This is a genomic window from Brevibacillus sp. NRS-1366 (assembly GCF_050467985.1).
Map to the genome: position 1 here is coordinate 1 of NZ_JBITPN010000037.1, position 57,671 is coordinate 57,671.

Annotated in this window: 44 protein-coding genes, 15 tRNA genes and 2 riboswitches (1 of these 61 running past the window's edge); of the genes, 55 read left to right on the forward strand and 4 right to left on the reverse strand. The window is 48.1% G+C overall.

The annotated features are described in order from the left end of the window. Positions 1-112: 112 nt before the first annotated feature. The 54 genes from ACIFQN_RS24885 (at position 113) to ACIFQN_RS25150 (ending at position 53,057) form a co-directional block, all read left to right on the forward strand. A tRNA-Asn gene (locus ACIFQN_RS24885) sits at positions 113-188 on the forward strand. Positions 189-193: 5 nt separating this feature from the next. After that, a tRNA-Ser gene (locus ACIFQN_RS24890) sits at positions 194-284 on the forward strand. A 26-nt stretch (positions 285-310) separates the two neighbouring features. Continuing rightward, positions 311-387: transfer RNA gene (locus tag ACIFQN_RS24895), tRNA-Met, on the forward strand. A 9-nt stretch (positions 388-396) separates the two neighbouring features. Next, positions 397-481, forward strand: a tRNA-Leu gene (locus ACIFQN_RS24900). 20 nt (positions 482-501) lie between these two features. Then, positions 502-578 (forward strand) — tRNA-Glu (locus ACIFQN_RS24905). A gap of 111 nt (positions 579-689) precedes the next feature. Continuing rightward, a tRNA-Val gene (locus ACIFQN_RS24910) sits at positions 690-765 on the forward strand. Between the two features lie 28 nt (positions 766-793). Further along, positions 794-870, forward strand: a tRNA-Met gene (locus ACIFQN_RS24915). 76 nt (positions 871-946) lie between these two features. Next, positions 947-1,023: transfer RNA gene (locus tag ACIFQN_RS24920), tRNA-Asp, on the forward strand. Between the two features lie 37 nt (positions 1,024-1,060). Then, positions 1,061-1,136 (forward strand) — tRNA-Phe (locus ACIFQN_RS24925). Between the two features lie 16 nt (positions 1,137-1,152). Then, positions 1,153-1,228: transfer RNA gene (locus ACIFQN_RS24930), tRNA-Thr, on the forward strand. Between the two features lie 4 nt (positions 1,229-1,232). Then, positions 1,233-1,307: transfer RNA gene (locus ACIFQN_RS24935), tRNA-Gln, on the forward strand. Positions 1,308-1,314: 7 nt separating this feature from the next. Then, positions 1,315-1,390, forward strand: a tRNA-Lys gene (locus ACIFQN_RS24940). A gap of 63 nt (positions 1,391-1,453) precedes the next feature. Further along, positions 1,454-1,535: transfer RNA gene (locus ACIFQN_RS24945), tRNA-Leu, on the forward strand. Between the two features lie 51 nt (positions 1,536-1,586). Then, positions 1,587-1,662, forward strand: a tRNA-Gly gene (locus tag ACIFQN_RS24950). Positions 1,663-1,665: 3 nt separating this feature from the next. Then, positions 1,666-1,742: transfer RNA gene (locus ACIFQN_RS24955), tRNA-Arg, on the forward strand. Between the two features lie 202 nt (positions 1,743-1,944). Then, on the forward strand, positions 1,945-2,898 hold the full coding sequence (locus ACIFQN_RS24960; RefSeq protein ID WP_429835732.1) for an AAA family ATPase: 954 nt from the start codon (positions 1,945-1,947) through the stop codon (positions 2,896-2,898). 13 nt (positions 2,899-2,911) lie between these two features. Beyond that, positions 2,912-4,117, forward strand: coding sequence for a DUF58 domain-containing protein (locus ACIFQN_RS24965; protein ID WP_429835733.1), 1,206 nt, complete (start codon positions 2,912-2,914; stop codon positions 4,115-4,117). A gap of 4 nt (positions 4,118-4,121) precedes the next feature. After that, the gene (locus ACIFQN_RS24970; protein ID WP_429835734.1) at positions 4,122-6,353 is read left to right on the forward strand and encodes a transglutaminase TgpA family protein; all 2,232 of its coding nucleotides are present in this window, start codon (positions 4,122-4,124) and stop codon (positions 6,351-6,353) included. Between the two features lie 20 nt (positions 6,354-6,373). After that, positions 6,374-6,476: riboswitch (purine riboswitch) on the forward strand. Positions 6,477-6,697: 221 nt separating this feature from the next. Beyond that, positions 6,698-8,236 carry a glutamine-hydrolyzing GMP synthase gene (gene guaA / locus ACIFQN_RS24975; protein WP_429835735.1) on the forward strand — a complete coding sequence of 513 codons (1,539 nt, stop codon included), beginning with the start codon at positions 6,698-6,700 and terminating at the stop codon, positions 8,234-8,236. 90 nt (positions 8,237-8,326) lie between these two features. Continuing rightward, positions 8,327-8,428: riboswitch (purine riboswitch) on the forward strand. A gap of 249 nt (positions 8,429-8,677) precedes the next feature. Then, positions 8,678-10,054, forward strand: a complete 1,377-nt coding sequence (locus ACIFQN_RS24980) for an NCS2 family permease (RefSeq protein WP_429835736.1) — start codon at positions 8,678-8,680, stop codon at positions 10,052-10,054. A 330-nt stretch (positions 10,055-10,384) separates the two neighbouring features. Further along, on the forward strand, positions 10,385-11,686 hold the full coding sequence (locus ACIFQN_RS24985; RefSeq protein ID WP_429835737.1) for a histidine--tRNA ligase: 1,302 nt from the start codon (positions 10,385-10,387) through the stop codon (positions 11,684-11,686). A gap of 56 nt (positions 11,687-11,742) precedes the next feature. Beyond that, complete coding sequence (locus ACIFQN_RS24990; RefSeq protein ID WP_429835738.1) at positions 11,743-13,245, forward strand: M1 family metallopeptidase; 1,503 nt, start codon at positions 11,743-11,745, stop codon at positions 13,243-13,245. Between the two features lie 75 nt (positions 13,246-13,320). Then, positions 13,321-14,859: a M1 family metallopeptidase gene (locus ACIFQN_RS24995; protein ID WP_429835739.1), complete on the forward strand. Its 1,539-nt coding sequence runs from the start codon at positions 13,321-13,323 to the stop codon at positions 14,857-14,859. A 260-nt stretch (positions 14,860-15,119) separates the two neighbouring features. Next, positions 15,120-15,608 (forward strand): 5-(carboxyamino)imidazole ribonucleotide mutase, encoded by a 489-nt coding sequence (gene purE / locus ACIFQN_RS25000; RefSeq protein WP_429835740.1) that lies wholly within the window; start codon positions 15,120-15,122, stop codon positions 15,606-15,608. Further along, complete coding sequence (gene purK / locus ACIFQN_RS25005; protein ID WP_429835741.1) at positions 15,605-16,768, forward strand: 5-(carboxyamino)imidazole ribonucleotide synthase; 1,164 nt, start codon at positions 15,605-15,607, stop codon at positions 16,766-16,768. Before purE ends, purK begins: the two co-directional genes overlap by 4 nt. Next, the gene (purB, locus tag ACIFQN_RS25010) at positions 16,765-18,060 is read left to right on the forward strand and encodes an adenylosuccinate lyase (protein WP_429835742.1); all 1,296 of its coding nucleotides are present in this window, start codon (positions 16,765-16,767) and stop codon (positions 18,058-18,060) included. The genes purK and purB overlap by 4 nt, the downstream gene beginning before the upstream one ends. Before the next feature lie 768 nt (positions 18,061-18,828). Continuing rightward, positions 18,829-19,362 carry a hypothetical protein gene (locus ACIFQN_RS25015; protein ID WP_429835743.1) on the forward strand — a complete coding sequence of 178 codons (534 nt, stop codon included), beginning with the start codon at positions 18,829-18,831 and terminating at the stop codon, positions 19,360-19,362. Then, positions 19,352-21,169, forward strand: a complete 1,818-nt coding sequence (locus ACIFQN_RS25020; RefSeq protein ID WP_429835744.1) for an ABC transporter ATP-binding protein — start codon at positions 19,352-19,354, stop codon at positions 21,167-21,169. The genes ACIFQN_RS25015 and ACIFQN_RS25020 overlap by 11 nt, the downstream gene beginning before the upstream one ends. Further along, positions 21,157-22,137, forward strand: coding sequence for a MauE/DoxX family redox-associated membrane protein (locus tag ACIFQN_RS25025; protein ID WP_429835745.1), 981 nt, complete (start codon positions 21,157-21,159; stop codon positions 22,135-22,137). Before ACIFQN_RS25020 ends, ACIFQN_RS25025 begins: the two co-directional genes overlap by 13 nt. Before the next feature lie 7 nt (positions 22,138-22,144). Continuing rightward, complete coding sequence (locus tag ACIFQN_RS25030) at positions 22,145-22,828, forward strand: ABC transporter ATP-binding protein (RefSeq protein WP_429835746.1); 684 nt, start codon at positions 22,145-22,147, stop codon at positions 22,826-22,828. Between the two features lie 4 nt (positions 22,829-22,832). Continuing rightward, complete coding sequence (locus ACIFQN_RS25035; RefSeq protein WP_429835747.1) at positions 22,833-27,053, forward strand: FtsX-like permease family protein; 4,221 nt, start codon at positions 22,833-22,835, stop codon at positions 27,051-27,053. Positions 27,054-27,218: 165 nt separating this feature from the next. Continuing rightward, complete coding sequence (locus ACIFQN_RS25040) at positions 27,219-27,734, forward strand: sigma-70 family RNA polymerase sigma factor (protein WP_429835748.1); 516 nt, start codon at positions 27,219-27,221, stop codon at positions 27,732-27,734. 78 nt (positions 27,735-27,812) lie between these two features. Beyond that, positions 27,813-28,511 carry a response regulator transcription factor gene (locus tag ACIFQN_RS25045; protein ID WP_429835749.1) on the forward strand — a complete coding sequence of 233 codons (699 nt, stop codon included), beginning with the start codon at positions 27,813-27,815 and terminating at the stop codon, positions 28,509-28,511. Further along, positions 28,508-29,524 carry a sensor histidine kinase gene (locus ACIFQN_RS25050; protein ID WP_429835750.1) on the forward strand — a complete coding sequence of 339 codons (1,017 nt, stop codon included), beginning with the start codon at positions 28,508-28,510 and terminating at the stop codon, positions 29,522-29,524. The genes ACIFQN_RS25045 and ACIFQN_RS25050 overlap by 4 nt, the downstream gene beginning before the upstream one ends. A gap of 65 nt (positions 29,525-29,589) precedes the next feature. Continuing rightward, positions 29,590-30,360 carry an ABC transporter ATP-binding protein gene (locus ACIFQN_RS25055; RefSeq protein WP_429835751.1) on the forward strand — a complete coding sequence of 257 codons (771 nt, stop codon included), beginning with the start codon at positions 29,590-29,592 and terminating at the stop codon, positions 30,358-30,360. Further along, complete coding sequence (locus ACIFQN_RS25060) at positions 30,335-32,215, forward strand: FtsX-like permease family protein (RefSeq protein WP_429835752.1); 1,881 nt, start codon at positions 30,335-30,337, stop codon at positions 32,213-32,215. Before ACIFQN_RS25055 ends, ACIFQN_RS25060 begins: the two co-directional genes overlap by 26 nt. Before the next feature lie 256 nt (positions 32,216-32,471). Beyond that, complete coding sequence (locus tag ACIFQN_RS25065) at positions 32,472-32,948, forward strand: Lrp/AsnC family transcriptional regulator (RefSeq protein WP_429835753.1); 477 nt, start codon at positions 32,472-32,474, stop codon at positions 32,946-32,948. A gap of 134 nt (positions 32,949-33,082) precedes the next feature. Beyond that, complete coding sequence (locus tag ACIFQN_RS25070) at positions 33,083-34,651, forward strand: ABC transporter substrate-binding protein (protein WP_429835754.1); 1,569 nt, start codon at positions 33,083-33,085, stop codon at positions 34,649-34,651. 41 nt (positions 34,652-34,692) lie between these two features. Further along, on the forward strand, positions 34,693-35,649 hold the full coding sequence (locus ACIFQN_RS25075; RefSeq protein WP_429835755.1) for an ABC transporter permease: 957 nt from the start codon (positions 34,693-34,695) through the stop codon (positions 35,647-35,649). Beyond that, positions 35,649-36,479: an ABC transporter permease gene (locus ACIFQN_RS25080; protein WP_429835808.1), complete on the forward strand. Its 831-nt coding sequence runs from the start codon at positions 35,649-35,651 to the stop codon at positions 36,477-36,479. The genes ACIFQN_RS25075 and ACIFQN_RS25080 overlap by 1 nt, the downstream gene beginning before the upstream one ends. A 37-nt stretch (positions 36,480-36,516) precedes the next feature. Then, entirely contained in the window at positions 36,517-37,491 is a 975-nt protein-coding gene (locus tag ACIFQN_RS25085; RefSeq protein WP_429835756.1) for an ABC transporter ATP-binding protein, read from the forward strand. Next, positions 37,488-38,474: an ABC transporter ATP-binding protein gene (locus tag ACIFQN_RS25090; RefSeq protein ID WP_429835757.1), complete on the forward strand. Its 987-nt coding sequence runs from the start codon at positions 37,488-37,490 to the stop codon at positions 38,472-38,474. Before ACIFQN_RS25085 ends, ACIFQN_RS25090 begins: the two co-directional genes overlap by 4 nt. Before the next feature lie 20 nt (positions 38,475-38,494). Further along, a complete protein-coding gene (locus tag ACIFQN_RS25095) occupies positions 38,495-39,076 on the forward strand; it encodes a chromate transporter (RefSeq protein WP_429835758.1) in 582 nt (193 codons plus the stop codon). Next, positions 39,073-39,603, forward strand: coding sequence for a chromate transporter (locus ACIFQN_RS25100; RefSeq protein ID WP_429835759.1), 531 nt, complete (start codon positions 39,073-39,075; stop codon positions 39,601-39,603). Before ACIFQN_RS25095 ends, ACIFQN_RS25100 begins: the two co-directional genes overlap by 4 nt. Positions 39,604-39,633: 30 nt before the next feature. Further along, complete coding sequence (gene ggt / locus ACIFQN_RS25105) at positions 39,634-41,244, forward strand: gamma-glutamyltransferase (protein WP_429835760.1); 1,611 nt, start codon at positions 39,634-39,636, stop codon at positions 41,242-41,244. A 346-nt stretch (positions 41,245-41,590) separates the two neighbouring features. Next, the gene (locus ACIFQN_RS25110; RefSeq protein ID WP_429835761.1) at positions 41,591-41,959 is read left to right on the forward strand and encodes a response regulator; all 369 of its coding nucleotides are present in this window, start codon (positions 41,591-41,593) and stop codon (positions 41,957-41,959) included. A gap of 55 nt (positions 41,960-42,014) precedes the next feature. Continuing rightward, the gene (locus ACIFQN_RS25115) at positions 42,015-44,219 is read left to right on the forward strand and encodes an NAD-dependent epimerase/dehydratase family protein (protein ID WP_429835762.1); all 2,205 of its coding nucleotides are present in this window, start codon (positions 42,015-42,017) and stop codon (positions 44,217-44,219) included. After that, positions 44,212-45,219, forward strand: coding sequence for a hypothetical protein (locus ACIFQN_RS25120; protein ID WP_429835763.1), 1,008 nt, complete (start codon positions 44,212-44,214; stop codon positions 45,217-45,219). Before ACIFQN_RS25115 ends, ACIFQN_RS25120 begins: the two co-directional genes overlap by 8 nt. Further along, on the forward strand, positions 45,216-47,057 hold the full coding sequence (locus ACIFQN_RS25125; RefSeq protein WP_429835764.1) for a DUF2194 domain-containing protein: 1,842 nt from the start codon (positions 45,216-45,218) through the stop codon (positions 47,055-47,057). The genes ACIFQN_RS25120 and ACIFQN_RS25125 overlap by 4 nt, the downstream gene beginning before the upstream one ends. A 3-nt stretch (positions 47,058-47,060) precedes the next feature. Further along, positions 47,061-48,485: a GT4 family glycosyltransferase PelF gene (gene pelF, locus ACIFQN_RS25130; protein ID WP_429835765.1), complete on the forward strand. Its 1,425-nt coding sequence runs from the start codon at positions 47,061-47,063 to the stop codon at positions 48,483-48,485. 47 nt (positions 48,486-48,532) lie between these two features. Then, a complete protein-coding gene (gene pelG / locus ACIFQN_RS25135) occupies positions 48,533-49,873 on the forward strand; it encodes an exopolysaccharide Pel transporter PelG (RefSeq protein ID WP_429835766.1) in 1,341 nt (446 codons plus the stop codon). A 26-nt stretch (positions 49,874-49,899) separates the two neighbouring features. After that, complete coding sequence (locus tag ACIFQN_RS25140) at positions 49,900-51,624, forward strand: CotH kinase family protein (protein ID WP_429835767.1); 1,725 nt, start codon at positions 49,900-49,902, stop codon at positions 51,622-51,624. After that, the gene (locus tag ACIFQN_RS25145) at positions 51,621-52,355 is read left to right on the forward strand and encodes a polyphosphate polymerase domain-containing protein (RefSeq protein ID WP_429835768.1); all 735 of its coding nucleotides are present in this window, start codon (positions 51,621-51,623) and stop codon (positions 52,353-52,355) included. Before ACIFQN_RS25140 ends, ACIFQN_RS25145 begins: the two co-directional genes overlap by 4 nt. A 21-nt stretch (positions 52,356-52,376) precedes the next feature. Further along, a complete protein-coding gene (locus ACIFQN_RS25150; protein ID WP_429835769.1) occupies positions 52,377-53,057 on the forward strand; it encodes a DUF4956 domain-containing protein in 681 nt (226 codons plus the stop codon). Between the two features lie 84 nt (positions 53,058-53,141). Here the strand turns inward: ACIFQN_RS25150 and ACIFQN_RS25155 are convergent, their stop codons facing one another. The 3 genes from ACIFQN_RS25155 to ACIFQN_RS25165 form a co-directional block, all read right to left on the reverse strand. Next, positions 53,142-54,527: a DUF4832 domain-containing protein gene (locus ACIFQN_RS25155; RefSeq protein WP_429835770.1), complete on the reverse strand. Its 1,386-nt coding sequence runs from the start codon at positions 54,525-54,527 to the stop codon at positions 53,142-53,144. A gap of 94 nt (positions 54,528-54,621) precedes the next feature. Beyond that, entirely contained in the window at positions 54,622-55,773 is a 1,152-nt protein-coding gene (locus tag ACIFQN_RS25160; protein WP_429835771.1) for a response regulator, read from the reverse strand. A gap of 199 nt (positions 55,774-55,972) precedes the next feature. Then, entirely contained in the window at positions 55,973-56,557 is a 585-nt protein-coding gene (locus ACIFQN_RS25165; protein WP_429835772.1) for a hypothetical protein, read from the reverse strand. Between the two features lie 215 nt (positions 56,558-56,772). Here ACIFQN_RS25165 and ACIFQN_RS25170 point away from each other — a divergent pair, with 215 nt between their 5' ends. Then, positions 56,773-57,549 (forward strand): DUF169 domain-containing protein, encoded by a 777-nt coding sequence (locus ACIFQN_RS25170; protein ID WP_429835773.1) that lies wholly within the window; start codon positions 56,773-56,775, stop codon positions 57,547-57,549. A 22-nt stretch (positions 57,550-57,571) separates the two neighbouring features. Here ACIFQN_RS25170 and ACIFQN_RS25175 read toward each other — a convergent pair whose 3' ends face one another. Beyond that, positions 57,572-57,671 carry the 3' end of a helix-turn-helix transcriptional regulator gene (locus ACIFQN_RS25175; RefSeq protein WP_429835774.1) on the reverse strand. It continues 848 nt past the right edge of the window, so 100 of the gene's 948 nt are visible here — the last part of the coding sequence; its start codon lies beyond the right edge, outside the window; it ends in the stop codon at positions 57,572-57,574.

Genomic DNA, 57,671 nt, shown 5'->3' on the forward strand with positions numbered 1-57,671 from the left:
TCGGTGTGGAAGCGTGGTAACGCGTGGAGCTGACGAATACTAATCGGTCGAGGACTTATCCACACTCTTAGCAAACATGCGTATTCAGTTTTGAAGGAATGACCTTCAATGTTCCTCGGTAGCTCAGTTGGTAGAGCAATCGGCTGTTAACCGATCGGTCGGCGGTTCGAGTCCGTCCCGAGGAGCCACATATGGAGAGTTACCCAAGAGGCCGAAGGGGACGGTTTGCTAAACCGTTAGTATGCGCAAGCGTAGCGAGGGTTCGAATCCCTCACTCTCCGCCATATGTATTTTAACCTCATAGTTTTATGGCGGTGTAGCTCAGCTGGTTAGAGCGTTCGGTTCATACCCGAAAGGTCGGGGGTTCGATTCCCTCCGCCGCTACCATCCTAAGTTGCGGTCGTGGTGGAATTGGCAGACACACCATCTTGAGGGGGTGGCGGGGCGACCCGTGCGAGTTCGAGTCTCGCCGACCGCACCATATGTTTTCTTATATTGCATGGCCCGTTGGTGAAGCGGTTTAACACAGCAGCCTTTCACGCTGTCATACAGGGGTTCGAATCCCCTACGGGTCACCATAGCACCCCATAAAGTGAAACGGATGATTTTTATCATCCTTCAAGTTGACGGGGCCCCTGAAAAGTACTCGGTGTTGCTACAAAGCTTCACTTCACATTTCGGGGTGATTTGGAGGCTTAGCTCAGCTGGGAGAGCATCTGCCTTACAAGCAGAGGGTCGGCGGTTCGATCCCGTCAGCCTCCACCACTTATTTAAACAAATCACTTACTATTGTCGCGGGATGGAGCAGCTCGGTAGCTCGTCGGGCTCATAACCCGAAGGTCGCAGGTTCAAATCCTGCTCCCGCAACCAAATTTTTCACTTGAATGACGCCGAAAATTCTTTTTGCTCAAGTGAAATGGGAGTGCCCTTGGGTGCAACCAAATATGGAGCTGTGGTGAAGTTGGAGTTCACGCCGGTCTGTCACACCGGAGGTCGCGGGTTCGAGTCCCGTCAGCTCCGCCATTTTTGTCTGAAAGAATGGCAACCTAATCATATGTATGGCTCGGTAGCTCAGTCGGTAGAGCAGAGGACTGAAAATCCTCGTGTCGGCGGTTCGATTCCGTCCCGAGCCACCACTTTCAATACAACTTTGCCGGTATAGCTCAATTGGTAGAGCACCTGACTTGTAATCAGGGGGTTGTGGGTTCAAGTCCTATTGCCGGCACCACTGTTGGGGTATAGCCAAGCGGTAAGGCAACGGACTTTGACTCCGTCATTCCTAGGTTCAAATCCTAGTACCCCAGCCATTTTTACGAGCCATTAGCTCAGTTGGTAGAGCATCTGACTTTTAATCAGAGGGTCGAAGGTTCGAGTCCTTCATGGCTCACCAGTTTTTATAACTAAAGAAGTAAAAGTACGATAGAAATATCGGCCTTTTCTGTTTTAGGTCCATGCGGGTGTGGCGGAATGGCAGACGCACCAGATTTAGGTTCTGGCGGGCAACCGTGGGGGTTCAAGTCCCTTCACCCGCACCATACTTTAACAGAAAGGTTTGCAGCCAGAGCAAACCTTTTATCATTTCAAATGCGGATGTAGCTCAATTGGTAGAGCGTCGCCTTGCCAAGGCGAAGGTCGCGGGTTCGAGACCCGTCGTCCGCTCCATATGTGCCCTTAGCTCAGCTGGATAGAGCGTTTGACTACGAATCAAAAGGTCGGGAGTTCGAATCTCTCAGGGCACGCCATTATTTCATATGAAATCGAAGAGTAGGAATTGGTCCTACTCTTTTTTTTATAATACCTTTCATAATTTTACAAATTTTAAGTGTTTTTTCCTTGTATCTCTTTATCTCATCTATTACTTTAGAATGAGGATGCATCTTTTGCCTATGTAGTTGCTGTTATACATTTGACTGAAGAATACAATGGAACAGGAGTTGTATCTGCATGAATCCAATAAAAGTGGAACAAACGCATCCTGCAGTCACGAAATTAATAGAGAATATAGAAAAAGTCCTGATTGGAAAAAGACCAGTCATTGAAATGATGGTTGCAGCGGTATTGGCTAATGGACATGTCTTGCTGGAGGATGTACCCGGTGTAGGAAAAACGATGCTGGTCCGCGCACTAGCCAAATCAGTAGGAGGAGAATTCAAGCGAATTCAATTTACTCCCGATTTGCTACCGACTGATGTAACCGGGGTAGCGATCTTTAATCAGAAGAGTCTAGAATTTGAATTTCGCCAAGGGCCACTCTTTGCCAATGTAATTCTGGCAGACGAGATTAACCGGACTTCACCTAAAACGCAATCATCACTCTTGGAGGCGATGGAAGAGCGTTCGGTTACCGTCGATGGCGTTACCTATCGTTTGCCTGAGCCCTTTTTTGTCATGGCGACACAAAATCCATTGGAGTATGAAGGGACATTCCCACTGCCTGAAGCGCAGTTGGACCGTTTTCTCATGCAATTACGTCTGGGATACCCAAGTGTGGATGAGGAGATGCGCATGCTGTCCAGGTTCTCCGACGCCAATCCATTGGAACAACTGGAACCAGTGATGACGGCCAAAGAGCTGGCACAATTGCAGCAACAAGTATCGGCAGTCAAGATTTCTGAGGGGATCAAGGAGTACATCGTCCGTCTGTGCCATCGCACGCGCGATCATCATCATGTTTACTTGGGAGTCAGTCCACGAGGCTCGCTTGCACTCTACCGGGCCGCTCAGGCACTAGCGTTTGTACGTGGACGGGAGTACGTTATTCCGGATGATGTAAAAGAACTCGTACCACTTATTTTTGCTCACCGGATGATGGTGAAGCCGGAAGCTCGCCTGGAAGGATCGACTGTAGAACGGATACTGACGGCGATCTTGTCTGAAACGCGTGTACCGGTAAGTTGAGGCGGTGACGCGGATGAGACAGCAAAGATGGGGCAAAGCCAAAGTAATTGGATTGGTCGTCGTCACTTATATTTTTGCCAAATTCCAGGGCGGATTTTCCAGTTGGTTTTTGTTTTACAGTAGTTTAGTCTTTTTGGTGTATGAAATGTTGGCCTATTTTTTGATGTTTTCAACCCTAGAGGTTGTACGTGAAATAGATCGGAACCGCTTGCAGGATGGGGATAACGTGATTGTCACCATTCGTTTACGACGCCGGATCTGGTTTCCGCTCGGATGGAATGTGGTCGTGGAGCCTTTGCCTGAGAGGCTTGCAGGCGTATATGAGCCACATCGGCAGTTGATATTCCCATGGTTTAAAAGGGAAGTAGAGTTTCGTTACGTCATTCCCAATTTGCCGCGGGGGCATTACCGATTAACGAATTGCATTGTAAGCGGCGGCGACTTTTTTGGCTTTTTTGAACGGCGAAAGGTTTTTGCACTCTCCCAAGAGTTTCTCGTTTATCCTGCTTATAAGGAACTGACGCATTGGGCATTGGGAGATGGAAGCTTTAGCGGGAATGTGCATGTTGCGCATCGGCGATCGGATGATGTGGCTGCGGTTCGCGGAGTGAGAGAGTATCATCGCGGCGACCGTCTCAGCCAAATTCATTGGAGGGCTTCTGCGCGGGGAACGGGTTTGAAAACAAAGGAGTTCGAGCATCAGGCGATGAATCAGGCCGTGTTTTTCCTCGATGTGGAGAACGCAAGCTACCGTGGTCAGCCTGCACAAACATTTGAAGCGGCTGTAAAGCTGACTGCCAGCCTGATAGCTTTTGCCAATCGAAATCAGTATCACTACGGACTCGTATATAAGCAAATGGAACGCGTATCGCTTTCGCCAGCGATCTCTCATGCCCATTTTCTTCGCGTGTTTGACCAGTTGGCGCGGGTTATGCCAGAGGGCAGCGAGCCTTTTGCAAAGGTTATTGGACGAGAAGCATTAGAGCAGCCTCAGGGAGTGACGCTCATCATCGTGACTCCACGTGTAGAGAAAGAACTGATCAGTCGACTCATCGCACTTTCGCAAAAAGGCAGGCGGGTACAATTGTTTTACGTACACGCTGAACACTCGCTCTCTGAAGAACAGAAGCGAGTGCTGCAACTGTTGAGCGCAAACAAGGTGACATGTACGTCTATCCACCTTGATACCAACGAGTGGATGCGGATCGGAGGTGCGTAGACTCATGAGCATGTGGAAACAACCAAAGATCTTGGAATGGGTCTCGGCCCTTTTTCTGTTCCTTTTGTTGCGAGAATGGCTTCTCCCCATGCAACAGCTGACAGATACAGGGATTCTATGGCCATTCTTTGTCATCGCGGCTGGAGTTCTGTTTATCGACGTTTGGATCCCGTATAGAGGGCTTACCTTACCGATCAAGTTGATTGGCCTTCTGTGGCTGCTGCATACTACCTTGTTTGACACTCCTTTTTTTGGAACCGAATGGCTTGTAGAACTATACGGAAACGTACTACGTGACCTTCCGTTGGCATTAAAGCAGAACTGGGCCGATATGTCTCTTGTATCACGCAATGCCATGTTTGACCTGGTGTTGGTCATTCTGTTGTCCATGCTGACGTACCTGGTGTTAGAGCAGCGGCAAGGCTTATGGTTTGTATTCCTAACAGAGCTGTATTTATGTGTGTTAGATACATTCCTTCCTTATGATGCAAGTGCAGGGATTGTCCGTACGTTAATCTATGGCTTCTTGCTTTTGGCCGTCAGTCATTTGATGAAGATGACAAGCATAGCGACCTTGGCTGGTAAGCGAGGGCGTGTTCTTGGGAATTCCTTGTTGGCATCGCTAATGATTATTGTCGTCAGTGTAGGGATAGGCTACGCTGCGCCCAAAAAAGACGCGAGTTGGCCTGATCCAATCGCCTTTTTGACGGGCAGTGATAAAAACGCACCTGTTGGGGTCATGAAAAAAGTTGGTTACGACAACAATGATGAGCGGCTCGGAGGTCCTTTTTTGCAGGACGATACGCTGGTCTTTGTTGCAACGACCAATGAACGCAGCTACTGGCGCGGAGATTCCAAGGATCTGTATACCGGGATAGGTTGGGAAAAAGGGAAACGGGAGTACGAATCGATCCTGGACCCACAGAAATACGAGTGGAAAGATTCTCTGTTTCACGGATTTGAGACCAAGAAAGTAAATGCTTCGCTGGAATTCAAAGGGCCGCAGCAGTTCGCAACGGTATTTTACCCAGGCCAGTTGAATAAGGTGAGCAATTATGCACCGCCGAATGCTACCGTGGTCTATGATCTTATACACCAGCAGCTGGAAGTGCGTGCCGGGAAAACGAATTTGATTCAGCCAGGGTCGAATGAAAAGTCTGTGATAGGACCCAATCCTTCGTTGTTAAAGCTGAATGAGTACCATGTAGAGGCAGAAGTCCCGATTGTCAGCGAAAAAGCCGTCACCCAAGCGGGAACGGATTATCCTGAGGACATCAAGGAGCGTTATTTGCAGCTGCCGGCAACATTGCCACCGCGGGTCAAAGAGCTGGCTCAGACAGTGACAAAGGACGCGAAGACCCCGTATGAAAAAGTGAGAGCAATCGAGAATTACTTACGCTCGAGTGGAAAATATAAGTATGAAACGAAAGATGTTCCTGTACCGCAAAACGGTCAGGATTTTGTCGACCATTTCTTGTTTGATAGCATGCGAGGCTATTGCGACCATTTCTCTACGTCGATGGCAGTAATGCTTCGTACCCTGGATATTCCGACACGCTGGGTAAAAGGGTTTGCCCCTGGTGAGCGAGTGGGGACAGATGGTCAAAACAACGAGATCATGGAGATACGTAACAAGGATGCTCACTCTTGGGTAGAGGTTTACTTCCCAGAACACGGCTGGATTCCTTTTGAAGCAACGAGTACCTTTATGTCTCCTGTTCGTTTTCATTACGACCTGCAAACAGAGCAGCCGCAATTTCCGATTCCATTGCCTGAATTGGGGAATACGACGACTCCAGATCGTGGGGATGGTCGCCTCGACCAATTGGAAGAAGGGGATAGTGCTTCTGGCAAACGCTTTTCTATTCCATGGCAGGTAAATGTTGGAGTCATTGCTTTGCTCGCTGTGGCGGGTATGGCAGCGCTGCGTCGCAAAAAGGACATTCAAGTATGGTGGCTGCGTCGACAAATGAATAGCGATCGGAGTACGCACTACAAGGAAAGATACAATCTGCTGATGCGTATGGTAGAGAGCATTTATGTACGCCGTCAAGCCGGGGAAACCTTGCGCGAATATGTAAGCAGGCTCACCATTCCCGGTGACAAAAGGCAGGATCTGCGTTATTTGACGGAGATGTACGAACGAGCGGTTTACGGCTTTCAGGAGATGGAACAAAAGGCACGCACAGTGGCAGAGCAACTAATAGAAAGATTGCTCCGTCAACTGAAGCCTTGAACAATGACGTCTCATCTGCTAGAATGACGATCAATGAGACTCGTATAATGATCAGGAATATGGCCTGAAAGTTTCTACCGCTCAACCGTAAATTGAGCGACTACGAGGAGAGCACTTCGGATTTTTGTACATGCAACCGCACATGTGTACACAAGCTGGGACGCTGCCTCCGTATGATTTTTCGGAGGTAACAGTCCCGGTTTTTTTGCAAATATGCGACAACTTCACATGTACCTTCATCCGGGGGAAGCGGAAACGTCTGGTTAGGTAACAAGCAGGTCAGCCGGCAATAAGCGTGGGCTGTAACTTGTGCGTCCTGTGCAATGCAGGAGAAGGGGGATGTCATGGACAAGTCAATGGAAATGGTCGTCGTACTTGATTTCGGGGGCCAGTACAATCAGTTGATCGCGCGTCGCGTCCGCGATCTGGGTGTTTACAGCGAATTGGTACCATTCAATACGCCTGTGGAAAAGATCAAGGAAATGAATCCAAAGGGGATTATTTTCTCCGGTGGTCCAGCAAGTGTCTATGAAGAAGGAGCGCCGAAGGTAGACGCTGCTATTTTTGAATTGGGCTTGCCGATCCTGGGTATTTGCTACGGTATGCAACTGATGAGCCATATGCTCGAAGGAAAAGTAGAGCGCGCGGGTAAACGCGAGTATGGTAAAGCAGAGCTTCGTTTGCAGCAAGAGCATGGCCTGTATGAAAAATGGGATGCGAGTGAAATCGTTTGGATGAGCCACTCCGACAAAGTAGTAGAGCTCCCAACCGGATTCCGCGTCGATGCAGTAAGCGATAGCTGCCCAGTAGCTGCGATAAGCCATCCTGAGCGCAAGCTGTACGGTGTTCAATTCCATCCAGAAGTTCGCCATACAGTGAAAGGATCGGAGTTTATCGGCAATTTCCTGTTTAATATTTGTGGATGTGAACCAACGTGGAGCATGACTACATTCATTGAGGATGAAATTGCTCACATTCGTAAAACGGTCGGCAACAAGCAAGTGCTGTGTGCATTGAGCGGCGGTGTAGATTCCTCCGTAGTAGCAGCCCTGATCCACAAAGCTATCGGAGATCAATTGACTTGCATGTTCGTTGACCATGGACTCTTGCGCCAAGGGGAAGCAGAGAGTGTAATGGAGACATTCGCTGAAAAGTTTTCCATGAAAGTAATCAAAATTGATGCTCGCGAGCGTTTCATGAGTAAGCTGAAAGGCGTTTCCGATCCAGAGCAAAAACGTAAAATTATCGGTAACGAATTTATTTACGTTTTTGACGAAGAGGCTGGAAAGCTGACAGACATGGACTTCCTGGCACAAGGCACACTGTATACCGATATCGTGGAGAGCGGAACGGCTACGGCTCAAACGATTAAATCGCACCATAACGTAGGCGGTTTGCCAGAAGACATGAAATTCACTCTGATTGAACCGTTGAAAACACTGTTCAAGGACGAGGTGCGCAAGCTGGGTACTGAGCTGGGCTTGCCAGACGAGATCGTATGGCGTCAACCGTTCCCAGGACCAGGACTGGGTATTCGCGTTTTGGGTGAGGTTACAGAAGAAAAGCTGAAGATTGTTCGTGAATCCGATGCGATTCTGCGCGAAGAGATTGCGAAAGCAGGTCTTGATCGGGAAATCTGGCAATACTTCACGGCTCTGCCGAATATGACGACCGTAGGCGTAATGGGTGATGTGCGGACCTACTCCTACACAGTAGGTATTCGCGCTGTTACTTCCATTGATGGGATGACTGCGGATTGGGCTCGCATCCCTTGGGACGTATTGGAGAAAATCTCGACACGGATCGTAAATGAAGTAGACAACGTAAACCGGATCGTCTACGATGTCACTTCGAAACCACCAGCAACCATTGAGTGGGAGTAATTAAAACACGGATGTTTACTGATAAGTAAATATTAACGTTCGTATTTTCGTTGACATTCGCTTTTGCACCTGTTACACTTCTCAATGTGTAAGAGGTAACATAAGAAGGTTCGTATATTCTTGGGAATATGGCCTGAGAGTTTCTACGAGGTCGCCATTAACGACCTGGCTACGAACAAAATGTCAACGGGATGCGGTTTTGTTAACGTGTAGGAAAGTTTAAGTGCTTCATCGTATAAAAGCAATCTTGCTTAAACTTCCCGGAACGCATAAAAACCTTCTGCTAAAACGCGGTCGTTCCTCTGTGAGGAGGCTTCGATAGAGGTTTTTATATTATTTTTGGAATAGTTCCCGGTGTGTTTTGTTTAAAGGCCAGGCGCATAATAGTAGCGTCTCGGCCTTTTTTTGCTTACCACAACCATCACAATGGGGGGACTATAGGTGCGGAAGTATTTTGAGTTCGACAAACTAGGCACCAATTACCGCCGCGAAATCATCGCGGGTATTACCACATTTTTAGCAATGGCATACATCTTGGCTGTTAACCCATTCATCCTTAGCGGTGCTGATCTGCCACCTGAACTGAAAGCAAACTATCCTGAATTCGGAGCAGTATTTACTGCAACGGCTTTGGCTGCTGCTATCGGTACGCTGTTGATGGCATTCCTCGGACGTTTGCCGATTGGACAGGCACCGGGTATGGGACTTAATGCATTTTTTACTTATACGGTTGTGTTGACCATGCAAATTCCATGGCAACAGGCACTTGCTGGAGTTTTCCTGTCTTGTACGATCTTTCTGATCCTGTCACTAACAGGTGTACGTGAGACAATCATCAAAGCGATTCCTCAAGGTTTGAAATATGCAGTATCAGCAGGAATTGGTCTTTTTATCGCTTTTATCGGCTTGAAAAATGCAGGTATTGTTGTAGCCAATGACGCTACCTTTGTGGCATTGGGACATCTAACCTTTTTTCATGAGGGAATGAAGCCAGAGGAAATTCTGGCTGCGAAGAATGCGTTGCTCGCTGTATTTGGTCTTATTGTTACTGTTGTTTTGCTCTCTCGTAAAATCAATGCGGGTATCTTTATCGGTATGGTGGTAACGGCAGTGGTCGGGATGATTTTTGGATTGGTGAGTCTGCCAAGCAGTATCGTTGCTCCAATTCCAAGTCTTGCTCCTACGTTTGGTGCGGCTTTCCAATACCTCGCAGATCCTTCCGCATTATTCACAGTGAACATGCTGATTGTTGTCCTGACGTTCCTGTTTGTTGACTTCTTTGATGCGACAGGTACGCTATTGGGAGTTGCCAGTCAAGCTGGTCTATTGAAAGAGGATGGCAATCTGCCACGTCCAGGAAAAGCGCTCGCGTCTGATGCGATTGCGGGTATGGCAGGTGCGGTTCTAGGTACGTCTACGACTACGGCTTATGTCGAGTCGACGGCGGGTGTAGCTGCGGGCGGTCGCTCTGGATTTACGGCTGTGGTAGTGGGCATTTTATTCCTTCTATCGCTGTTCTTCTTCCCGGTTCTCGCGATTGTTACGCCAGCAGTTACTGCTCCAGCACTGATCATCGTTGGTGTACTGATGGCTTCGCATATCGCGAAGGTAGCTTGGAATGACCTGGACGAGGCGTTCCCGGCATTCCTGACGATCCTGCTGATGCCGTTAACCTACAGCATCGCGACAGGAATTGCTACTGGCTTCATTGTCTACCCAGTCATGAAGGTGCTGAAAGGCAAGGCGCGTGAAGTACATCCGGCTATGTACGTCCTGTTCTTCGTCTTCCTGGCGTACTTTATCTGGCTGCGCGAATAGGAAATAGGAATCATAGATGAACGGCTTCCTGTCTTTGGACGGGAGCTGTTTTTTTGTGCGTAAGTCAATCATGTACTTGCTTCTCGCCCCGCATCTGCGGTATGATGGGAAAAATCTTTTTTAAGAGGGATAATCTTATGAGCGTTTATTACGGATTCCTTCAACAGCATCACCACGGCTAGAGCGTTTGTATCTTCGGAAATTTTTCCGCAGGTGCAAGCGCTTATTGTGCTTTGTGCCTGCGGTGGTGTTTATCAAGCCATGCGGGCATGAGCAGCCTTCGCATGGCTTTTTTGTTTGGAAAAATGAGAGCAGAAGGAGTGTTCAACCATGGAAAACGGAATACTGAGAAACGTAAAAGGAACCAAAGATTTCATGCCGCAGGAGCAGATGCAAAGAAATCGCATCCGCCGCACGCTCGAAAGTGTTTTTGAAGCGTATGGATGCAAGCCGCTCGACACGCCGATGATCCAGTATTACGAGCTCCTCGCTTCAAAATATGGCGGCGGAGAGGAAATTTTGAAAGAAGTATATCGCTTGAGCGACCAGGGAGAGCGGGAGCTGGGGCTGCGCTACGATTTGACAGTGCCGCTGGCGAAAGTAATCGGAATGAATCCAGAGATGCGAATGCCTTTTAAACGTTATGAAATCGGCAAGGTTTTTCGGGATGGTCCTGTCAAAACGGGGAGATTTCGCGAATTCATTCAATGCGATGTGGATATCGTAGGGACTTCGTCGATGCTGGCGGAAGCAGAATTGATCAGCATGGCCTTTGCCGCATTTGAAAAGCTGGGACTTGAGGTCTACATCGAGGTCAACAACCGCAAATTGCTCTCGGGCGTGCTGCAGGAACTGGGTGTTCCCAGTGAACGGGCAGGAGATGTCATTCTCTCTCTCGATAAGCTGGAAAAAATCGGTGTCGGTGGTGTTCAGGATGATTTGCGTGAGAGAAATGTGGAGGAGACCATAGTTGCAGCAATTACTTCCTTTGTGCAAAGCGGTGGACTCACACTGGAGCTGCTGGCGAAACGCTTCTCCTCATCGCCGTTGGTGCAGGAAGGTGCTGCCGAGCTCAGGCAGCTGTTCGCATATATAAAGGGAGCTGGGGTGAGCGGTGACGTTCGTTTTACTCCATTTTTAGCAAGGGGCTTGGGGATTTACACGGGAACCGTATACGAGATTTTCCTACAGGACAACAGTATAACTTCAAGCATCGGTGGTGGTGGACGATACGATGAGATTATTGGCCGCTTCCTTGGAGATGGAAGGGTGTATCCAGCCGTAGGCATTTCATTTGGCCTAGATGTCATCCTGGCAGCGTTGACGATGACCCCGAGCGTGCAGGAAGAGCGAGCGGCGGACGTATTGGTTGTGCCACTGGGGACGGAAGCAGTGAGTCTCGCATTAGCGAATCAATTGCGTGCCAGCGGAATGAAGGTCGAGCTAGACCTCTCGGGAAAGCGTCTGAAAAAAGCCCTTGATTATGCAAATAAAGAACAGATTCCTTTTGTCCTGATCTATGGGGAAAATGAGGTCAACAGCGGAAATGTAGTGATTCGGGATATGCGACAGGGAATCGAGCAGACGATGCCGCTAGACACGGTGCTGCAGTGGCTGGAGTCGGTATTATAAGAAGGTGTTCTTTTTTTCCAGGTTCCGGTAGGATAGGAGGAAAGGGAGGCGATGGCATGAGGAAATGGCTCTTCTTGCTCGGATGTACCGCGTTGATTTGGGGAATGGTTGCTCCTGCAAAGGCCAGAGACAAAACAGATTCCAACAAGACCGTTTACCTGGCAGACGTGCAGATTGATCCGGTAAAAAGGCATGTATCGGGCAGAATAACCATCACGTTTTGGCCCAAAGATCCAAAGCGCGCGTACATCCACCTCTATCCATATGCCTTTACAAGCGAACATAAGGGAACACAGTGGGAGCAACTTTTAGGCAAGCAACCGACGCTTGCTACGTATGATAGTACAAAGCTCTCAGTAGATGGAAAACCGGTAAACGCAAAGCGTACGGGAACGATTCTGGAGGTACCGCTGAATCTTGCAGGAGAGGAAGTTAGTGAATCGGTGCCAATCAATGTAGCCATGGACTTTGAACTGACACTCCCCTATAACGATGGCAGGATGTCCTATGACGATCACGCTATCTGGCTGGGAAACTGGCTGCCGATACTTGCTGTTCATGATGAAAAGGGCTGGCATCTGGACCCGTATGAGCCGATCGGAGATCCTTTTTACAGTGAAACGGCAGATTACGAGGTGGACGTGACGCTGCCGGCTTCCTATCAGTTGGCTAGCTCGGCAACCGATTCGACTGCTGCAGCAGACACCTTGGGATCCGGACAAAAGACGCATCATTTGCAAGCAAACGATGTCCGTGATTTTGCCCTTGTCATCATAGATTCGACTTATAGACGAATGGAAACCCAAGTAGGAGATACTGCAGTCAGAACGTGGTGGCGCAATACGGACAATGTGGATGACGTCAGGCATGTTCATGAAGCGGCAGCTGCCTCCCTGGAGTATTTCAACAGTCAGTTCGGGACTTATCCTTATCAGGAGTATGATGTGGTTCGTATCGGTGGAAGTATCAATGGCATGGAGTACCCGGCCATGGTATTTCTGGATGGCAGCCATTTCGTGCTAGGCGGTGAAAATGCGGCAGCTACTGTCGTGCATGAGACCGCGCACCAGTGGTTCTATGGATTGATTGGGAATGACCAAGTGCAAGAAGCTTGGTTGGACGAAGGGTTGACTGAATACGCCACACTAGCTTTTCTATCTGACCTATACCCGCTGATCGGGGCAGAGCGAGTACGGAAACGGTTGACGTATGGAACGATCGTCCCCGGATATGTAGGCAGCCATCTGCGTCCTTGGCAAGCGCTTGGTGCTTTTCCCGAAAGTCAGAGCTACAGTGATCTGGTTTACTCCCGTACATCCTCCATGCTCTGGCTGCTGCGGGAGGCATGGGGAGAGAAACGGCTGCATGAAGTGCTCCGTCGCTATGTGGAAAAATACAGCTTGGGAATTGCGGATGCAGAGGCGTGGGAGGCGATCTTGTCTGAAGAGGCAGGAGAAGATGCGGGCGCATTCATGGGTTATTGGATGAAGCTCGATATGAGCCAGCAGGAAAAGGCAGCAGCATGGCTGGAGAAGCAGCGGAAAACGCCAGAGAAGTAATCAAAGAGGATGTTCAAAAATTCCGGGAAGCTTTGCTGTCGAATTCGAACAGGCTCTTAAAGGCAGGGGATCGCCATGGGGCGAAAGAGTTGGGTGCTCAGTATAGTGGTGGGGGTGGCACTTGCCTGGTTTCTCTGGGAGAAGCCATGGACGGGACTGGTTGGGGCTGATGGTGTGGGTGCCAAGCCCGTGGAGCAACCACCCGCTGCTGTTACGTATCGTGCAGATGTGCGGATGGACATGAATGAACGGGTTGTAACCGGATCACTGGCTATACGTTTTGTCCCACAGGATGACAAGGCATATTTTCATTTATATCCAAATGCATTTCAACCAACAGCCGATTTGAGTGGGGGAAACTGGGAGCAAATTCTCGGCAGACAACGAGAGCCCGGTGGAATCACTATTACGGATGTACGAGTAGACGGACAGGCAGCCCAGGTCAACTACCAGGGAAAAACAAATACGCTGCTGCAAGTCCCCCTCATCGGCAAGAGCCCTTCCCACCAGACAGAAGTAGAGATGAATTTTCGATTACAGGTGCCTTATAACAATGGGCGTCTGTCGTTCAACGATCATGCCATGTGGCTGGGGAACTGGCTGCCGATCCTCGCGATCAAAGACGAGGCCGGGTGGCGACTTGATCCGTATACCTCCATCGGTGATCCCTTTTACAGTAATATGGCCAATTATCATCTGACCGTGCAACTGCCGGCTGGCTATCAACTTGCGACAAGCGGAATAGAAAGTGTAGCTGTCGTGACAAAGACCCGGCCAGAGAAGCAAAGCATGTACGAGCTGGATGCCTGGAACGTTCGTGATTTTGCCATGGTGATTATGGATGATACGTATCGCCAAACGACTGGAAAAGTAGGCGATATTACTGTAAATACATGGTGGCAGCAAGGTGATGATTCAGCGATCGTTAACCATCTGCACCAGGTCGCCATGCAATCGCTCGCATACTACAGTCAGGAATTCGGCATGTATCCCTATAAAGAGTACGATGTCGTGAAGACAGGCGGTTTTTTTGGCGGGATGGAATATCCTTGTATCGTTTTTATCCAAGACGATCTCTTTAATCGCAGTGATCCGATGGGCGATGCTGTCGTGGCGCATGAAACGGCGCATCAGTGGTTCTACGGGCTGGTCGGAAATGATGAAGTAAGAGAGGCATGGCTGGATGAGAGTCTGACTGACTATGCGACGATGGCTTTTTTGCAGCAAAGGGATGCCACTCGGGCACAAGGCTACATCCATCTGCGGCTCAGTCAGTCACGCGCTGCCGAGGCTTATGCGAAACGGGGGATGACAGCCTGGAATCGTCTAGAGCAATTCCCTGACTGGAAAAGCTATAATGAACTCGTCTATGGACGCGGGGGAGCCATGTGGTGGTCATTGAAAGAAGCGTGGGGAATCGAAGAGCTGCATCTGGTTTTGCGAAAATTTGTGGCAGAGCACCAGTACCGCCAGGCAAGCGGCAAGCAATTAGTGGAGATTTTCACTCAGGCAGCCCGAACTGATGCTACGCCTTTTTTTGATTACTGGCTGGGCTTGAAGCTGGACAGCGCAGCTCCGGCAGAAGAGTGGCTAAAGAAGGTTAAACACGAATGATAAAATGATACTCTTTTTGTAATGTTCGGAAGCGAGGTTGACAGGCAAACTTTCTCCCTGCTAAACTGAGAGTGTTGAATGAAACGAGTACGAATAGCCCAGGCGATGAGTACGGCAGGAAAAGCCGTTAGTCGGTTGGGTTTTCTTTTGAGGATACAAAACGGTCATGACCGTTTTGCTTGACCGCAAGCGGTCACATCCACTTTCATGAAAAACGTCGAGACGTTTTTCACAGAAAAAACGTAGGAGGCGAAGGGTGCATGGTCAAACCGTTGGTAGGAGTCATTATGGGCAGTACGTCGGACTGGGAAACCATGAAAGAAGCTTGCGCGATTCTGGACGAGCTGCAAGTGCCGTACGAGAAGAAAGTAGTGTCAGCGCACAGGACTCCGGATTTGATGTTTACGTATGCCGAGAGTGCTAAAAACCGCGGTCTGGAAGTAATCATCGCAGGCGCTGGGGGAGCAGCTCACCTGCCGGGGATGGTAGCGGCAAAAACAGAGCTGCCAGTCATCGGTGTGCCCGTCAAATCTTCCAACTTAAATGGCCTGGATTCGCTCTTGTCTATCGTGCAGATGCCAGGTGGAGTGCCCGTGGCGACTGTCGCGATCGGAAAAGCGGGAGCCATCAATGCTGGCCTTTTGGCAGCACAGATTTTGGGAATCAAATATTCGGACATCCAGGAGCGCTTTGTCGCTAGACGGGATGAAGTTCGAAATAAAGTGCTGGAGGCAAGTGAGCTGGAATGACAAATATGGATAGCAAAGTGATAAAACCAGGAGCAACGATGGGCATTCTTGGCGGAGGACAGCTTGGGCGGATGATTGCGCTTGCTGGACGAGCTATGGGCTATCGCTTCGTTACGATGGACCCGACTGAGGATGCACCATGCGCGCAGACAGCCGACAGGCAAATTGTCGCCAATTACGATGATGTAGAAGCAGCTATGCAGCTAGCATCTGTCAGTGATGTGATTTCCTACGAATTCGAAAATGTAGATGCCCAGGTAGCCGAAGTACTGGAAAGTCAGGCGTACGTGCCGCAGGGAAGTCGTCTCTTGCGCATTACGCAAAACCGCATTCGGGAAAAGACTGCCATCCGCGAGATGGGAATTCCCGTTGCTCCTTTTTGCGTAGTGAACAGCTTTGAAGACTTGCAGGCAGCCGTACAGGAGTTGGGACTGCCAGCCGTCATGAAGACAGCTACGGGTGGCTATGATGGGAAAGGGCAATGGGTGTTAAAAAGGGAAGCCGAGCTGAAAGAAGCTTACGAAACGCTGGCAAAAGCGGGGACTGAGCTGATCGTAGAACAATTTGTGCCTTTTCAAATGGAGCTGTCCGTCATTGCGGCACGAAATCCTGCAGGGGAGCTGGCTGTTTTCCCAACAGCTGAGAACATCCATCAGGATAATATTTTGCACCTGAGCATTGTACCAGCGCGTGTCTCTGACGAGGTTAAGGCCCAAGCAGAAGAAATGGCCCGTACGATTGTCGAAAAGCTCGATGTGGTGGGACTGATTGCTGTTGAGCTGTTTTTGACCGCCGATAATCAGTTGTACGTCAATGAGCTGGCTCCGCGTCCTCATAATTCGGGACATTACACCATGGACGCATGTGTGACCTCACAGTTTGAGCAGCATGTCCGGGCTGTTTGCAACCTCCCTTTGGGATCTACAGAGTTGCTCTCTCCCGTCGTCATGGTTAATATTTTGGGAGAGCACCTACAGCCTGTCCTAGACCGAATCGACAAGCTGCCGCGCTCGGCCAAGCTCCATTTGTATGGAAAGGCAGAAAGCAAGGCAAAACGGAAAATGGGCCATATCAATGTGCTGGCCCCTACTGTAGAGGAAGCGCTCACCCGTATCGAAGAGCTAGAAATTTGGACGAATAAAACGGAGGTATCATCATGATTGAACGTTATTCCCGACCAGAAATGCGTGCGATTTGGACCGAAGAAAACAAATTCAAGGCGTGGCTGGAAGTAGAGATTCTCGCATGTGAGGCATGGTCCAAGCTGGGGGTCATCCCGGAAGAAGACGTGAAAAAGCTGTGGGAAGGCGCCAGCTTTGACATTAACCGTATTTATGAAATCGAGGAAGAAACTCGTCATGACGTAGTGGCGTTTACTCGTGCGGTTTCGGAAACATTGGGCGAAGAAAAGAAATGGGTACACTACGGACTGACTTCTACCGATGTAGTGGATACCGCCCTTTCCTACCTGCTTCGTCAGGCGAACGAAATCCTGGAAAAAGACATCGAAGACTTTATCGTCATTTTGGCTGACAAAGCCCGCGAGCATAAGGATACCGTTTGCATGGGCAGAACCCACGGTGTGCATGCCGAGCCTACTACCTTTGGCTTGAAGCTGGCGCTGTGGCACGAAGAAATGAAACGCAACCTGGCTCGTTTCCAGGCGGCTAAAAAAGAAGTGGCTTACGGAAAAATTTCTGGAGCAGTAGGTACGTATGCCAACATCGACCCGTTCGTGGAAGCGTATGTTTGCGAAAAGCTGGGACTGTCTGCAGCGCCGATCTCTACCCAAACCTTGCAGCGTGACCGCCATGCCGAATACATGGCAACTTTGGCACTGATCGCGACCTCTTTGGAGAAATTCGCAACAGAAATCCGCGGCCTGCAAAAGAGCGAAATGCGCGAGGTGGAAGAAGCGTTTGCCAAGGGACAAAAAGGTTCCTCTGCAATGCCTCACAAGCGCAACCCGATCGGAAGCGAAAACATCTGCGGTTTGGCTCGCGTCATCCGTGGGCATATGCTGACGTCGTATGAAAATGTCTCCCTTTGGCATGAGCGGGATATCTCCCATTCTTCTGCTGAGCGCGTGATTTTGCCAGACGCGACACAAGCGCTGAACTACATGCTGCGCCGCTTCATGAACATCGTGAAGAACCTGACTGTTTTCCCAGAAAACATGAAGCGCAATATGGACCGTACTTTTGGTCTGATCTACTCCCAGCAAGTCATGCTGAAGCTGATCGAAAAAGGCATGAGCCGCGAGCAAGCATACGATACCGTACAGCCGCGTGCGATGCAGGCTTGGGAAGAACAGCGCTCTTTCCGTGCGATTGTGGACGAGGATGCGACAGTGAGCTCCACATTGACCAAAGAAGAGCTGGATGAGTGCTTTGATTATCGCTACCACTTGAAGCATGTGGATACAATTTTCAAGCGTCTTGGTTTGCTGTAACTGAATTTGAATAAGTGAGGAACGCTCCCGTTGTATTCGGGGGCGTTTTTTTGCATATAGAAATATGTCAATATTTCACCGGGCAAAAACATCTTGGTTACACATTCCCCACACAGGAAGCTTTCCGCTAAAACGTGTCGCCCATCAATGAGAATAAAAAAATTAATCGACCTGTTACCAAAAACAGGTAGGGACGTCTAGTTTTGTAATTACCAATTCAACGCTGCATAAAAGTCGAAATCATTGCCACGGTTTAATCTCCAGTGGGGGAACGTTACTTTTCCAACTGGCTGGCGCTGCCACAAAGGAGGAGACGCTCCCTACTCAATTCGGGGCGATCTACCAATTCTCCGATAGCTGTATGGAAGAGAAGTGTCGACGACGAAATCTCATGTATTTACAATTATGTAATATTAAACCATTATATTAACAAAGGGAGATGAGAATATATGTTCCAAAAAATTTCCAACTTGTTCGGAGTAACTCCGATGTATGTACCTTGCGATGATTCTGGGTTTATTTCTAGCTCTAAGTACATTTGCGAATATAATACATCGTTCAATTGCCCGGGAAAAACATATGTCAAGTACACTTACGACACAAGAAACGGCGAAAGATGTTCCGAGTCTTATGTCAGATGCTGCTAGGATTGGACAGGCAGCAGCCAATTGAAAAAGTGTAATGGTTGCAGAAAAGGAGCGCCTGACTCGACGGCCTCCTTTTCATGATTTGCCACAGAAATCGTCGATGTAATTTGTGGGGGAAGATATGACCATTGCGTACATAAGTGTAGCTATAGGATGGGCTTTTTTAGCGATTCGGCTCGCGTTCTGCATGAAAAAGCTGAAACGTGAAGTATCTATTCTTCCAGAGCCTCGCCAGATGCACATAAAAAATAAATGGATGGGTAATAGCATTCATGAAATAGTAGATTTGCCCGAAACAGTAAAAGCAAGGCATGCGGTTTTGTTGATTTCATCACCTACATGTCCACCCTGTCATGAGGCATTGGCTGACTTTCTAAACCAGAATAAAAGGCTGCAAATACCGTTTACCTGTCTAGCCGAGGCAGATCATGTTGAATACTATGAAATGTTCTGTCATGACTATGGAGAGCAGGCAGAGATCGTCCCGATTAAGAAAGAGCTATTGAAAAGGCTGGGGATCAAGAGGTTCCCCACGTTTCTAGTAATCGACAATAACGGCATTATTTTACGCGACTTTTTATTGGTTCATTATTTGATCAAATTTGTTGAACAAATGTCTATACGCGTGCAGACCGGTGAACAGGATGGACGGTAAATATTTATGGAAAGCATTCGGATATGTGTGGAAGCAGGGGAAATGGTGGCTGGTTCTATCCGTTATACTTAGCACGACAGTCGGTTGTTCCCCGTTTCTCACCTTATGGGTAGCCAAAGAAATCATTAACGAGGTAACACGTTTCATTCAGGGAGATACGAAGGAGTACCTCGTCTTGTTCTGGTTATTGATTGGACAATTCATGCTGACCCTCTCTATGTCGGCAATCACCAATATACGGGAGTATTTTGACAAGCGGATGGAATGTACATTGGACTATGAGGTACAGCAATTGATTCTGGAAAAAACCTCGGCAGTCTCGATCATCCGTTTTGATTTGCCCGATTTTCACAATCACTTGCAACGAATATCCGGTGGAGGAGCAAGGCTTCTATCTCCGATACGAAGTGTCATCGATATGGTGCAGTCTGGATTTAACTTGTTTTCCTATGCAGCTTTTTTACTAGTGATCGATTGGCGTCTGGTGATTGTTAGCCTTTTGGCGGCAATTCCGTTTTATTACATTCAAGCGAAGCTCGGTCAGAGTAGATATGCCTTGCATGTTGCGCAAAGCTCGGTGGCTCGAGAGGCTGAGTATTACAAGTATCTGCTACAGGATCGCAGGTCGGTAAAAGAAATCAGGCTATTTGGGCTCGCGTCGCTTTTCCGCGCGAGATGGGCGGAAAGGTTCTGGAAAAATGCCAAAGAGCAGCTGAATTTGGAAAGGAAACAACAGAAAGCCGAAGTCGGTATGGAAGGGTTTTCAGCACTGTTTTATATGGGAATGGCTGTCATTCTTATATGGTTGGCCCGTACAGCTAAAATGGGTATTGGGGAGTTCATTGCCATCATTCAGGCTATTCAGGGCACTCAGGGAACCTTCACCCGGATGTCCATGCTGTTGGCCAAATTGTACGAGGAGAAGCTTTTTCTCAAAGACTTTTACCAATTCTTTGAACACGAGGAATTACAGCTGCCAAGCAAAGAAAGAAAGCAGCAATTCCCTTCACCGATTCAAAAAGGAATAACCTTTGAGAATGTCTCCTTTCGCTATATAGGAGGGGAACACGATGTTCTGGAAAATATCTCATTTCATGTTAATTATAAGGAAAAAATTGCTATCGTCGGTCAAAATGGCTCCGGGAAGACCACGTTGATGAAATGCCTAATGGGTCTTTATCCACTCTCACACGGTCAAATCATGATTGACGGCAGAAGCATCCGGGATATTGACGAAACACAGCTGCGCAATAACCTCACTGTCATATTTCAAGATTTCATCCGCTATGACTTATCGGTCAAAGAAAACATTGCAATCGGGAATATTGCCGAGATGGATTATATGGACAAGGTGAAGCAGGCTGCAAGATTGAGCGGGGCGGATTCCTTTGTTCAGCAGCTTCCCCAAGGCTATGAGACTTATTTGGGGAGAATGTTTGTGGACGGAGAGGATCTCTCTGGCGGACAATGGCAAAAAATTGCACTAGCACGGGCCTTGTTCCGCGAAAGCCAAGTTATCATCCTGGACGAGCCGACAGCCGCGCTGGACCCGATTGCTGAAATGGATATTTTCAACAAGTTCAAGCTGCTTAGCGAGAACAAAATCGCGATATTTATTTCCCATCGATTGGCTGCAGCGAGAATGGCGGATCGAATCATCGTCATGAAAGAAGGGAAAATAGTTGAAATAGGAACGCACGAACAATTGATGGCTCTTGGACAGGAATATTTTCAAATGTATCAGATGCAGGCCCAATGGTTTTCTTCAGAAAAGGGAGAGAGGGAGGTGGTGGGATGGAGGAATTGACGCTAATTGTCCGTATCTTTCTTGGAACCCTTTTGCTGAGCACCAGCGTCAGCAAATTTAGAAATCTGGAAGAACACATGTTGATCATAAAGGAGTACAGGCTGCTCCCATCCTTTCTTCTTTACCCATTTGCTCGTATAGAGTCCGCTTTTGAGCTCCTGACAGGCGCGCTGCTGTTTTCAGGAGTGTTCCAACAGACGGGAGCCATGCTTGCAGGCTTACTGCTCACGATTTATTCAGTAGCCATTGCAGTCAACTTGCTTCGCGGGCGAAGGGATATCTCTTGTGGCTGCGGCGGAGCGGCAGGTGACCATCCGATTTCCTGGTGGCTGGTGGGGCGCAATCTTTTGCTGCTGATTATGAGCGGCTGGGTATTCACCAACCCATCCCAATGGGGAAGTGTCGAAAATATATGGCTGGGCGAGACTTCCCAGCTATTTCATCCCCTCGTACTCCAGGACATGATGACAGCCTGGCTCGCATTGCTGTTTTTTACGATGGCAACTGGACTTTGGGAGATGTACAGTCGATTCCGAATCGGTGACAAGCAAATAAAAACAGCAACACTCGCAATTGGAGAAAAGGCTCCCGTTTTTCGGGAAAAAGATCAGAATGGAATGGTGGTACAAGTAACAGAGCTTGGTGAAAAGCATACATTCATGCTTTTCACCAACGATACTTGTGGGACGTGCAAGGCGGTTATTCCAGAATTGCCGCATGTATCCAATCGTTACCCTGATGTAGCAGTCATTGTTGTCTCCAACCCCATCTATTATGAAAAGGGTTTGGAAGTGCCGCTTGGTATTTCTCTTGTACGTTCAGATGATCTCATGAGCAGGTTCTATATTCAGGTTGTTCCTACCGCTGTGCTGATTGACAACACTGGAACGATTGTCGCGATTAAACAGGTGTCGGCTTTTCAGGATATCGTGTCGATGTTTGAGAGCCCAGTGGATAAGGTGGGGTAAGGGAAATATGAGTATGACCATCCAAATCAAAAATCTGACCAAAACCTACAGCGGCGATGGTGTCGTGACCATTGCGCTGCAGGATGTAAATCTTGCGCTTCACGAGGAGGAATTTACTGCCATCGTCGGTCCATCCGGTTCGGGAAAATCTACGCTATTGCAATTAATCGGAACATTGGATGCACCGACTGCGGGAACGATTCATTACGACGCTGTGGATGTCTGCAAGCTGAAAGGAAAGACGCTTGCGGATTTCCGCTTTGCCAGTATCGGCTTTATTTTTCAGCAGTTTCATCTGCTGCCGACGCTTACCGCTTTGGAAAATGTCATGTCCCCCTTGTTTCCACGCAAGGTTGGATACGACAAGAAAAACAGGGCGCAGGAGCTACTGGACTGGGTAGGGCTTGCCCATAAGCAGGATGCCTTGCCCTCCCAACTATCGGGTGGGGAGCAGCAGCGCGTAGCGATTGCCCGCGCCCTGGTCAATCGGCCGAAATGGCTGCTGGCAGACGAACCGACAGGCAATCTCGATACGAGCAATGGGGAAATGGTCTTTCAACTGTTGCGGAAATATCAGCGGGAGCACGGAACCGGGATCGTCTTTGTCACGCATGATAGGCATTTGGCCAGCCAGACAGACAGGAGGATCGAGATGCGGGACGGCGGCGTAATAGCTGATACAATGGGGTGAGCCAATGATTCGCTATATATGGAAAAACTGGTGGCGTCACCCGGAGCGGTTTGTCTTGCTGCTCGTCGGCATGCTCATCATCAGCTCGACGCTCAGCTATTTTGTGGGTGTCACCGAGAGCAACAACGGGACGACGCAGGAAATTTTGCAAAAGCGCTGGAAGGCGGCATACCATATTGTGGTTCGACCGGAAGGGACGCGCAGTTTGACGGAGCAGGACCAGTTGTTGGAGCCGAACTATTTGAGCGGGCTGTACGGAGGGATTAGTCTTGACGATTACACCCGGATCAAGAGCATGCCGGACGTGGAAGTTGCCGCTCCACTGGCGCCTGTCGGATATTCAGGGACGTCATTTTCTTATGGAAAAGTAGAGAGGCCAAAAAAGTCGGGGATCTATCGCCACTTTATGGCTATTTATAACGATGATGGCGTGCAAATCATTCCACGGTATGAACGCACTCGTTATTACACGCAAGGGTCTTGGAGCATATCCAGTGAAGAACAGGAGGCGCTCCAACAAGGCGTGCTTGAGCCATACGGGGTGGAGACATGGATACTTGGGCTTGCCGGATTCTTCAATCAGCTTCTGGTGGGCATTGATCCTGAGGCAGAGGCCCGTCTGGTCGGTTTGGATCAGGCTGTCGTACCGATCGGAAAAAGCCGCTATTTTACGGAGAGGGACAAAGCAGACACAACGGATGCCGGGGATGGAAGAAAAGTGACCAGGCTCCCCATCCTGATGAGCAACCGGATGGATGCCAACTTCCGATATGTGAGTAGGTATGAACGATTGAAGCTGCCGTTTGCCACCAAGGATGTGGCTGATCGGACCATGCAAGAGATCAAAAACAAAGGCGGCGCGTCGTATCTGGATCAGCAGGAGACGGAGGGAGAGCCACTCGAATACTCCTTTGATTCCACCGAAGCACATGCGCTGCTGCTTGCGAGTCTATCGGGGATCGATCCACAGACGGGAAAGCCGTTTTACCAGACAAACGATCATCGTGCGCGAATAAGTAATTTCTTGGGGGAAAAGCCTAGCCCGCTTTCTTTTAGGAAGGCTGCTAGTCCCTATCCGGAACGCTGGCAATACGCTTATAGCGTCCGTGCGATTGAACCGAATATCCCACAAGACATTCGCGAGCATTATTTATATACGCAGGATGATTTTCGTTACTCTTTTCGTCCCATTCAGTTCGTAGACAACTGGGACTGGAGCCACTATATGGAGCCTTATTGGATAGGCTTTTACGACCCGCAGAAGCTGGCGATTACCAAAGATCCGGTCAACGAGCTTCCCATGGAAACGTATCGTCCGGCGGAGGCTCGTCTGGTTTTGGACAAAGACGGCAAGCCGCTGAATCCATCTGTCCCTGTGCAGCCGACCCTCAATCCGTTTGGGCTGCTCACCAGTCCGCCATTGCTGCTGACGACAATTGACGCGGCGGGGCAGCTGATGGGGGACAAGCCGATTGCGGCGATTCGCCTCAAGGTAAAGGGAGTGGACAGCGTCAGCGAAGCTAGCCAGCAAAAGCTGGAGGAGGTGGCGAAGGAGATTAAAAAACGGACAGGGCTGGTTGCCACTATTACGCTTGGCTCCTCACCGCAGCCTGTTCTTGTGAACGTACCGGCCAACGGCAGCTATGCGGAAATGGGCTGGCTGGATCAATTCTTCGTGAAGCTTGGCACCGTATTTACGCTATTCCTCGAGACGAAGCTTGGCTTTTCAGGGATCATGGGCATTGTGATGCTCGTGGCCGCTACGTACGTGTTTGCCACCAATCTGGTGACACTATACGCCAGAACGGGCGAATTTGGATTACTGGTCAGCGTAGGCTGGCGTCCTGTGCATGTAGTAGGCGTTATCTTTTTGGAAGCCTGCCTGCTAGGCGGTGTTGTCACCCTCATCAGCTGGGCCATTGTGGGGGCAGTTGTTCTGCAACAGGGGGCCAGTGTTTCCATAGGGCGGGTGTTTGGCATCGGCTTGTGCGGTGTCGCCATTTACGTCCTGGCAGCGGTTCCAGCAGCATTTATGGTGGGCAAAATTTCTCCGGTAGCCATGCTGCGGACAGGGGAGCTTACGCCAGGCTCTCGCGGGATGATTCGTGTCCAAGGTATCTTTTCGTTGGCCTGGGGCCATTTGCTAGCCCGGTTCCGACGGAGTCTCCTCTCCATATTTGCGATGGCTTTGCCAACCGGGCTCTTGGTGTTTTTCGGCTTTGTCACCTTCCGACTGCAAGGGATGATGTATACGTCTTGGCTGGGGCAGTATATCGCGGTCGAGATCGGGCAGGCGCATTACGTAGCTATGATCCTCGCACTGGTAATCGCTGTCCTGACGACGGCGGAAATTATTTGGCAAAACGTCCAGGAGCGAAAAGCGGAGCTGCTGCTGCTCAAAGCGATGGGCTGGCGCAGCGGAGCGATTTTTCGCCTGATTCTCTGGGAAGGGCTGCTTTGCGGGTTGCTAGCGGCTGTTTGCGGGATAGGGCTAGGGGTGTTAGTGATTCTAGCGCTGTATCGGCAGTTTCCGGTGGAAGACATCCTGCTGCTCTTGAGTGCCGGGCTGATACCACTCCTTGTTGGGATGCTGGGTGCTGTCCCTCCGGCCGTATTGGCGGTGCGCTTTCGTCCGGCAGAAGGGCTGCGCGGTTCACAGGAAAACCGCAAACAGACAGAGCGGGTGCTGCGCGTGATGATGGCGGTGCTCCTCTTTTGTAGTATGGCGGGGGCCACTGTCAGTGCGATCCGGCTATGGCAAGCTCCTGCGTCACAACAAGAGATTGTGTCCGGGCAAGGCCCCACTGTACAGCCTGTGCCATCGAAAGATCCAGCTTCGACAGAAGGAGGTTCACCTCAGACAAGAGAAGGGGCGTCGCCCAATCAGAAGGAAGCCCGAGCAGGTGAGGCAGGACTGGGCGACCTAATTGACTTTGTTCCTCAATCCGTACCGGACGGCAGCAAAGCCACCTACCATCTGTCGCTGCGAATGGACCCGAACGGTACATTTTCAACTGAAGCGACGATCCAGGTGGAAAATCGCTCGCAGGATACGTGGAATTCGCTCGTGTTTTATTTTATCCCCAACGTGTTTACGAAGGAAAACAAGCCTGATTCGGTAAAAGGGAACGCCGATGTGCGAATTGTTAACGTCGTGCTGAATCAAAAGCAAGCGAAGTACCAGCTTTCACACGACACGCTAGCCCTCCCGTTAGAGCAAAAGATGGCTCCTGGGGAAAAGCGAGAGGTGCGAGTCGTTTACACATTCACCGTACCGGAAGACGGGCTGCGCTTCGATAAAATGGGCCAGCGTTACTTCCTTGCCCAGGCATATCCGATGCTGGCAACCTATCACAATGGGTGGAACAAACAAGACTACCAGGTGAATGGCGAATCTTACCATACGCGTCATGCGGATTTTACGCTTCACTACGAGGTGCCACCGGGGTATCAGGTGATCACCTCCTCGGATGAGGATGGAGCAGAAGCGAAGCTGTCAGGGGAAGTAACTGTCGCCAATATCCGCGAACTGTATGTGGCGGTGGTAAAAGGGGTAGAGTCCCTTTCCCAAGAAGCAGGTGGGGTACAAATCCGGGTGTTTGGGGAGAAGGCCAAGCAAAAGCAGCTGGAAGCAGCGCTGAAGACAGCAACGGAGGCACTCCCGTTTTTCTCCAGTAAAATCGGGGCGTATCCCCACAAGCAGCTGGATATTTTGGTGGATGGACGGGTGAACATGGAGTACCCCGGCGTGGTGACTGTGACGGCACAGGAAGATGTGGTGTCATTGAGACAGACGATTGTCCACGAGCTCGCTCACCAGTGGTTTTACGGTGTGGTGGTCAACGATTCCTACCAGGAGGGATGGCTGGACGAGGGGTTTGCTGAATTGGCCAGTGCGATGTTTTTTATGGATCACGACAAGAAAAGCGAGCAGGAAGTATGGGCGAAAACGAAAACAGCCGCTCAGTTGGCCCATGGGAAGCCTTCCAACCTAGCGCTGGACGCTTACGACGGACAAATTTACGGAGCCTTTTATGCTGTGCCGTCGCTGCGTCTGTGGGAAATGATCTCGACTTTTGGCGATGTGACGGACGGGTGGCGTTTTTTGCAGGTTTATTACGAGCAGTACGCTTACAAACAAATCGACACCAAAGAGTTTGTCCGTTTTGCCACCAGGTACTTTCCCGTGAAAGAAAATAATTTTTCAAGCTGGCTCCAGCTGTAACGAAAAGGGCAGCGCTCTCGTACTTACCTAGTGCGAGAGCTTACAAGCACTCTATAGGTACCTTACAAAAGTGTAAGCTTCTTGAAAGTTAACTCGATGGTTCCCATTCTGCTTCCGTTTTAGAATGAAAGCAACTCATACGGATCATGAAATGGGAGATCAATGATGAAGACTGCACTTATTTATCCAAAACTAAATCATCAACAAATTTACGAAGAATACTCTGCCAAAATATATCGCTACTTCCGCTACCGCGTGAAAAACGTATGGGATGTGGAGGACTTGACCACAACTGTTTTTATCAAAGTGTACTCCAAGCTGGAGCAGTATGACGGTCGTCATCCGTTTGGAGCCTGGATTTTCCGTATTGCCCACAATTCCTTGATCGATTACATGCGAAAGAAGAAGGAGTGTCCGGTAGACCAGGAGACATTCCTCACGATGAAGGCAACGGATAAGCTGCCGGAAGAGTGCCTGTTGACGCAAGAATCGACTGCCGTGCTGTGGCAAAAGGTACATACCTTGACAAAGGATCAGCGCAATGTCATTTCGCTTCGCTATCTGGCAGATCTGAGAATGAATGAGATTGCAGAGATTCTGGGAAAAACAGAAGCATCGGTAAAAATTCTACATTTCCGGGGAATTAAAAAACTGCAGCAAATGATGACGGTGCAAGGCTAGGGGTGGACAACAGTTCCACCCTTTTTTGGTATAGTAGAGAGTGGAATATGGAGACTCAAAATAGGAGGCGTACGATTGATGTCAACCATTATGATTGTTGAAGACGACCCGAAAATTAACCAATTGCTGCAAAGTCAGTTGGAGAAATATGGTTTTTTCACCGTTAACGTTGAGCATTTTGATCGTGTTATGGAGGTGTTTACCCAGACGCGACCAGATCTAGTGTTGCTAGATGTGAATCTGCCCAAGTTCGACGGTTTTTACTGGTGCCGGCAAATGAGACAGGAATCCAAATGCCCGATTCTGTTTATCTCTGCCCGTGAAAGCAAGATGGATCAGGTCATGGCACTGGAAAATGGGGCGGACGACTACATTACCAAGCCGTTTGATTACGATGTAGTGCTCGCCAAAATTCGCAGCCAATTGCGTCGTGCATATGGCTTGTATGCGCCTCAAGAAGGGGAGCGGACTGTAGAGGTGGCTGGCCTCAAGCTGTTTTTGGAACGGATGGAGCTGAGCATGCAGGAGGACAAGGTAGAGCTGAGCAAAAAGGAAGCCCTGCTGCTGGAGGCATTAATGAATCAGTATCCACGCGTGGTTAGCCGAGAGCGTTTGTTGGAAAAGCTGTGGGATGAGCAGTTTGTTGATGAAAATACGCTGAACGTCTACATTACACGCGTGCGTGGCAAGTTAAAAGATTTAGGGCTGGAAGGAGCGGTGGAGACGGTTCGTGGTTCCGGCTACCGCTTGCGGGCAATCTGGGAGGATGGGCAATGAGACTGTTCCTTCGGGATCAATGGGCGTTTGCCGCTTTTTTTCTCGTCCAGCTTATTCTATTGATCTTGATCTTTGCCTTGGACGGGTATTGGAATGAATCACTGATTATTTATGTCGTTTTTCTGTCCTTGTTTTTTGCGGGTGCCTTTTTGGTAGTGCGGTACTTGACACACAAGACGATTTACCAGCGCTTGGAGAGACCTGTGGAATCGCTGGAAGAGCTGACTCAAACACATGGCAACTCTGCTCTATGCCGCGCGCTGGATGAAAACTGCCTGGAGCATTATCGTCTGTATAAAGAGCAGTTGCACGCTTATGAAAACAAGCAGCGGGATTACACCACATTCATCCAGCAATGGGTGCACCAGATGAAGACGCCGATCTCGGTCATTCATCTTTTGCTGCAGGATGAAGACGATCCGACAGCCGAGAGCATTCGGGAAGAAGTCGATCGAATCAAGCGCGGTTTGGAAACGGTTTTGTACATAGCTCGTCTGGATCGGTTCGAACAAGACTTCCTGATTGAGCCTGTTTCCCTGCGTTCTCTGGCGCAAAATGTACTGGCTGAGAACAAACGTCTGTTCATTCGAAATCAGGTGTATCCTGAATTAAAAGTAGACGAGCAGTGGCGAGTGGAGTCCGATGAAAAGTGGCTTTCCTTTGTGTTAAATCAGTTGTTGACCAACGCTGTAAGGTACTCGGCTGGCAAAAGCAACAAGGTGACAATCCGGGCGTACGAACGGGGAGCAAATGTAGTACTGGAGGTACAAGATTACGGAATCGGTATTCCACCGGAAGATATTCACCGTGTGTTTAAGCCGTACTTCACCGGAGAAAATGGACGCAAATACCCCGAGTCGACAGGGATGGGCCTCTATCTGGTCAAGGAGATTTGCGGGCGTCTGCAGCACAGCGTGGAAATGGAATCAGAGGTGGGGGCAGGGACGACTGTCCGTATCGTATTATCTGCAGTCGTACCAACCTTACAAGATCGTAAGCTAACTGAAAGTTAATTCGATAGATAGCTGGCGCGCGCTTTCGTATAGTTGGAGTATGGGGAGAGAAAGGGGTAAGATGCATGGAAATGCTTGCAGTGAAAAGTCTGAGCAAAATATACGGAGGCAAGGTAACGTACCGCGCGTTGACTGATATTGACTTTACGATCCGCAAAGGAGAATTTGTGGGTATCATGGGTCCATCAGGGAGCGGGAAGACCACGCTTTTGAATATGATCTCCACAATCGATACCCCTACATCTGGGGCAGTTTTACTGAACGGAACGAACCCTCATCTCTTGAAAAAACAAAAGCTGGCGCTATTTCGCCGGCGTGAATTAGGATTTGTGTTTCAGGACTTCAATCTTTTAGATACATTGACGATTGGTGAAAATATCGTATTGCCTCTTACACTGGATGGAGAGAACGTCGCCACCATGGAGGAAAAGCTGCAGGCAATTGCGGCGAAGCTAGGTATTGAGGAGATCTTGGAGAAGCGTACGTTCGAGGTATCCGGTGGTCAGCGTCAGCGTGCGGCGATTGCCCGGGCTATTATCCATACACCATCGCTGTTGCTTGCGGACGAACCGACGGGCAACCTGGATTCCAAGTCTTCCCGTAATGTGATGGAGACACTGGCGGCAATCAACAAAGCGGACAATACGACAATGATGATGGTGACGCATGACGCGCTTGCCGCCAGCTACTGTCATCGTGTGATTTTTATTAAAGACGGCCAGTTGCACAATGAAATGTACCGAGGGGAGAGCCGACAGGTCTTTTTCCAGAAAATCATTGACGCGTTGTCGTTTTTGGGAGGCAATACCTATGACCTTTCGACAATTCGCGTGTAACAACGTCTTGCGGAACAAGCGCACCTATGCCGCCTTCTTTTTGAGCAGCGTTTTTTCCGTTATGATCTTTTTCGTTTACGCGATGTTCATTTTTCATCCGGAAATTGCCGATGAGGAGATACATGGATCCGTAGCTACCGGGATGATAGCAGCAGAGTACATTATTTTCATGTTTTCGTTTTTCTTTTTGTTTTACTGTGTCGGGGCCTTTTTGCAGAAGCGGGAAAAAGAATTCGGCATCCTGTTCGTACACGGGATGACACCGATGCAGCGAAACTGGCTCGTCATTTTGGAAAATATGCTGATTGGATTGGTCTCCATCATTTGCGGCATTGGACTCGGACTGGTACTAGCCAAGCTGTTTTTCCAGTTCGCGGGTTTTTTGCTCGATGTACAGGCATTGGCTTTTTATCTTCCTTGGCAAGCGATTGGGTTGACCTTTGTGGCCTTTCTGTTCTTGTTCGCAGCTATTTCCATCTTCACGGTCTTGCTTTTGCGCAAACGCAGTCTGCTGGATTTGCTGCAAGGGAGCAAGCGTCCCAAGCGGGAACCCAAGGCTTCTGTTTTCCTGTCATTACTCGCAGCAGGACTACTGGGAACAGCTTATGCACTTGCCCTTACAGCGGATGGAATCTATGTTGTGGTCTTGCTTTTACCAGTCACTTTCATAACGATCGCAGGGACTTATTTGCTCTTTACCCAGCTCAGTGTGTTTTTCATCGGGTTTCTGAAAAAGAGGCGCCATTTTTACTGGAACCGTACGAATTTGATTACATTATCAGACCTCGGCTATCGTATGAAAGACAATGCACGGATGTTTTTTTTGGTGTGCATCGTCTCTACTGTAGCTTTTTGTGCGATCGGGACTTTGGCAGCCTTGGCTGGCTCTATTCAGGAGACGGTGCTGAAAACCAATCCGTTCGCTTTTGAATATCAGACGAAAGAGGGAAATTCACTAGAGAGCAAGCATCTTTCCCTGATTGAAACGAGTCTTGCACAGGGCGGCTTTTCTTTTGAAAAATACGAAGCCACGATGCGTGTCTTGCCGAATGAAGTGAATGGGGAAAAGGTAGGCGTAGTCAAGCTGGCTGATTACAACAAGCTCGCGATAGCATCCAATTCCGGCCAACTCCAAGTCGGTGAGAACGAAGTGTTCATGCCGGTCAGATGGTTTGGGGATTCCGTGGAGAACAAGACACTGGATGTAGGGAATCATAAGCTTGTGGTCAAAACCGATGCGAAGCTGAATCCTCTGTTAAAGGGGATCGAATTCGAACGGTTAGCCGTCGTACCGAATGCTGTGTACGATGAGTTGAAAGGCCTAAAAGAAGAGGCCCGCTATAATTATGTGGTGCCGAGGTGGAAGGAAACACAAGAGATCAGTGTGAAGTTGCAAGAGCAGATTCATCACGCTAGCGAAAATTACTACTACTCGGCGCGTGCGCCCATCTACCGCCAATTAAAGCAAATGGCAAATACAGCGCTGTTCATTGGTCTGTTTGTCGGTGTTCTATTCTTTGTAGCCGCAGCCAGCTTTCTGTATTTTCGACTGTACACTGATCTGGAAAACGACAAGCGGCATTATGGAGCGATTGCGAAAATCGGACTTTCCGATCGAGAGTTGTCCCGAATTGTAACAACACAAATAGCATTACTGTTTTTTGTGCCCATCATTGTGGCGATTGTTCACAGCATAGTTGCCTTCGTCTCGTTGCAAAGTTTGCTAAAGGTGCTGCTGATCGCGTCTGTCGTCAAGCCGACAGCGATCGTGTTAACCAGTTTTGTGGTGGTTCAGGGCATTTATTTCTGGATCATCCGAAACCGCTATTTGTTCCATTTGAAGCGATCTGTCTAAAAGAAAATCAATAAAAATCAAGCAAGCAGCCTCTTGTTCTGGAGAGGCTGTTTTCTTTATTCATCTTAATAATATAGTAAACAAAAATAAATAAGCGAAAATGCTTTCAAAGGGAAATTTTCAGAATAAATATTGCATATTATCGTAATTCGTATTATAGTAACAACATTAATTATGTAATTCGACTGTATTTTCTATAAAACAGCCGTTAAAAGGTCCTATTTTTTAAAAATGAGACGAATAAGGGTGTGGTTGTATGGAGGAGATGTTCAGGCGCTCGCTTTATCCAGAATTGGATGACACGGATTACGGCATTATTCGGGCCTTGCAGGAAAATGCCCGGCTGCCGTTCACCCAAATTGCCAAAGACCTTGGAGTAACTGAAAAAACGATTCGGATGCGTGTACAGCAAATGCAGGACGAAGGTGTATTGAGCCTGGTGGGCATCGTCAATCCAGTCAAGGCAGGCTTGCACGTACAGGCCATTATTCAAGTGGCTACCGAAGCGGACAAGCTGGATGATGTGGTTGCCGAACTAAATGGAATCGTTGAAGTTCGCCTGATTGTACTGACCTCTGGGGATTATCAACTGTACACACAGGTGCTGGTCAGAAGCTATGATGAATTGTCGCAATTTTTGATGAAAAAGCTCAACAAGATTCCTGGAATTACCCGTATCAACGTGATTAACGAATTGAAAATATTGAAATCCAAGTACAACTTCGTCCGCTAATGCGGGGAATCACCTTGGAAGGGGGAATGCCATCGGACGAAAAATCCGCTGGGATTACGATTTTCATTGCAGAGGAGCAATAAACGATTCAAACTGCCAAACGGTAGGAGAAAAAAGAGAAAAGGGGTCATTTTATGTTTTCCACTAAAATGAGCAAAGCAATGCTCAGTGCCGTACTAGGAACTGTTCTGTTGGTAACAGGTTGTGGAGGAGGAAGCGGAAGCGGTGCCAGCACGGATGGCACAAAAACAGCCGCACCATCTCCAGCCACGGGTAAAAAAGTAATCAACATTGGGTTGAAAGCAGATCCGCCGTCCATGGATCCAAACAGCTCTACATCCCTCTATGATCGTCAAGTTTACGCCAGCCTTTATGACAAGCTGTTCGATATCGATGCAGAAGGAAAAATAGTGCCGATGCTGGCTGAATCCTATGAGGTAACGCCAGACGGCAAGACATATACATTCAAGCTGAAGCAAGGTGTCAAATTCCACGACGGAACCGACTTCGACGCAGAGGCAGTCAAATTCAATTTCGAGCGTAACATGACGGGTGAAAAATCCCGCCGGAAGGGCGAATTGAAATTCGTAGATGCCGTTTCGGTTGTCGATGCCCATACCGTAAAAATCCAGATGAAAGAGCCGTTTGCTCCATTCCTGTCTGTACTCACAGATCGCTCCGGGATCATTGTTTCCCCGACAGCAGTAAAAGAGCATGGCGAGCAATACCTCAATCACCCAGTAGGTACTGGCCCGTTCACTTTTGTTGAGCAAGTAAAAGGTGACCACGTAACACTGAAGAAAAATGAAAACTACTGGAACGGTTCCGTAAAAGTAGATGAAGTGAACTACAAAGTATTCACAAACGGTACAGCGAAGGTGCAAAACTTGCGCTCCGGCATGCTGGACATTATCGACGATACGCCTGTAAAAGAGATTCCGGTAATCAAGGGAGATGCCAACCTTGAGCTCACTGCAGAATCCGGACTGGGCTTCCAGGGTATCTACTTGAACAACTCTCGCGCACCTTTTGACAACAAGTTCCTGCGCCAAGCTGTTGACCGCGCGATTGACCGCGAAGCGATCGTAAAGGTGTTGTTTAACGGCTATGCTGCGCCAGCTCATACTGCATTTACAAAAGGCAGCCTGGCTTACAATGAACAACTGAACACACCAACTGCTCCGAATGCTGATGAAATCAAGGATCTCTTGGCAAAAGGCGGCCAACCAAACGGATTTGGCTTCAAGCTGTACATCACGACTTCCCCGGAAAACGAACAACTCGGTGCTGTTCTGCAAAACATGCTGAAGCAGTACAACATCAACGTGACATTGGAGAAGCTGGAATACGGTCAATTGATTGAAACAGGCGACAAAGGCGAATTCGATGCCCTGCAGCTTGGCTGGTCCGGCCGTTTGGATCCAGACTTGAACATCCATGACTGGGTTGTAACTGGCGCTTCTAACAACAATGGACGCATCTCGATCCCGCAACTTGATGAGCTCGTACTGAAAGCTCGCAGCGAACTGGATGAGACAAAACGCAAGGCATTGTATGAGGAAGCAGCAAAACTTCTGCAAGACGAAGCTGGATATGCATACATGTACCATCAGTACGTTCTATTCGGTATGAACAAAAAAGTAACCGGATTTACTTTCGTACCAGATGGCATCATTCGTACAGCCGCATTGGACAAGCAATAAAAGTCTTAACACTATAACAGCAAGAGCAAGGAGGAATTGTCATGATGTTCGTGGTCAGACGCCTACTGCTGACAATCCCGATTCTCCTGTTGGTGTCGATCATGACTTTCTCTTTGATCCATATGATCCCGGGCGATCCAGCCCGGGTCATTTTAGGACAAGAAGCGACACCGGAAGCATATCAGGCACTGCGAACAGAGCTGGGGTTGGATCAGCCAATCGTAGTGCAATATTTTTCCTGGCTGGGAAAAGTGATACAGGGTGATTTGGGAATATCCATTACGGACCGTGTACCGGTCTCACAATTAATCATGCAAAGGTTGCCCGCAACGGTAGAGCTTACGATCGGTACGTTTCTTGTAGCCATTCTGATCGCTTTTCCGGCGGGAATCCTGGCGGCAGTACGCCGCGGCACCTGGATCGACTACACCAGCACTTTTACCGCACTGGGTGGAATGAGTATCCCGAGCTTTTGGTTGGCGATGATGATGATCATCTTTTTTGCCGTCAATAATCAATGGCTGCCCTCTTCGGGATATGTGCCGTTCATGGAGAATCCGACTCAAAACCTGCTGGCGATGATTCTTCCCTGTTTAGCGACTGGCTTGAGAGAGTCAGCCGTGTTGATGAGAATGCTGCGCTCTTCGCTGCTTGATGTCGTGAGCATGGACTTTATTCGGACCGCGAAAGCGAAGGGATTGAACGAAGCTCGCACGATTCTGGGGCATGCGCTGCGCAATGCGATGGTTCCTGTTGTTACTACCTCAGGCTTGATGATTGCTGGCTTATTGGGCGGTCTCGTCATTACGGAGTCGATCTTTTCGATCCCTGGCTTTGGCCGTTTGATCGTAGAATCTGTATTTAAACGCGACTATGTCACTGTACAAGGTGCAATCCTTGTTTCGGCGGTGCTGGTTGTAGTGGTTAACCTGGCTGTTGATATTTTGTATGCCGTAATTGATCCGCGCATCAAGGCTGGGAAAGGAGCAGGTGAGTGATGAAATCCGTGCGCAAGTTTCTCCGAAATGGTTTGGGCGTCATCGGAGCAGTGATTATCCTCGGATTGATTATTGTGGCGATCTTTGCACCACAAATCGCTCCATTTGACCCCAATGCACAAGATTACAACAAAATCCTGATTGCTCCTGACGGCGAGCACTACTTTGGCACAGATGATCTGGGCCGGGATATTTTCTCTCGCGTCGTCTACGGCGCACGTATTTCCATTCAAGCCGCACTCATCTCCGTTGGGATCGCCATGCTGATCGGGGTGCCGATCGGACTGTTGTCCGGATACTATCGCGGTTTTTGGGACGAGTGGGTTGTCATGCGCAGCGTGGATGCGATGCAGGCATTTCCGTTTTTGATTTTGGCGCTGGCGATTTCTGCAGTACTGGGCTCTGGATTCGGAAATGCGATGCTTGCGATCGGAATCGGCTTTGCCCCTGCTTTTGTACGAATTACACGCGGTCAGGTTCTTTCGCTGCGAAACATGGAATATATTCATGCGGCACGCTCGGTTGGGGTAAAGGATACACGAATTATTTTTCGTCACATCCTTCCGAATGCGCTCAATCCGATTGTGATTCAGGCTACTTTGGCTATGGCATCAGGGATTATTGCAGAGGCTTCCCTTTCTTATCTGGGATTGGGAGTTCAACCTCCGACGCCTTCATGGGGGAGCATGTTGAACCAAGCTCAGACACTGATGTCCGTCGCACCGTATGCGACATTTTATCCAGGTATTGCAATCTTTCTGGTCGTGCTAGGTTTTAACTTGTTGGGAGATGGGCTGCAGCAGGTTCTAGACCCACGGGCACGCAAATAATAAATGTCCTGCACGGGATAATTAAGGAGTGGAGCAGATGACGACCATCTTGGAAGTAGAACAACTGAGAACCCGGTTTCGTACGGACAGCGGTGTCGTCAGTGTCGTTGACGGCGTCGACTTCTCCATCCGAGCTGGAGAAACGCTGGGTGTCGTGGGCGAATCGGGTTGTGGCAAAAGCGTAACCAGCCTGTCGATCATGCGCCTCTTGCCGCCGAATGGAAGCACAGGAGGAAGCATTCGTTTCAACGGGAAAAACGTATTGGAGCTGTCGGAAAAAGAAATGCAGGGCGTGCGTGGCAATGAGATCGCCATGATCTTCCAAGAACCAATGACCTCTCTCAATCCGCTGCATACGGTAGGCAAGCAGATTGAAGAAGCGGTCATGCTGCATATGAAGGTAGCGAAGGCACAGGCGAAAGAGCGAGCCATTGCCATGCTGAAGGCGGTTGGAATGCCACGGGCCGAAGAAATTTACGGCGAATTCCCTCACCAGTTGTCCGGTGGGATGCGCCAACGCGTCATGATCGCCATGGCGATGTCCTGTGATCCAAAGCTGATTATTGCAGATGAACCGACAACAGCGCTGGACGTGACGATTCAGGCACAGATTCTCGATTTGATGAGAGACCTAAAGGAAAAGACAGGCACATCGATTATGTTGATTACGCACGATTTGGGTGTCGTAGCCGAGATGTGCGACCGCGTCATCGTGATGTACGCAGGGCAAGTTGTCGAAGAAACAGATGTAGATACATTGTTTGATAGTCCAAAGCATCCGTATACGATTGGCTTGATGAACTCGATTCCTGAATTGGATGAGGAGCGCGAGTATCTGGAAACCATTCCGGGAGCTGTCCCGCTGCCGCATCAAATGCCGATCGGCTGTCGTTTTGCCCCGCGCTGCTCGCAGGCAATGCCGATCTGTCACGAAAAACCGCCTGAACTGTTGCAACTGGACGGGCAAAAATGCCGCTGCTGGTTGTATGCGGAGAAGGGGGAACAAGTATGACAACACCTCTGTTGGAAGTAAAGGGGCTAGAGCAGCACTTTCCGATTAAAAGCGGGTTTTTAAAACGGACCACAGGACATGTTAAAGCAGTAGATGGCATTGATCTTACTGTATATCCTGGTGAAACCCTCGGGATTGTAGGAGAATCCGGGTGCGGCAAGTCTACGACAGGGCGCAGTATTCTCCGTTTGCTAGAGCCGACAGCAGGAGAAGTCTGGTTTGATGGCAAGGATCTCGCCAAGCTCCCAAAAGAAGAGATGCGCCAGATGCGCAAAAACCTCCAGATGATCTTTCAGGATCCGTATGCATCGCTAAATCCGCGGATGACGATCAAACAAATCTTGATGGAATCTCTGATGGTGCATGACATTGGCACCAAAGAAGAGAGGGAGAAAATCATCGAAGAGATTATTCAGGTCGTTGGCTTGCGCAAAGAGCATCTGAACCGCCATCCGCACGATTTTTCCGGTGGTCAACGGCAACGGATCGGGATTGCCCGAGCGCTGGTCGTAAAGCCAAAGCTGATTATTGCTGATGAGCCGGTGTCTGCATTGGACGTATCCATCCAGTCGCAGGTGCTCAATCTCTTAAAAGATTTGAAAAAGGAATTTAACCTTACACTAATGTTCATTTCACATGATTTGTCAGTAGTCAAACATTTGTGCGACCGAATTGCGGTCATGTATTTGGGCCGGGTAGTAGAAATTGCTGACAAGCGGACGCTGTTTGAGAACCCAAGTCATCCGTATACACGAGCTTTGCTGTCGGCTGTACCAGTCGCAAGGCCACGGCATAAGCGTGAACGGATTTTGCTGACAGGAGATTTGCCAAGTCCAGCGAATCCTCCAAGTGGCTGTACATTCCACCCGCGTTGTCCGTATGCGACCGATATTTGCAAGTCGCAGGTTCCAGGGCTATCGGACATCGGGGAAGGACAATGGGTCTCCTGCCATCTAGTGCAATCCGGCGAGATCTACCACTAGGCAAGGACGGAGGTACAAATATGATTTACTGGCATTTGTTTATTGCTTTTTTTCGCATCGGTATCTTTGGATTTGGGGGAGGGCCGACGATGGTTCCTCTCTTTTATACTGAGTGTGTGAAGAAGTATAAGTGGGTTACCGAGGAGGATTTTTCGGATAATCTGGCGCTAGGCAACGCCTTGCCTGGACCGATTGCCACCAAGCTGGCTGCGTTTATCGGCTATCGGGTCAAAGGCTGGCCGGGTGCGCTAGTGGCGAATATCGCTGTAGTAATGCCCGTCGTACTCGTGATGATCGGCTTATTGCAAGTCATCTATCAATGGAAGGACGCGCCTGGCGTATACGGGATGATTCAGGCGATCGGACCAGTGATTGCTGTCATGACGGGCGTTCTTACCTGGGAATTCCTTTCGAAAGGCTGGAAGGGGGCGTCCAGCAAAACTGGTGTGAGCATTTCGCTCGGTCTTTCGCTCGTGGCCCTGCTCTTCCTCGATTGGCATCCCGGCATCGTAGTAGGTATCGCGCTCATCATTTCGTTTGCCTACTCTACCTGGTCTGTCCAAAAGCGTAAGAAGAAGGACGGCAAGGAGGGAGCAGCATGATCTATCTGCAGTTATTTTGGGCCTTTTTCATCTCCAATATATTGGGGTACGGTGGAGGTCCCCCAAGCATTCCACTGATCCAGAACGAAGTGGTCGATCATTACAACTGGATGTCGATCAAGGAATTCGGAGAAGTGCTGGCGGTCGGTAATGCTTTGCCAAGTCCCATTGCGACAAAGCTTGCTGGCTATATCGGCTATCAAGTAGCAGGAGTGCCGGGGGCAACCGTAGCTCTTTTTGCAACCGTAGCCCCAACCGCTATTGCGATGATTTTACTGCTCCAATTTATTAATCTGTTCCGTAATGCACCGCAAGTAAAAGCGATGACCCAATCGGTACGGCCCATTGTTACCGTATTGCTCGGAACGATGACTTACCAATTTCTGATGGGCGCAGTTGAGGGAATTGGCTGGATGCAAACAGGTATTTTGACTGTCGCCTCCTACCTTCTTCTGGAAACGCTGAAGGTACATCCTGCTATCGTGATGGTAGCCGCTATGGTGTACGGATTCGTTTTTATCGGCTAGAATCTACACTGACAAAGGGAGCAATTGACTATGGTTAACTACGACGCAATGGAATATCCATACGCATCAAAACGTGTGACGACCTATGCGAAAAATGGCATGGTAGCTACCTCGCAGCCGTTGGCGGCGCAGGCTGGCCTCGATATTTTGAAAAAAGGCGGAAACGCCATTGATGCTGCAATTGCAACGGCTGCGTGCTTGACTGTGGTCGAACCGACTTCCAATGGCATTGGCGGAGATGCATTTGCACTGGTCTGGATAAAGGACGAATTGCATGGACTAAATGCGAGTGGACCGGCTCCGCAAGGCATTTCGATTGAAGCGCTGAAAGCAAAAGGGCTGGAAGAAATGCCGACATACGGCTGGACACCTGTAACGGTACCGGGCGCACCTGCTGCCTGGGCTGAGCTGTCCAAACGATTTGGTCGTCTGCCACTGACGGAAGTATTGCAGCCAGCGATCGATTATGCGGAAAATGGATACCCGTTATCCCCTACACTGGCTCACTATTGGAAGCTGGCGCACAAAAAGTTCTCGCAGCTTTGCAAGGGTGATGAATTCGCACACTGGTTCTCCACCTTTACGCCAGATGGCAAAGTACCAAAGGCAGGAGACATCTGGAAATCGCCAGGTCATGCACAGACGCTGCGTCAAATCGCAGAGACGAACGCCGAGAGCTTTTATCGCGGTGAGCTAGCAGACAAAATGGACGCTTTCTCCCGTGAGTGCGATGGCTATTTGCGCAAGGAAGACTTGGCGGCTTACCAGCCTGAATGGGTGAAGCCAGTCGGAGTGAATTACCGCGGCTACGATGTATGGGAGATCCCGCCGAACGGGCAGGGCATGATCGGACTAATGGCGCTGAACATTCTGAAGGAATTCGATTTTGCGGCAAAAGATACCACAGAGACGTATCACAAGCAAATCGAAGCAATGAAGCTGGCATTTGCCGATGGATTAAAATACATCACAGAAGAGAGCAAAATGAAGGTAAGCGTGGAGGCTCTGTTGTCTGACGAGTATGCAAAAACTCGTCGTGCCTTGATCGGGGAGGGAGCGCTCACACCAGAGCCAGGGCAGCCAAAATCGAGCGGCACCGTCTATTTGGCAACCGCAGATGGAGAAGGAAACATGGTATCCTTTATTCAGAGCAACTACATGGGCTTTGGCTCCGGAGTTGTCGTACCGGGTACAGGGATCGCTCTGCAAAACCGCGGTCACAACTTCTCGCTCGACCCTGCCCATGACAATTGTCTGGAGCCAGGAAAAAGAACGTTCCATACGATCATCCCGGGCTTTTTGACCAAGGATGGAAAAGCGGTTGGACCGTTCGGAGTGATGGGTGGCTTTATGCAACCACAGGGACATGTACAGGTGGTAATGAACACCATTGACTTCCATCTCAATCCCCAGGCCTCCTTGGATGCGCCGCGCTGGCAGTGGATGGAAGGTAAAACCGTGGAGCTGGAGCATCATTTCCCTGAGCATCTGGCCTTGGCTTTGGAGCGTAGAGGACATACCATCAAGTGGGCACAGCTTGGTAACTACTTTGGCCGTGGCCAGATCATTTGGCGTGATGAAAACGGCGTCCTCAGCGGCGGAACAGATATGCGGACAGATAGCTGTATTGCTGCTTGGTAATCCCATAAAAACAATAGTTTCATCCGAACGACCGTACAGACATATGAGCTGTACGGTTTTTCTTTTTAGGTGAAAATTTGCTGAATAGTCATGACGATGTCTCTTTTCTTCTCTCTTTCCTCTAAGCTTCGTATTTAAAAGTCTCTTCCTTACCTTACTTTCAAACTACTGACTTGTTCAGAAATTGTTGAGATTGTACTAGTAAAATAAAGAAAGACAGTTTTTTGTTTGGGTATTTATACCTATCAATTCACGTTTTTCTATAAATGTATTCTTCAATCAATAAAAAGTGGGTATATTTTACTATTTTCTAAATAACGGAAGAGATGGGAGACATTACTTTGTAATGAAGAGTATTATGATTGTCGATGATACGGCGTTTACGCGTCTCGTATTGCGGAACATGTTTGAGTCGCTGGGGTTTGAAGTGATCGCCGAGGCTGATTCGGGGGAGGATGCTGTCAAAAATTATTGTTTGTACAAACCTTCGCTCGTCTTGATGGATATCTCTATGCCGGGAATGAACGGACTAAGTGCCTCGCGCAAAATTATGGATATGGATAGGGATGCAAAAATCATTATTTGCTCGGCCGTTGTGCACCGTGAAACAGTCATCAAAGCCATCCAGGCGGGCGCGCGTGATTTTATCGCAAAGCCACTCAATAAGGAGCGGATTGAATGGGCTGTGCAAAGTGTCTTAGGAACAGGAACGTAGATAAAGTAGGCAGGAAATCCAGATTACATTTGAAGCACATATGGGGAGAGTACAAATGAAGGTTTTGGTCACGGGAGGCTATGGGTTCATAGGCTCATTTGTAGCGGAAAGGTTTTTCAAGGAAGGCTATCAAGTCTTTATCCTCGATAATCTATCTTCAGGAAACAAACAAAATATTACCTTTAAACACAAGTCTTACATTCTGGATGTAGAGGATAAAAACTGCGATGAAGTGTTTAAAAGCAACAAGTTTGATGTTGTAGTTCACTTGGCAGCACAGATTAATGTTGTTACTTCGATGGAAGACCCCCTGCTAGATTCTACTACGAATATCCTCGGACTCGTCAACATGCTGCGACTCTCAAGCGAATACGGTGCCGCTAAATTTATCTTTGCTTCCTCTGCAGCAGTATATGGATTGAACGAACAAACGCCGCTTCTGGAAAACACGACGTGCGACCCTGTCTCGATTTACGGGATGAACAAACTGATCGGAGAACACTACTGCCAAAAGTGGAATGAGCTTTTTGGACTGAATACCGTGTGCTTCCGTTTCTCAAACGTATATGGCCCCAGACAAGGATCTATTGGGGAAGGCGGCGTGATCTCCACTTTTTTGAAGCAACAACATAGCGATCAGGAAATTGTCCTGTATGGCGACGGCAAGCAAGTCAGGGATTTCATCTATGTAGAAGATGTTGCTGATGCTATCTATCGCTCTGTGACGACTGACTATCATGGCGTATTAAATCTGTCTAGCAATACGGAAAGCAGCATCAATGAGCTAATCAGCATACTGAATGCAGAAAAGGAGTTCAAGGGAATCCTGCATCAAGAAAAAAGAAAGGGAGACATCGAAAAGTCGGTTCTGGACAACACGAAAACGAAGCGACTGTTAGATTGGGTTCCGATGTATTCGCTTGCCGAAGGACTGGCCAAAACCTCTGAATGGTTTCAAGCAAAACAAGCGGAGAACTTCACAGAACAAGCGGATACACGGAAAAAATGGGGCAGATTCCAACGCTCTAGTGAAGTATGGCCGTATATCGAAAATATTCTTGCCTTTCTGGTTGTGATGGCTCTGACACTTGGAACGGTTAATGGCGATTCATTTGATCTCAAATTGATTTATATCGTGCTGATCGGCGCCATTTACGGAACGAAACAATCGATTCTCTCTGTCATTTTATCCTGTGGTCTATTTATCGGGGAGAGTCTACAAAACGGCCGTGAAATTGTATCGCTGCTCTATGATGCCAATGTGCTCTTTCATATTGCTGTCTACTTCATCATCGGGATCGCCGTTGGGTATTCCATTGATAAAAGAAACAGGGATGTTGTTTCCAAGGAGCTTCAAAAGAAGGCCATGGAAGAAAAGTATGACTTTTTAAAGGACATCTACAACGATGTTCTGGTTGTAAAGGAAGAATTGCAGCAGCAGATCGTCAATTCGGAAGACAGTTTCGGGAAAATCTACAGCATCACCAAAGAGTTGGATAGCCTCGAGCCGGAGAGAGTGCTGCAAAGATCAGTAAAGGTCCTGGAAAAGATCATGAAATCGGACGAGATATCGATCTACACCATGAATCAAAATGGCACCTTTTTGCGACTCGTCGCGAAATCGAATAAAAGCGAGTTTGAGCTTCCCCGTTCGTTAAAAATGAGCGAGCATCCGTACCTTTCTGAATTGCTCACCACCAAGAAAATCATCGTGAACAAAGAGCTGAGGCACGACATGCCGCTGATGGCTGCACCAATTTTTGACAACGGCAGGATGGTAGCTATGGTGTCGTTACAACACCTCGGTTTTGAAAATTTCACCTTGTATTCCCAAAATCTGTTTCAGGTAGCCGTGCAATTGATTTCCTCTGCGCTCTCCCGTTCGTTGCGGTATTTACATTCAACGAACAAGGAACGCTATGTCGAGGAGACAGCCATCATGAATCCGCCCTATTTTTACGACATGCTGAAAAACAAGAGAGAGGCAAAGCAATTGTTGAACACAGACTTCACGCTTTTGGCGATTGATCGGACATCGTTGGATCACCAGACGCTCTCGTCTCTCATATCCAATTCTTTGCGCGAAGCAGATTATATGGGGATGGATGAAAAGGCAAATGTGTTTATTATCCTTTCGAATTCCAATGCCATCGAAGCGGATATCGTCATAGAACGGCTTGGAAGGTTAGGAATCGCGGCATGGATTGTACAGGAGAAAGATCAGGCGATGTTTTCGTTCAGGGATGGAGCTTATGTATAAATTTGCGATCGCTCATCTCTTGGTGTCTCTGGTCTACAGTTTTCTTGCAAGCCGCAGCAACAATCAAGGAGCCGTTACCCGATTCAGCGTGGTTTTCTTCGTGCCTGTTTTCGGATTGCTTTTACTGATCATTACAGATGTCTTCAAACGAACATCTGAAAAGAACGAAAATGATCTGAAGCTCGAAAGTGATTTGCTGAAGCTCGCCGAAGAATCAACCATATTCCGCCGAGCTGACGTGTCAAAAGAAATGAACATTGTTCCCGTTGACGACATTCTGTTATTGAATGACACCAGCACAAGAAGAAAAATGTTGATTGACGTTCTAAAGGAACAGACGATTTGGCAAATTGGCACACTGGAAACTGCTCTGCAAAACGAGGACTCCGAAACCGTTCACTATGCTGCCGCTGCTTTGACAGAAATGCGCAGAAAGCTCCAACTGCAGCTTCAGGATTTATCGGTGAAATACGAGGAGAACAAGCAAGACATTGAAGTGTTAAAAGCGTATGCGCAGGTGTTGAAGAAGTATCTCGAAAGCGCTCTGCTGGATAGAAGAACGTATTTGAAATACTCCTATACTTACTCATTTGTTCTTGGGTCCATACTGGATATTTATCAGGACGAGGCCATTTATTTTGTGGAAAAAATCAATTGTGAGCTTGCCATTCAGTCGTATGAGCAGGCAGCACAATACTGCCGATTGTTTCATGAGTCACATCCCGATAGTGACCAGCCATATGTCCTGACTATGAAGCTTTGCTATACGATGCGAGACTATGCAGGATTTAGAGCTGAAATGAATAGATTGAAAAGCTCTTCTGTGAAAATCTCTCACCAAACATTAATGCTCATACGTTACTGGAGCAATCTCGGGGCAGAGCATTCGGATGAGAGCATTGAGTATTGGAGTGAAGAAGATTACGGGTTGAGCTTGGCGGAGGTAGCCGCGACCAAAGAAGAAGGTCTGACTTTAAAAGAGAAGAGCGAGTGGAAATGAATAGCGAAATCCAGGTGAAAAAAAATATCTTCATCATTTTGGCGATCGTAGTCATTTTGGGAATCGCGATCGAAACGACTCGCTCCCAATTCATCCTTCAGGTGAGCAGCAATAAGGCGAGCGGATCAGAAGATGCCATCGCAGCGCCTAAACAAAATGGAATCAGCCAGGCGGAGTTAGCGCTGCTGCCAAAAGAAAGGTTCCTGATACTCCAAGATTCCCAGGATGAAAGCAGTGGCGAAATCGCGGAAAATATCAAGCAGGTTCTGGCTTATATGAAAAAAGAATTCGATGTCGTCGATGTGACGCAGTTTTCCAACCCAGATCCAAAATATATGACGATCATCGTAACTTCGGAGAACATAAACCAGATAGCCGATTTAGACGGGGTTATGCAATATGTCAATGAGGGGGGAACGGTTTTCTTTACCCGCACTCCCGAATTCAATGATGGATTATATCGGATATACCGAAAGCTAGGTATCAATGAAATGGATTACCCGGTGATGACAAAAGGCATCAAGATGACATCCAACCTGCTCATTCAGGGAAGGGATGCCCAAATCGGTGAAGATCTAATTTTCAATTCATCTATCCCTGTGGAATTGGACAAGCAGAGTACAATTCACGCCATCACCTCTCATCAGCTTCCCTTAATGTGGGATACGCCGTATGGAAAGGGGAGGTTCATGCTGTATAACGGGACCAACCTGAGTGCTTCCATGAACAGAGGACTTATCGCAGGGGCAATCAGCATCCTGAACCCGGATTTCATCTATCCGGTATTCAATATGAAAGTCATGTACATTGACGATTTTCCCGCTCCGTTTCGCCAAGGAATTGACCCTAACATTTATCAGGATTACAAAAAGGAAATTCCTGATTTTTATCGAGACATTTGGTGGCCGGACATGATTAAACTGGCAGCCGATTACGATGTGACGTATACCGGGGCGATTATTAAAACCTATAATGACCGCGTGGAACCACCCTTTGAGGATCAGGAAGGTACGGATACAAACAATCTGATCACGTACGGTAGGGATTTGGTGAAACTGGGCGGGGAATTGGGGATTCACGGCTACAATCATCAATCGTTGGTGACCGATCAAGAGCGAGTGAAAGAACTGGAGTACAATGCGTGGCCGAATGAAGAAAGCATGGAGCAAGCTCTTGGTGAGCTGAGCGATTATACCAAACGAGTGTTTTCAAATTATGCCATACGCGTGTATGTCCCTCCTTCCAATGTAATGGGCGAAGAGGGGAGGGAAGCACTGAAAAATACGTTCCCCGACATCAAGATTATTGCTTCCCTGTACGCAGAGTCTGCAAATGGCCAGGAATACGTGCAAGAGTTTTCGGTAGCAGACGATGGAATCGTGGAGATGCCCCGGATTACCTCTGGTTACGCGCACACCGATCTCAACAACTGGTATGTCACAAATGCAGTAAGTTCCATTGGTGTGTTTTCTCATTTTATCCATCCGGATGATATTTTGGATGCAAAAAGAAGCAAAGAATTGACATGGCCTGTCTTGTCCAAGCAGTTCCGCTTATTGATGAAGGACTTGTACGAGGATTATCCGTGGCTGCGCAGCATGACTGCCTCCGATGGCGGAGCAGAGCTTGTCCATTATGTTGGAACAAAAGTGTATGTGGAGCACAAGGATAACAAAATTATTGGTTACATGAACGACTTTTCCAAAGAAATGTACTATTTCTTGCGGACAGACAAGAAAATGACGTCCCTGAAAAATTGCACAGTGGTCAAGATTGATGAGGGCGTCTATCTCGTTCATGCGACAGGCACAAAATTTGAAATAGGACTGGAAGGGTAAGCCATGAAAATATGTCTGATTGCCGAAGGGTCTTACCCGTTCATCATGGGAGGCGTATCAAGCTGGATTCATTCTTTGATCACTGGGATGCCGGAGCATGAGTTCATCATTTACGCCATTGGCGCACAAGAGAAAAGCAAGGGCAACTACGTCTATGAATTGCCGCCAAATGTCGTTCAGATCAAAGAGGTTTTCCTGGATGCCTATCTGAAGGAAGAGGCCGATCCGGGCAAACGGCTTTCTTTGAGCAAAGAAGAGCAGCAGGCTGTACTCTCTCTGCTGGACGGCAGCACAGCCAACTGGCATACGCTTTTTTCCATGCTGACACAAGAAAAGGTTCCTTCCGTGGCCAACTTTCTAACGAGTAAAGACTTTTTTGAGATTATCCAAAAGCTTTGCGAGCAAAAATACCCGCAAATTCCTTTTACGGAAATGCTGTGGATGATCCGCTCGATGGTGTTGCCGCTCTGTCTCATTATTAAAGAAGGAATGCCACAAGCTGATCTGTACCACAGCGTTTGCACCGGATACGGAGGAGTCGCAGGAAGCCTTGGAAAGCATCTGTTTGGCAAACCGTTTCTTTTGACAGAACACGGTATTTATACACGCGAAAGAGAAGAAGAGATTATTAAGGCAAACTGGATCAAGGGTCATTTCAAGGATATTTGGATTGATTACTTTTACAACCTTTCCAAATGCGCCTATTCTTACGCGGATCATGTCATTACGTTATTCGAAAGAAACAAAGAAATTCAAGTCGAGCTGGGTTGTGAACAGAAGAAGGTCACGATTATTCCAAACGGGGTACGCGTGGGCGACTATCAAAATCTGCCGCAGAAAAAAGCGGAAGAACCAATAACGATCGGTGCCGTCGTTCGAGTAGTGCCAATCAAAGATATCAAAACGATGATTCACAGCTTCGCATTGGTGAAAGAGCAGGTGCCCGAAGCACGATTCATGATCATGGGACCGACAGATGAGGATGAGGAATATTATTTGGAATGCTTGCAGCTTGTAGAGAGTCTGGAGCTGGAGGACGTTACATTTACCGGCCCTGTAAATGTAAAAGAGCATCTCGGGAAAATGGACCTCCTCGTTCTGACGAGTATCAGCGAGGGACAACCGCTGGTCATTCTGGAGGGAATGGCTTGCAGCAAGCCGTTTGTCACGACTGATGTGGGCAGCTGCAGGGAGCTTTTGTATGGCAATGGAGATGGCTATGGGAAAGCCGGCATAACTGTACCTGTGATGCATTTTGCCCAAATTGCACAAGCCATCATTACACTGTGCCAGAGTGAGGCAATGCGGTTGGAGATGGGTGAAAATGGGTACAAAAGAGTTTCGGATATGTACACGAATACGAACTTTCTGACGGCATACCGGAATTTGTATCGGGAATATGAGGTGCAAAAACCATGGCAGGGATAGGCTTTGAGCTAAAGAAAATGTTCCGGAATCAGGGATATCTGTCAAGTATGAAAGCATACGCGTTCTCTTCTCTGGTAACAGTCGGACCGATGCTTTTATGCATGGTGATGATCACCGTCTTGCAGCAGATTCTTCTGCATCTGGAAGTCTCCTATATAGAGAGAATGGCATTTTTGGCGGCTGTCGTTTATGCGTTTGTGTTTTCACTTTTGATTACTAGCGGTTTTTCTATGGTGATTTCCCGCTATATCGCAGACAAGATTTATTTGAGAGAGTATAACGACATCATTGCTTCGCTGTATGGTGTCATTGCGGCGTGCCTATGTCTCGGTGGGACGTTAGGAGCGGTGTTTTACTGGGTTTCGCCGCTTCCTGGACCATTTAAGCTCACAGCGTATCTCCTTTTTGTGGAGCTCATCGTGGTGTGGCTGCAATCTACTTATTTATCAGCATTGAAAGATTACATGCGGATCATTAGGGGATATTTGGTCGCCGTGGCGGTGACGATTACCACAGCATTGCTGTTGTTGAATCTGACCGACGTGGAAAAAGGTATCGCGATGCTGCTCTCATTAGACCTTGGTTTTTTTACGATGATCGTATGGTCTATGGTCCATCTGGAGAGCTATTTTCCGAAAAAAGAAAGAAACTATTTTGATTTTTTTCTGTATATAAAGAAATTTCCGAGCTTACTGGGGACAGGGCTTTTCTGCTCTCTCGGCTTCTATGTACATCATTTTGTGTTCTGGCTTGGCAGTCCGCTTCAGGAGAGCGTAGCGAATACCTACTTAATTGCACCTTCCTATGACGTGCCTGCTTTCTACGCTTCCCTGAGCATACTTCCCACGATGGTGGTGTTTGTCGTTTCCGTGGAGACCGCGTTTTATGAAAAGTATCGAACGTATTACGGAACGATTTTGGGGATCGGGTCGGTTAGGGATATCAAGCGGGCGAAAACAGATATGATTCAGACCTTGTGGCAGGAGCTCAGCTTCATGATGGAGATTCAATTATTCTTTACATTTGTTTCGCTCGCACTCGGCATTACCTTGCTCCCACATATCGGATTTTCGTCGGAGCAGATTGAGAGATTCAACATCCTCGTCATTGCGGGATTCCTGTATGCCGTGATGTTTGTCGTCATACTTTTATTGCTTTACTTCGATGATCGCAAAGGAGCATTCGCCGTGACCAGCCTTTTTCTGGGCAGTACGATTGCAATTACCATAGCGATGCTATCGCTTGAGAATTACGGTTTTTCCTTTTTTGTTTCCACATGTATCGCACTCGTGGCTGGACTGGGTAGACTGATGTACTTTATGAAGAACATTGATTACTATACCTATTGCTTGCAGCCCCTGATTACAAAGGAAAAGAAGATGGGATAAATCGTTTGGGAATTTTGGGAGGAGTTATGTTGGGGAAAAAACCATTCATACTGAGCATTCTCGCCGCAGGGGCTGTTTTGGCTGGATGCACACAGGAAGCGACTGAGCAAAAGGATGTCCAAACAGCGGCACCCAGTCATGTGGAGCAAACGCAGACAGCGGGCGGCGAGGGTTTGGTTGAAAACAGAAGAGTGTATGAGCAGGACGTAGATGGCAGCATCGCTTATTTATACGTCACAATTGTAAACGAAGAGAATGATGAATCGGAAACAACGACGTTTTCTGAAATCAATCGGTCCCTTGATGGCATAAATGAGCAGGGAGAGGACCTCAAGGCAAAGATCATCATGCAGGAAGGAACAGCGGACGGTCCCGCAACGGGCTTATTTGGATACGGAGAAACGAGGGCAAATGGCACAATCGAGGTACGGGGGGAATCCAGTCGTGCCTTCCAGCAAAAGTCGTACAAGCTGCGCTTGTTCAAAAGCACCGGAAACTGGAGAGACCAGTCGAATATCAACCTGAACAAACACAGGCCGGACATTACTCGGGTTCGTCAAAAGCTCAGTTTTGATTATTTCGAACAGATTCCGAACATGACAAGCTTGCGGACCCAATTTGTTAATTTAAAAATCAAAGATTTGACCGGTAAAAAACCGGATCGTGATTATGTGGATTACGGCTTGTTCACTCAAATCGAGCAGCCAAACAAATACTTCTTACAGTCGCACGGTTTGGATCGGAACGGAAATCTTTACAAAACCAATGATTTCGAGTTCCATCGCTACGAGGACAAAATTAAACTCGCTACGGACCCAACCTACGATAAACAGGCATTCGAAAGCATTCTTGAGATCAAGGGCAGTGAGGATCATCAAAAGCTCATCTCGATGCTCGACGATCTCCACGATCCGATTATGAACGTACAGGATTTTCTGGACAAGCATTTTGACCGGGAGAACTACTACACCTGGGTAGCGGCCAATATATTGATGGGAAATTCAGATACGTCCGACCATAACTTTTATTTATATAGTCCTTCCAATTCGGAAAAATGGTACTTGCTTCCGTGGGACTATGATTTATCGTGGGGATTTTTTGAGGAAGAGACAAAGCGCAGTCCCCAAAGCGGAGTCGGCAAATGGCAATTTGGGATTTCCAATTACTGGATCTCCGGTTTGCATCGCCGCGTGTTTAAAGACCCGGAAAACGTAAAAGTGCTGAATGAAAAAATCGAGGAACTCAGTAAAATTATTACCAAAGAGCAGACGGACAAATATTTGCAAAGCTACTACCCAATCGCAAGCAAGTACGTAAAGCAACAGCCTGATTTGTATAATCTCCCGCAGGATGTCTCCAAGTTTGATTATGAATACGGGATTATCTCAGGAGAGCCCGAACGGAACAAGAAGAGGTACTATGAAGCCCAAGAGAATCCGATGCCTTTTTTCATGGGAGAGCCGGAAGCAGAGGGGGACAAGCTCTTGTTTACGTGGGACCATTCCTACGATTTGCAGGGGGATGATCTGACCTATGACATTACCATTGGCTACGATCCTGCTCTCACCAAAGTATACACAAAGGCAACCGGATTAACCAAAGCGGATTATACTGCCAAATATCCGGGGAAGGGCCGTTTTTACTGGAAAGTAATTGTGCGGGATCGAAAAGGAAATGAACAGACGGCATTCGATAGAGTGGATAATGATGAGGTTACTTACCATGGGGTGAAGGAGTTTGTGCTGAAATGAGGGGAATCCAGAGTCCAGGCTTGCAGCTTGGCAACAAGAGATTACGGCATGAATTAAAGTACTACATTCATCTGCATGATTACGAGCCTCTACGGCAAAAGCTTCGGATGATCACAACGCAAGATCCTTATTCCGTGGATGAAGAGGGCTATCATATACGCAGCTTGTATTTTGATGATATCCATGACACCGCTCTGTATGAAAAAAACTACGGCGTATTCAGAAGAAAAAAGTATCGCATCCGCATTTACAACAAAAGTGACGCAGTCATGAAGCTGGAGAGAAAGAGTAAATTCGGCGGATATATTTGCAAGGAAGCCGCGACGATCACGCGTGATGGATATGAGCAGATCATGGCAGGACAGACGGAGTTTTTGATTGAGGAAAAAAACGATTTGCTGCACGATTTTTATTACGAATTCAAGAATCATCTCTTCCAGCCACGAGTCATCACCGATTATGTTCGCGAGGCTTATCTGATGGAAGCAGGAAATGTCAGGATCACTTTTGACAAGCAACTGATGACGAACGTCAATACGCTTGATATTTTTGATGACCAAATCATGATGGTGAGGGCGATTCGTCAGCCGATGATGATTATGGAAGTAAAGTTTGATCATTTCTTGCCTGCCAATGTCAGTTACCTGCTCCAGCATCTCAGCAATCAGCGGTCGGCTATCTCCAAATATGTCATTTGCAGAGAAGAGAGCAAAAAATACTATAATCTCTAGCGTAAGGGGAAGTCTGGTTTTATGGAAAATACAATCAGTTTTCAGGATATCATCAAAAAAAGCGTATTAAAAATGGACCAATTCGCCTCAATCTCCGTGATCGATACGATCATTGGCTTGATATTGTCAGGAGTCATTGGGCTATTTATCTATTACATCTACAAAAGGTCATTCCGAGGAGTCGTCTACAGTCACACGTTTAACATCACGCTGGTGGCGATGACGATGCTGACATGCCTGATTATCATGACGATCAGCACCAATATCGTTCTCTCACTCGGGATGGTTGGGGCACTTAGTATTGTCAGATTTCGTACGGCCATTAAAGACCCGCTGGACATCGTATTTATGTTTTGGGCGATCTCTGTTGGCATTGCCACAGGTGCTGGCGTATATCCGGTATCTGTACTAGGATCGCTAGTAGTAGCCGCTACGATTTTACTGCTAGCGAAAAAGCAGCTAAAGGATATGGCGTATCTGCTCATCATTAACTATCACGAAGAAGCGAATGACAACGTTAAATATCAGTTGAACAAACTAAAATGCGCTCTCAAGTCGAAAACAGTGAACAAAGATATGGTAGAAATGATTGTGGAAGTGAAACTGAAGGGGGACAATACGACCTTTGTCAATGAATTGTCTGTTATCGATGGCGTGAAGAACGTATCCCTGGTGAGTTATAACGGAGATTATGCACCGTAATCGTAAGCGCATGTAGCAATGCATGAAAGAGGAAAAACCCTTCTATGACACTGTAAACTGTGTCAACAGAAGGGTTTTTCTTTGTTATTTGGTGACGACAACCACTTTTCCCAATGTGTACCGCAGATCTGTCCGCTTGCCTTCCATGGCAAATTCAATGGCTGGCTCTTGGGTGTGAGGGTCCAGTATGCCTACGCAAAGAGTATATTCTCCTGCAGGCAGGTTAGCGGGAATCGCCAGGCTTTGGGACGACGTAGTCATGCCGGGAAGCCACTTTCTGATATCTTCCGCAGTAGCTGTTTTGGCGACAATCTTTCCTGTTTGATCGGCGAGGGACAGCTCTAGCGTCCACGGGAAGTAAAAAGGAGCAACACCGCTATTTTCCCAATCCATCGTCACATTTAAGTTGTTTCCCGCTGCCACGGTGTTGGCATGGCTCTCCTTGCTGAGGGAGAAGCGATAGCCAATCGTATTCAAAAAGAGGTTCAAGTTATCCTCTTGCTCCGCGTCTTTTAAAAAGAGAGCGGGCGTGTTGGGGCCGAGCCAACTGACATGAGTCGATTGTGCTTGACTGATCAACTGATCAATGGAAGAATCACGGAAATAACTGCTCAGCGAATGGGATGGCGAAAATTCCCCGCCACTTGGCGCGTACTTCCAAAAGTCAGGCATGGCTGGCATTGTTTCCTTGGAAAGCCAGGATTCGTACCCTTGCTGGATCCAGGTGAAATATTCACCTGTTGGCTTTTCGTCTCCGAACATATCGTTGAACAGACCCATTTTGTATCGCTTAGCAATAGGATGAGGTCTGCGCATCAACAGGATGGAGTCGGGAAAATTGTCCAGATAAGGCTGCACGTACTGATCGGTAATGGCCAGCTTTGGAAAAGGAATGGATGTGTCCGTGTGCCATTCCCCCCAGTGTCCGATACTGCCTAATTCCACGAAAGCAATGCGTGGATCAGTTTTATAGTGCTCGCCCAGCTTGGTAATCAAATCTTTATGATAAGCGATGAGAAGTGGATTGCTGTAGTTAGGACTGTACCCTTTTCCATAACTGTTTTCATACCACTCGCCATCCCCGTCTAGCTCCTCGTAGAGCCAGTCAGGTATTTCCATCTGCGACTTTTTCTCTGGTATATCCATTATGATGCGGATAATAAACTTTACGTCTTTGCTCGACCATTTTGGAAACTGCAGTTCTTCTTCTACCTGATCAAATTGATAATCACCTTTTGCAGGCTCCAGCATTCTCCAGGAAATATTGGCATATACAAGCGTGTGCCCTTGTTCAATCGTAGTAGAACGGGCATCTGGCGCGATTCCCATGTATGGATTATGCAATACATCAGGGATTGGCTTCGGTGAGTACGTTATGGCAGGCTCATAGACGGCAGAAATTGAGTAAGGCACGATAAAGGTGATTATAAGTAAAACGGTAAATATACTGTAAAGCCCAAGCTTTTTCATGAATGACCCCCTGCAACGAGTTGCGAGATTATTTGGCTGGGATGGAGGCAATGTGCACGGAACAGGAGGATTCTATTTGAATAGAAAGCTCCGTTTAGGGTGCCTGTATCGTTTCCCTACGCCAAGCTTCATACCAAGTGCTGATCTCAGAAGTGACAGGAAAGTCTAGTTCTTGCTCCCATCTGGATACCAAAAGTTCGTACTGTTCTTCTACAGCAGCGTGATTGCCTGCCAAGGCATATAACTTCATCAAAGTGAAATAGCTGTCTTCAACGAGCGGATGAAGCTGCTGCATCAGCTGATTTACTTTTGTGGCTGATTGCATCATATCTTGTTCGACATAAAAGCTGCTCAAATTTTTCGCCAGTTGCAGCCACAGCCGACGGAGACGCTCGCGCTCATGTTCTGCCCAGAGATACTCGTACTCTCCGAAATAATCACCCGTGTACATCTCTAAAATGCGTTCATATACTTGGGCATTGTGAATGGTAGGTGGACTTAATTGAAGCGCATGATTTTCCCATTCCTCCGCGTCAATATGAACGAGCCCGACTGAAAGCCTGTAGCCGGTTTCCAAATTTCCTTTGGTGATCGAAACAATTCCGAGTCCGTGTTGTTTCAACGTTTGACGGATCAGGTAGACCGTCGTATAAAGCTGTGTCACTCCTTTGGACAAATCACAGTCAGGCCATAGAAGCTCAATTAACGTTTCTTTGTCAATCATCCGATTTCGGTGATGCAACAAATAGGCAAAGAGCTCCCTCGCTTTGGCGGTACGCCACTTAATGACCTTAGGTTCTTGGTCAGGAAGCTGAAACTGAATGTGGTTAAAGCATTTAATCGAAATCAGAGGCTTAGCTTCTACACTTACCTCTTGTTCACTCTTGATCCGGTCTCTTAGCCGCTCTATCGTTTTTTGCAGACGTTTGAGTTGAACTGGCTTCATGATGTAATCCAGCGCACAGAGCTCGAAAGCATCAACTGCATATTTATCATAGCCCGTCACAAAGACAATTTCAGGGGCAGGTTGGAACAATTGAAGCTGCTCTCCGATTTCCAGACCGCTGATACCCGGCATGTTAATGTCCAGGAATACGACGTCTGGTTGGAGCGTTTTCACCATGTCGATTGCCAAAAGAGGGTCTGAATACGCCCCGATAACCTGAATACCAGCTACATCGCGTTCCAGCACTTTTTGCAGATGCATCAAAGGTAGGTGCTCGTCATCGACCAATATAGCTTTCATCGAAAGATCCCTCCTCCAAACTGGTGGTCTATGTACACAAATGGCGCTAGTTGGTCTTTGGAAATATGTGCTTATCTACTACTCTATCATCAATTTACTAGTTGTCCAAATTATGTATAGAAGGAATTGTGAAAGATTGTGTTGAGGAGGCGAAAACAGATGGCGAAAAGCCCGGAAGATAGATTCCCAGGCAAAAGAACTAATCGTATGTGAAGGTCACCACTTGCTGCAGGTCAGTATCCACGCCGATGGCAACGGCGTTTTGTCCATCTGAATAGTAGAAGTAGCGCTTGGTGGTATGGGCACCCGCGTCAGAGGATTTTACAAGCTCGAAGGCAGAGGGAGTGAGCAGTTTTTTCGTTCGTATAAACTCGGCAGCCGCTTTCTCTAGATCGGCATCCGCGATTGTTTTCGTCGCTTTTTCTCCATTCAATCCGATCGCATCGATCGATAACGAGAGAACTTGTTTTGTCTTGGGCTCAATGATCGCGTGGAAGCCATAGACATCTCCATTGACGGGCTGACGTGTCAGTACGGCGTGCACAGGTATTCCTTTATAGATAGGTTTACCTGTAGCGGCGTCTACTAGCTTGGAGGGGTCCTCCAGCGTAATCTCGCGGTCAATGGTATCCACATCTACCTGATAATATTGTCTGACAGCGGCGGCCGCAATTTGAGCCGCTTCTTCTTTTCCGAGTCCTTGTACTTCTTCCAGGGATTGCGAAGAGCATCCCAGCAGTAGACAACCAAGCAAGAAAGTGCTGATATACAAAAGCTTTTTCATTGATATCCTCCAAGCCGTTCCTGTTACCTCTTATCCTAGCAAGGTTTGGTTTCAGCCGACATTGATTTTCCTTTCCGCAACCTTACGATTTTGTAAGCTAATTTGAAAATAATGTATAATGATAACATGCAAAAGAGTGGGAATAAAAAGAGAAGGATTTTGCTTGAAAAAGACGAAAAATTCGGAGTACAGCCATTTTGGAGGAGGTAATAAACTTGAACGCAAAAGAGCTGAATCAAGCCATTCAATCGTATGTGCGTACAGAAACATTTCCTGTTGGCGTCAAAATCGTAAAGGATGAAGCCGCACTGCCTGCAAAAGCAAAACGGCCGCAGCGTGATCTCGGCTACCAAATTACGATTTGCCAAGCCGTTAGTTTTTCTCGTCGCTACGGCTGGAGCATTGCCATGAACGGTGCTGATCTATCCTGTCCCATCGCGCAAGTAGCATTTGGGTATGAGGAGCAGCCGGCTTTTTATACAGAAGGAAATCTCGCCTGCGGCATGTACACGGATACGCTGGAAGCCGGTGCAAAGAGTGAGCTGGATGTGCCGAAGTTTTCCGCTGAAGAAAGCGGCTATTACGTATCCACTCCACTGGAGCGCGCAGAGATCGATCCGGACGTGGTCGTGATTTACGGAAACTCGGCGCAAGTCATGCGCTTGGTGGCAGGGATGCTCTACAAGCGTGGAGGCTCCATTCCTTCGACCTTTTCCAGTCGTGCGGATTGTGCGGATATTGCGATCAAGCCATTGCAGACGGGTGAGCCGCAAGTCATCGTTCCCTGTTATGGAGACCGATTGTTTGCCCAAACACAAGATCATGAAATGGCATTCAGCTTTCATTTCCGTGATGCCGCCGAGTTGGTAGAGGGATTGGCAGGTACACAGAAGGGCGGGGTACGCTACCCGATCCCGTCATTTTTGCGCTATCAGGCAGAGTTCCCTCCGACTTATCAAAAGCTGGCAGAGTTGTTTGAAGGAGGAAGGTAGGGGCTCCATAATCCTTTCGTCGCTAATAGTGCTGCAGCATTTTTTCCGCTTCCTCACGAATTCGGTCGCGAAGGGATTGAGGTTCAATGACGACGACTTGGGCCCCCCAGCCAAGCACCCAG

What these genes read in the sequence shown, in the direction of transcription:
- ACIFQN_RS25155 (WP_429835770.1), bottom strand. Translation starts at nt 54,527, where the DNA reads ATGAAAAAGCTTGGGCTTTACAGTATATTTACCGTTTTACTTATAATC.
- ACIFQN_RS25055 (WP_429835751.1), top strand. Translation starts at nt 29,590, where the DNA reads ATGGAAATGCTTGCAGTGAAAAGTCTGAGCAAAATATACGGAGGCAAG.
- ACIFQN_RS25115 (WP_429835762.1), top strand. Translation starts at nt 42,015, where the DNA reads ATGAAGGTTTTGGTCACGGGAGGCTATGGGTTCATAGGCTCATTTGTA.
- ACIFQN_RS25160 (WP_429835771.1), bottom strand. Translation starts at nt 55,773, where the DNA reads ATGAAAGCTATATTGGTCGATGACGAGCACCTACCTTTGATGCATCTG.
- ACIFQN_RS25060 (WP_429835752.1), top strand. Translation starts at nt 30,335, where the DNA reads ATGACCTTTCGACAATTCGCGTGTAACAACGTCTTGCGGAACAAGCGC.
- purB (WP_429835742.1), top strand. Translation starts at nt 16,765, where the DNA reads ATGATTGAACGTTATTCCCGACCAGAAATGCGTGCGATTTGGACCGAA.
- ACIFQN_RS24960 (WP_429835732.1), top strand. Translation starts at nt 1,945, where the DNA reads ATGAATCCAATAAAAGTGGAACAAACGCATCCTGCAGTCACGAAATTA.
- ACIFQN_RS25030 (WP_429835746.1), top strand. Translation starts at nt 22,145, where the DNA reads ATGAGTATGACCATCCAAATCAAAAATCTGACCAAAACCTACAGCGGC.
- ACIFQN_RS25025 (WP_429835745.1), top strand. Translation starts at nt 21,157, where the DNA reads ATGGAGGAATTGACGCTAATTGTCCGTATCTTTCTTGGAACCCTTTTG.
- ACIFQN_RS25165 (WP_429835772.1), bottom strand. Translation starts at nt 56,557, where the DNA reads ATGAAAAAGCTTTTGTATATCAGCACTTTCTTGCTTGGTTGTCTACTG.
- ACIFQN_RS25140 (WP_429835767.1), top strand. Translation starts at nt 49,900, where the DNA reads ATGTTGGGGAAAAAACCATTCATACTGAGCATTCTCGCCGCAGGGGCT.
- ACIFQN_RS25015 (WP_429835743.1), top strand. Translation starts at nt 18,829, where the DNA reads ATGACCATTGCGTACATAAGTGTAGCTATAGGATGGGCTTTTTTAGCG.
- ACIFQN_RS24985 (WP_429835737.1), top strand. Translation starts at nt 10,385, where the DNA reads ATGGAAAACGGAATACTGAGAAACGTAAAAGGAACCAAAGATTTCATG.
- ACIFQN_RS24965 (WP_429835733.1), top strand. Translation starts at nt 2,912, where the DNA reads ATGAGACAGCAAAGATGGGGCAAAGCCAAAGTAATTGGATTGGTCGTC.
- ACIFQN_RS25090 (WP_429835757.1), top strand. Translation starts at nt 37,488, where the DNA reads ATGACAACACCTCTGTTGGAAGTAAAGGGGCTAGAGCAGCACTTTCCG.
- ACIFQN_RS25045 (WP_429835749.1), top strand. Translation starts at nt 27,813, where the DNA reads ATGTCAACCATTATGATTGTTGAAGACGACCCGAAAATTAACCAATTG.
- ACIFQN_RS24995 (WP_429835739.1), top strand. Translation starts at nt 13,321, where the DNA reads ATGGGGCGAAAGAGTTGGGTGCTCAGTATAGTGGTGGGGGTGGCACTT.
- pelF (WP_429835765.1), top strand. Translation starts at nt 47,061, where the DNA reads ATGAAAATATGTCTGATTGCCGAAGGGTCTTACCCGTTCATCATGGGA.
- pelG (WP_429835766.1), top strand. Translation starts at nt 48,533, where the DNA reads ATGAAAGCATACGCGTTCTCTTCTCTGGTAACAGTCGGACCGATGCTT.
- ACIFQN_RS25085 (WP_429835756.1), top strand. Translation starts at nt 36,517, where the DNA reads ATGACGACCATCTTGGAAGTAGAACAACTGAGAACCCGGTTTCGTACG.
- ACIFQN_RS24970 (WP_429835734.1), top strand. Translation starts at nt 4,122, where the DNA reads ATGAGCATGTGGAAACAACCAAAGATCTTGGAATGGGTCTCGGCCCTT.
- purE (WP_429835740.1), top strand. Translation starts at nt 15,120, where the DNA reads ATGGTCAAACCGTTGGTAGGAGTCATTATGGGCAGTACGTCGGACTGG.
- ACIFQN_RS25035 (WP_429835747.1), top strand. Translation starts at nt 22,833, where the DNA reads ATGATTCGCTATATATGGAAAAACTGGTGGCGTCACCCGGAGCGGTTT.
- ACIFQN_RS25100 (WP_429835759.1), top strand. Translation starts at nt 39,073, where the DNA reads ATGATCTATCTGCAGTTATTTTGGGCCTTTTTCATCTCCAATATATTG.
- ACIFQN_RS25125 (WP_429835764.1), top strand. Translation starts at nt 45,216, where the DNA reads ATGAATAGCGAAATCCAGGTGAAAAAAAATATCTTCATCATTTTGGCG.
- ACIFQN_RS25120 (WP_429835763.1), top strand. Translation starts at nt 44,212, where the DNA reads ATGTATAAATTTGCGATCGCTCATCTCTTGGTGTCTCTGGTCTACAGT.
- ACIFQN_RS25020 (WP_429835744.1), top strand. Translation starts at nt 19,352, where the DNA reads ATGGACGGTAAATATTTATGGAAAGCATTCGGATATGTGTGGAAGCAG.
- ACIFQN_RS25150 (WP_429835769.1), top strand. Translation starts at nt 52,377, where the DNA reads ATGGAAAATACAATCAGTTTTCAGGATATCATCAAAAAAAGCGTATTA.
- ACIFQN_RS25065 (WP_429835753.1), top strand. Translation starts at nt 32,472, where the DNA reads ATGGAGGAGATGTTCAGGCGCTCGCTTTATCCAGAATTGGATGACACG.
- guaA (WP_429835735.1), top strand. Translation starts at nt 6,698, where the DNA reads ATGGACAAGTCAATGGAAATGGTCGTCGTACTTGATTTCGGGGGCCAG.
- ACIFQN_RS25110 (WP_429835761.1), top strand. Translation starts at nt 41,591, where the DNA reads ATGAAGAGTATTATGATTGTCGATGATACGGCGTTTACGCGTCTCGTA.
- ACIFQN_RS25075 (WP_429835755.1), top strand. Translation starts at nt 34,693, where the DNA reads ATGATGTTCGTGGTCAGACGCCTACTGCTGACAATCCCGATTCTCCTG.
- ACIFQN_RS25050 (WP_429835750.1), top strand. Translation starts at nt 28,508, where the DNA reads ATGAGACTGTTCCTTCGGGATCAATGGGCGTTTGCCGCTTTTTTTCTC.
- ACIFQN_RS25145 (WP_429835768.1), top strand. Translation starts at nt 51,621, where the DNA reads ATGAGGGGAATCCAGAGTCCAGGCTTGCAGCTTGGCAACAAGAGATTA.
- ACIFQN_RS25070 (WP_429835754.1), top strand. Translation starts at nt 33,083, where the DNA reads ATGTTTTCCACTAAAATGAGCAAAGCAATGCTCAGTGCCGTACTAGGA.
- ACIFQN_RS25080 (WP_429835808.1), top strand. Translation starts at nt 35,649, where the DNA reads ATGAAATCCGTGCGCAAGTTTCTCCGAAATGGTTTGGGCGTCATCGGA.
- ACIFQN_RS24990 (WP_429835738.1), top strand. Translation starts at nt 11,743, where the DNA reads ATGAGGAAATGGCTCTTCTTGCTCGGATGTACCGCGTTGATTTGGGGA.
- purK (WP_429835741.1), top strand. Translation starts at nt 15,605, where the DNA reads ATGACAAATATGGATAGCAAAGTGATAAAACCAGGAGCAACGATGGGC.
- ggt (WP_429835760.1), top strand. Translation starts at nt 39,634, where the DNA reads ATGGTTAACTACGACGCAATGGAATATCCATACGCATCAAAACGTGTG.
- ACIFQN_RS25040 (WP_429835748.1), top strand. Translation starts at nt 27,219, where the DNA reads ATGAAGACTGCACTTATTTATCCAAAACTAAATCATCAACAAATTTAC.
- ACIFQN_RS25095 (WP_429835758.1), top strand. Translation starts at nt 38,495, where the DNA reads ATGATTTACTGGCATTTGTTTATTGCTTTTTTTCGCATCGGTATCTTT.